The sequence below is a fragment of the Streptomyces sp. NPDC050560 genome, from assembly GCF_044457285.1.
Classification (GTDB): Bacteria; Actinomycetota; Actinomycetes; order Streptomycetales; family Streptomycetaceae; genus Streptomyces.
This window is the reverse complement of the sequence record NZ_JBITGT010000020.1, coordinates 55,584-113,254: the sequence shown is the minus strand read 5'-3', so window position 1 is coordinate 113,254 and position 57,671 is coordinate 55,584. Positions and strand designations below refer to the sequence as shown.

At 72.9% G+C, this 57,671-nt stretch carries 47 protein-coding genes, 1 pseudogene and 1 riboswitch (2 of these 49 cut by a window edge); of the genes and pseudogenes, 20 read left to right on the top strand and 28 right to left on the bottom strand.

Going from position 1 to position 57,671, the window contains the following annotated elements; translation table 11 throughout:
* Positions 1–3,083 carry the 5' end (the start) of an amino acid adenylation domain-containing protein gene (locus ACIBIW_RS33505; RefSeq protein ID WP_399341779.1) on the bottom strand. 4,435 nt of this gene lie to the left of the window's left edge, so only the first 3,083 of its 7,518 coding nucleotides appear in the window; its start codon is at positions 3,081–3,083; its stop codon lies beyond the left edge, outside the window.
* Between the two features lie 173 nt (positions 3,084–3,256).
* On the opposite strand from ACIBIW_RS33505, the gene ACIBIW_RS33500 reads away from it, so the two are divergent.
* The 13 genes from ACIBIW_RS33500 (at position 3,257) to ACIBIW_RS33440 (ending at position 22,669) form a co-directional block, all read left to right on the top strand.
* Positions 3,257–5,035: an ABC transporter ATP-binding protein gene (locus ACIBIW_RS33500; RefSeq protein WP_399341777.1), complete on the top strand. Its 1,779-nt coding sequence runs from the start codon at positions 3,257–3,259 to the stop codon at positions 5,033–5,035.
* Positions 5,032–6,762, top strand: coding sequence for an ABC transporter ATP-binding protein (locus ACIBIW_RS33495; protein ID WP_399341775.1), 1,731 nt, complete (start codon positions 5,032–5,034; stop codon positions 6,760–6,762). The genes ACIBIW_RS33500 and ACIBIW_RS33495 overlap by 4 nt, the downstream gene beginning before the upstream one ends.
* Positions 6,759–7,526 carry a thioesterase II family protein gene (locus ACIBIW_RS33490; protein WP_399341774.1) on the top strand — a complete coding sequence of 256 codons (768 nt, stop codon included), beginning with the start codon at positions 6,759–6,761 and terminating at the stop codon, positions 7,524–7,526. Before ACIBIW_RS33495 ends, ACIBIW_RS33490 begins: the two co-directional genes overlap by 4 nt.
* A 129-nt stretch (positions 7,527–7,655) precedes the next feature.
* Positions 7,656–8,864 carry a cytochrome P450 gene (locus ACIBIW_RS33485; RefSeq protein WP_399341772.1) on the top strand — a complete coding sequence of 403 codons (1,209 nt, stop codon included), beginning with the start codon at positions 7,656–7,658 and terminating at the stop codon, positions 8,862–8,864.
* A 57-nt stretch (positions 8,865–8,921) separates the two neighbouring features.
* Positions 8,922–10,763, top strand: coding sequence for an asparagine synthase (glutamine-hydrolyzing) (gene asnB, locus ACIBIW_RS33480; protein WP_399341771.1), 1,842 nt, complete (start codon positions 8,922–8,924; stop codon positions 10,761–10,763).
* Positions 10,764–10,779: 16 nt separating this feature from the next.
* Positions 10,780–12,357, top strand: a complete 1,578-nt coding sequence (locus ACIBIW_RS33475) for an ABC transporter substrate-binding protein (protein WP_399341769.1) — start codon at positions 10,780–10,782, stop codon at positions 12,355–12,357.
* Complete coding sequence (locus ACIBIW_RS33470) at positions 12,354–13,400, top strand: ABC transporter permease (RefSeq protein WP_399341767.1); 1,047 nt, start codon at positions 12,354–12,356, stop codon at positions 13,398–13,400. The genes ACIBIW_RS33475 and ACIBIW_RS33470 overlap by 4 nt, the downstream gene beginning before the upstream one ends.
* Complete coding sequence (locus ACIBIW_RS33465; protein ID WP_399341765.1) at positions 13,397–15,943, top strand: ATP-binding cassette domain-containing protein; 2,547 nt, start codon at positions 13,397–13,399, stop codon at positions 15,941–15,943. Before ACIBIW_RS33470 ends, ACIBIW_RS33465 begins: the two co-directional genes overlap by 4 nt.
* 80 nt (positions 15,944–16,023) lie before the next feature.
* Positions 16,024–17,811 carry an ABC transporter ATP-binding protein gene (locus tag ACIBIW_RS33460; RefSeq protein ID WP_399341764.1) on the top strand — a complete coding sequence of 596 codons (1,788 nt, stop codon included), beginning with the start codon at positions 16,024–16,026 and terminating at the stop codon, positions 17,809–17,811.
* Positions 17,812–17,816: 5 nt separating this feature from the next.
* Positions 17,817–19,571: an ABC transporter ATP-binding protein gene (locus ACIBIW_RS33455; RefSeq protein ID WP_399341763.1), complete on the top strand. Its 1,755-nt coding sequence runs from the start codon at positions 17,817–17,819 to the stop codon at positions 19,569–19,571.
* A 62-nt stretch (positions 19,572–19,633) separates the two neighbouring features.
* Positions 19,634–20,485 carry a class I SAM-dependent methyltransferase gene (locus ACIBIW_RS33450; protein WP_399341761.1) on the top strand — a complete coding sequence of 284 codons (852 nt, stop codon included), beginning with the start codon at positions 19,634–19,636 and terminating at the stop codon, positions 20,483–20,485.
* A 424-nt stretch (positions 20,486–20,909) separates the two neighbouring features.
* Positions 20,910–22,085, top strand: coding sequence for a HoxN/HupN/NixA family nickel/cobalt transporter (locus tag ACIBIW_RS33445; RefSeq protein ID WP_399341760.1), 1,176 nt, complete (start codon positions 20,910–20,912; stop codon positions 22,083–22,085).
* Between the two features lie 41 nt (positions 22,086–22,126).
* Entirely contained in the window at positions 22,127–22,669 is a 543-nt protein-coding gene (locus ACIBIW_RS33440) for a Fur family transcriptional regulator (RefSeq protein ID WP_399341758.1), read from the top strand.
* Positions 22,670–23,040: 371 nt separating this feature from the next.
* On the opposite strand, the gene ACIBIW_RS33435 is transcribed toward ACIBIW_RS33440, so the two are convergent.
* The 23 genes from ACIBIW_RS33435 to ACIBIW_RS33325 form a co-directional block, all read right to left on the bottom strand.
* Positions 23,041–25,326 (bottom strand): heavy metal translocating P-type ATPase, encoded by a 2,286-nt coding sequence (locus ACIBIW_RS33435; protein WP_399341757.1) that lies wholly within the window; start codon positions 25,324–25,326, stop codon positions 23,041–23,043.
* The gene (locus ACIBIW_RS33430; RefSeq protein ID WP_399341755.1) at positions 25,323–25,544 is read right to left on the bottom strand and encodes a hypothetical protein; all 222 of its coding nucleotides are present in this window, start codon (positions 25,542–25,544) and stop codon (positions 25,323–25,325) included. Before ACIBIW_RS33430 ends, ACIBIW_RS33435 begins: the two co-directional genes overlap by 4 nt.
* A 145-nt stretch (positions 25,545–25,689) precedes the next feature.
* Positions 25,690–26,169, bottom strand: coding sequence for a copper chaperone PCu(A)C (locus ACIBIW_RS33425; RefSeq protein WP_399341753.1), 480 nt, complete (start codon positions 26,167–26,169; stop codon positions 25,690–25,692).
* 56 nt (positions 26,170–26,225) lie between these two features.
* The gene (locus ACIBIW_RS33420) at positions 26,226–26,486 is read right to left on the bottom strand and encodes a hypothetical protein (RefSeq protein WP_399341751.1); all 261 of its coding nucleotides are present in this window, start codon (positions 26,484–26,486) and stop codon (positions 26,226–26,228) included.
* Between the two features lie 60 nt (positions 26,487–26,546).
* Positions 26,547–27,026, bottom strand: a complete 480-nt coding sequence (locus ACIBIW_RS33415) for a copper chaperone PCu(A)C (protein ID WP_399341749.1) — start codon at positions 27,024–27,026, stop codon at positions 26,547–26,549.
* A complete protein-coding gene (locus ACIBIW_RS33410; RefSeq protein WP_399341747.1) occupies positions 27,023–27,682 on the bottom strand; it encodes an SCO family protein in 660 nt (219 codons plus the stop codon). The genes ACIBIW_RS33415 and ACIBIW_RS33410 overlap by 4 nt, the downstream gene beginning before the upstream one ends.
* 308 nt (positions 27,683–27,990) lie before the next feature.
* A complete protein-coding gene (locus tag ACIBIW_RS33405; RefSeq protein WP_399341745.1) occupies positions 27,991–28,743 on the bottom strand; it encodes a hypothetical protein in 753 nt (250 codons plus the stop codon).
* A gap of 139 nt (positions 28,744–28,882) precedes the next feature.
* Complete coding sequence (locus tag ACIBIW_RS33400) at positions 28,883–29,134, bottom strand: hypothetical protein (RefSeq protein WP_399341744.1); 252 nt, start codon at positions 29,132–29,134, stop codon at positions 28,883–28,885.
* Positions 29,135–29,151: 17 nt separating this feature from the next.
* Positions 29,152–29,367, bottom strand: coding sequence for a hypothetical protein (locus ACIBIW_RS33395; protein ID WP_399341742.1), 216 nt, complete (start codon positions 29,365–29,367; stop codon positions 29,152–29,154).
* Between the two features lie 294 nt (positions 29,368–29,661).
* A complete protein-coding gene (locus tag ACIBIW_RS33390) occupies positions 29,662–30,273 on the bottom strand; it encodes a sigma-70 family RNA polymerase sigma factor (RefSeq protein ID WP_399341740.1) in 612 nt (203 codons plus the stop codon).
* 198 nt (positions 30,274–30,471) lie between these two features.
* Positions 30,472–31,128, bottom strand: coding sequence for a hypothetical protein (locus tag ACIBIW_RS33385; protein ID WP_399341739.1), 657 nt, complete (start codon positions 31,126–31,128; stop codon positions 30,472–30,474).
* Between the two features lie 64 nt (positions 31,129–31,192).
* Positions 31,193–32,017: an ABC transporter ATP-binding protein gene (locus ACIBIW_RS33380; RefSeq protein WP_399341737.1), complete on the bottom strand. Its 825-nt coding sequence runs from the start codon at positions 32,015–32,017 to the stop codon at positions 31,193–31,195.
* A 16-nt stretch (positions 32,018–32,033) separates the two neighbouring features.
* A complete protein-coding gene (locus tag ACIBIW_RS33375; RefSeq protein WP_399341736.1) occupies positions 32,034–32,999 on the bottom strand; it encodes a FecCD family ABC transporter permease in 966 nt (321 codons plus the stop codon).
* Between the two features lie 56 nt (positions 33,000–33,055).
* Positions 33,056–34,087, bottom strand: a complete 1,032-nt coding sequence (locus ACIBIW_RS33370; RefSeq protein WP_399341734.1) for an ABC transporter substrate-binding protein — start codon at positions 34,085–34,087, stop codon at positions 33,056–33,058.
* Between the two features lie 87 nt (positions 34,088–34,174).
* On the bottom strand, positions 34,175–38,464 hold the full coding sequence (locus tag ACIBIW_RS33365) for an amino acid adenylation domain-containing protein (RefSeq protein WP_399341732.1): 4,290 nt from the start codon (positions 38,462–38,464) through the stop codon (positions 34,175–34,177).
* Positions 38,451–38,708 (bottom strand): phosphopantetheine-binding protein, encoded by a 258-nt coding sequence (locus ACIBIW_RS33360; protein WP_399341731.1) that lies wholly within the window; start codon positions 38,706–38,708, stop codon positions 38,451–38,453. The genes ACIBIW_RS33365 and ACIBIW_RS33360 overlap by 14 nt, the downstream gene beginning before the upstream one ends.
* 30 nt (positions 38,709–38,738) lie before the next feature.
* Positions 38,739–40,331: a long-chain-fatty-acid--CoA ligase gene (locus tag ACIBIW_RS33355; RefSeq protein ID WP_399341729.1), complete on the bottom strand. Its 1,593-nt coding sequence runs from the start codon at positions 40,329–40,331 to the stop codon at positions 38,739–38,741.
* A gap of 136 nt (positions 40,332–40,467) precedes the next feature.
* Positions 40,468–40,989, bottom strand: coding sequence for an FcoT family thioesterase (locus ACIBIW_RS33350; RefSeq protein WP_399341728.1), 522 nt, complete (start codon positions 40,987–40,989; stop codon positions 40,468–40,470).
* Positions 40,990–41,003: 14 nt separating this feature from the next.
* Positions 41,004–41,894, bottom strand: a complete 891-nt coding sequence (locus ACIBIW_RS33345) for a TauD/TfdA dioxygenase family protein (RefSeq protein ID WP_399341725.1) — start codon at positions 41,892–41,894, stop codon at positions 41,004–41,006.
* A 90-nt stretch (positions 41,895–41,984) separates the two neighbouring features.
* The gene (locus ACIBIW_RS33340; protein ID WP_399341723.1) at positions 41,985–42,221 is read right to left on the bottom strand and encodes an acyl carrier protein; all 237 of its coding nucleotides are present in this window, start codon (positions 42,219–42,221) and stop codon (positions 41,985–41,987) included.
* On the bottom strand, positions 42,218–43,270 hold the full coding sequence (locus tag ACIBIW_RS33335) for a beta-ketoacyl-ACP synthase III (protein ID WP_399341721.1): 1,053 nt from the start codon (positions 43,268–43,270) through the stop codon (positions 42,218–42,220). Before ACIBIW_RS33335 ends, ACIBIW_RS33340 begins: the two co-directional genes overlap by 4 nt.
* A 49-nt stretch (positions 43,271–43,319) precedes the next feature.
* On the bottom strand, positions 43,320–44,699 hold the full coding sequence (locus tag ACIBIW_RS33330) for an MFS transporter (RefSeq protein WP_399341719.1): 1,380 nt from the start codon (positions 44,697–44,699) through the stop codon (positions 43,320–43,322).
* A 261-nt stretch (positions 44,700–44,960) separates the two neighbouring features.
* Entirely contained in the window at positions 44,961–45,713 is a 753-nt protein-coding gene (locus ACIBIW_RS33325; protein WP_399341717.1) for an aspartyl/asparaginyl beta-hydroxylase domain-containing protein, read from the bottom strand.
* A 519-nt stretch (positions 45,714–46,232) separates the two neighbouring features.
* Here ACIBIW_RS33325 and ACIBIW_RS33320 point away from each other — a divergent pair.
* The 6 genes and pseudogenes from ACIBIW_RS33320 to ACIBIW_RS33295 all read left to right on the top strand — a co-directional run.
* A pseudogene (locus ACIBIW_RS33320) lies at positions 46,233–46,493 on the top strand (iron chelate uptake ABC transporter family permease subunit); the annotation flags it as partial.
* Positions 46,494–46,663: 170 nt separating this feature from the next.
* Positions 46,664–46,865, top strand: a riboswitch (cobalamin riboswitch).
* A 76-nt stretch (positions 46,866–46,941) separates the two neighbouring features.
* The gene (locus tag ACIBIW_RS33315; RefSeq protein WP_399341714.1) at positions 46,942–47,946 is read left to right on the top strand and encodes an ABC transporter substrate-binding protein; all 1,005 of its coding nucleotides are present in this window, start codon (positions 46,942–46,944) and stop codon (positions 47,944–47,946) included.
* Positions 47,943–49,037, top strand: coding sequence for a FecCD family ABC transporter permease (locus ACIBIW_RS33310; RefSeq protein WP_399341712.1), 1,095 nt, complete (start codon positions 47,943–47,945; stop codon positions 49,035–49,037). Before ACIBIW_RS33315 ends, ACIBIW_RS33310 begins: the two co-directional genes overlap by 4 nt.
* A complete protein-coding gene (locus tag ACIBIW_RS33305) occupies positions 49,034–49,882 on the top strand; it encodes an ABC transporter ATP-binding protein (protein WP_399341710.1) in 849 nt (282 codons plus the stop codon). The genes ACIBIW_RS33310 and ACIBIW_RS33305 overlap by 4 nt, the downstream gene beginning before the upstream one ends.
* Positions 49,879–50,691 (top strand): (2Fe-2S) ferredoxin domain-containing protein, encoded by an 813-nt coding sequence (locus ACIBIW_RS33300; RefSeq protein ID WP_399341708.1) that lies wholly within the window; start codon positions 49,879–49,881, stop codon positions 50,689–50,691. The genes ACIBIW_RS33305 and ACIBIW_RS33300 overlap by 4 nt, the downstream gene beginning before the upstream one ends.
* Before the next feature lie 246 nt (positions 50,692–50,937).
* Positions 50,938–51,864, top strand: coding sequence for a LysR family transcriptional regulator (locus tag ACIBIW_RS33295; RefSeq protein WP_399341706.1), 927 nt, complete (start codon positions 50,938–50,940; stop codon positions 51,862–51,864).
* A 28-nt stretch (positions 51,865–51,892) separates the two neighbouring features.
* Here the strand turns inward: ACIBIW_RS33295 and ACIBIW_RS33290 are convergent, their stop codons facing one another.
* Entirely contained in the window at positions 51,893–52,885 is a 993-nt protein-coding gene (locus tag ACIBIW_RS33290; RefSeq protein WP_399341704.1) for an Lrp/AsnC family transcriptional regulator, read from the bottom strand.
* A 206-nt stretch (positions 52,886–53,091) separates the two neighbouring features.
* On the opposite strand from ACIBIW_RS33290, the gene ACIBIW_RS33285 reads away from it, so the two are divergent.
* Positions 53,092–54,456: a glycine cleavage T C-terminal barrel domain-containing protein gene (locus ACIBIW_RS33285; protein WP_399341702.1), complete on the top strand. Its 1,365-nt coding sequence runs from the start codon at positions 53,092–53,094 to the stop codon at positions 54,454–54,456.
* Between the two features lie 6 nt (positions 54,457–54,462).
* Here the strand turns inward: ACIBIW_RS33285 and ACIBIW_RS33280 are convergent, their stop codons facing one another.
* The 3 genes from ACIBIW_RS33280 to ACIBIW_RS33270 form a co-directional block, all read right to left on the bottom strand.
* Positions 54,463–55,749 carry an alpha/beta hydrolase-fold protein gene (locus ACIBIW_RS33280; protein WP_399341700.1) on the bottom strand — a complete coding sequence of 429 codons (1,287 nt, stop codon included), beginning with the start codon at positions 55,747–55,749 and terminating at the stop codon, positions 54,463–54,465.
* A gap of 456 nt (positions 55,750–56,205) precedes the next feature.
* The gene (locus ACIBIW_RS33275; protein ID WP_399341699.1) at positions 56,206–57,279 is read right to left on the bottom strand and encodes a FecCD family ABC transporter permease; all 1,074 of its coding nucleotides are present in this window, start codon (positions 57,277–57,279) and stop codon (positions 56,206–56,208) included.
* A protein-coding gene (locus ACIBIW_RS33270) for a FecCD family ABC transporter permease (protein ID WP_399341697.1) crosses the window boundary here: on the bottom strand, positions 57,276–57,671 show its 3' end. Its footprint extends 654 nt past the window's final position; 396 of the gene's 1,050 nt are visible here — the last part of the coding sequence; its start codon lies beyond the right edge, outside the window; its stop codon occupies positions 57,276–57,278. The genes ACIBIW_RS33275 and ACIBIW_RS33270 overlap by 4 nt, the downstream gene beginning before the upstream one ends.

Genomic DNA, 57,671 nt, shown 5'->3' with positions numbered 1-57,671 from the left:
GTGGTCGCCGCCGCGTGCGGTGCCGCGGACTGCGCCACGAGACAGACGAGGGCCTTGCGGTCAGTCTTGCCGTTGGGGGTCAGGGGCAGCTCGTCGAGTACGGCGATGTCTTCGGGCACCATGACGGACGGCAGCCGCTCGGCGGTGTGGGCCCGCACCACGGCCGGTTCGGCCGCGCCGACCACGGCGGCGGCCAGGCGGCCGTCCTCGCCGACGAGGGCCACGGCGGCCCGCACCTCCGGGGCGGTGAGCAACGCTGCTTCCACCTCGCCGAGTTCGACGCGGTGGCCGCGTATCTTCACCTGGTGGTCGGCGCGCCCCAGGAACTCCAGCGTCCCGTCGGGCCAGTAGCGGCCCAGGTCCCCGGTGCGATACCAGCGCACACCGTCCACCACAACAAAGCGCTCGGCCGTCCGCACCCCGTCACCACGGTAGCCACGGGCCACCCCCGCACCCCCGATCCACAACTCCCCCGGCACCCAGTCGGGACAGTCACGCCCCAGCACGTCCACGACACGGCAGCGCACCCCCCGCAGCGGGCGCCCGTACGGGACCGACGTCCAGGAGTCCGGGACGGCGGTGACCTCCTGGACGGTGGAGTGGATGGCGGTCTCGGTGGTGCCTCCCAGCGCCACGAAACGGCAGTCGGGAGCGGCGGCGCGCACCCGGCCGGGCAGGTCGAGCGGTATCCGGTCGCCGCCGAGCAGGACGAGCCGCAGCGTGCCGAGGCAGCCGGGTCCCGCGGCGGTGACCAGCATGTCGAGCAGCGCAGGGGCGCAGTTGACGAGGGTGACCCCGTGCGTGGTGACCAGCCCGTCCCATGCCGCGGCGTCCCTGCGGGCGTCCTCGTCGACGCAGACCAGGGTGCCGCCGGCGGACAGGGTGCCGAAGATGTCGTAGACGGAGAGGTCGAAGTCGAGTGCGGACACGGCGAGGGTGCGGTCCGAAGGTGCCACGCTGAAGCGGTCGTTGAGATCGGTGACGGTGTTGAACGCCGCCGCGTGGGTGATCTCGACGCCCTTGGGCTCACCCGTGGACCCGGAGGTGTGGATGACGTACGCCAGCCCCGCCGGGTCGCCGGGTACGGGGGCGGGCAGGGGCTCCGTGCCCTCGGGCACGGAGATGTCGTCGAGGACGAGGCGTGCCGTGGCCGAGGCGAGGATGCGCTCTCGCCTGGCGTGCGGCTGGTCGACGCCGACGGGCGCGTAGGCGGCTCCGGCGGCGAGGACGGCCAGGACGGCCACGATCTGGTCGGGGCCCTTGGGCAGCGAAATGGCCACGAGATCGCCGGCGGTGACACCGCGGCCGCGCAGATGCGCCGCCAGCGTCAACGCCGCGTCGGCGAGTTGTCCGTACGAGAGAGCGGTGCCGTCTCCGGCGAGCGCGGGGGCGCCGGGGGCGGCGGCGGCCCGCGCGAAGAAGGCGTCGTGCAGGCAGGCGGGGAGCGGCTGTCGGTCGGTGTCGTCGGCCTTGTCGCGTACCGCGCGCCGGGACGCGGGCAGCAGGGGCGGCACCGGGCGCTGCCAGGCGTCCTGGTCGGTCAGCAGCCGCTCGACCAGGTCGCGGTAGGCGCCGAACATGGCGTCGAGCACGCCGGGTTCGAAGGCATCCTCGCGAGCGTCCCAGTTGGCCAGCAGGCCGCCGTCCACCTCGGTGATCTGGGCGTCGAGCCAGACCTGGGGGCCCTGCGAGATGATCCAGGACGGTCGGCCGAAGTGCTCCGTCACGGAGTCGGCGAAGAGTTCCCCGAGGCCGAGGGCGCTGGTGTGCACGACGGGCGCGAGGACGCGCTCGCCGTGCAGTCGAGAGGCGTCCCGCAGCACCTCGACGCCGGAGTATCCGCAGTGGGCGGCGTCCTCGTGGAAGCGCTGCTGGAGGCGCGCGGCACGCTCGGCGAAGGTTCCGGGTTCGCCGCCGTGCCAGGCGAGCAGGACGGACGAGGTGAAGTCGCCGACGAGGTGGGCGACGTCGTCGTGCAGCGGCTCGCGGTCGAACAACGGAAGGTTCAGCAGGAGATCGGGCTCCGCACTGAAGCCCTGGAGGACCTCGGCGAACACGGCGGTCATGGCCATGGCCGTGGTCAGCCCGTGGCGGTGTGCGTGGTCGCCGAGGCACCGGGCGCGTTCGGCGTCGAGGTGGAGGTGGCGGCGGACGACCGTGACCGCCTCGGGTCCGTGGCCGCGGGTGGGCAGCCGCGGCGCGCTCGGGAGGCCGGGGAGCCGACGCTGCCAGTAGGCGCGATCCGCCTCCAGCGCCTGCGCATGCGCGGGGGCCCGGCGGTGCGCCGCGCGGTCCGCGAGATAGCGCGGGAAGCTGTAGCCGAGGGCGGGCGGCGCGGTGGCGGGCTCGGCGTAGGCGCGGGCGAGGTCGGCCAGTAGGACGCGCAGGCTCAGCGCGTCGGCCGCCACCATGTCGAGGTTGACATGGAGCCGGGTGGCGCCGCCCGCCAGCAGGGAGAGCTGGACGTCGAGGACCTCCGCTGCGGCGATGTCCATGCGGCGGTGAGACAGGTTCCCACGCAGCTCTGCCAGGCGCTGCTGCGCGACACCGCCCGGAAGGTCGCGCAGATCGTGTACGCGCAACCCCGGCCAGGGGCTCTCGGCGAGTATGCGCTGGCGGCCGTCGTCGAGGACGGCTACCCGGAGCATGCCGTGCCGGGCGAGCACCGCGCGCACCGCTCTCTCAAGGCGGCCCGGGTCGACGTCGTGCCCGTCGAACTCGTTGTAGAAGTGCGCGGCGACACCGCCGAGGCGCTGTCCCTCGGAGCGGCCCACCCAGTAGGCGTGCTGCATCAAGGCGAGATCGAAGGGCGCGGACTCGTCGACCAGCGCGTGCGGGGCGGCCGTCGGCGTACCCTCGGCGGCGCGCTCGCGCAGCAGCCGGCGCCAGGCGCCGAGGGTCGGCTCCGCCATGAGGTCGGCGAATCGGACGTCGGAGCCCGCGCGGCGACATCGTCCTGCGAGCCTCATCATCGCCAGCGAGTCGAGCCCGAGGCCGACGAGATGGGCGTCCTCGTCGATGCCCTCGGCGGGGAGCCCCAGCAACTCACCGACGGCTGCGGACAATTCGGACCATGCGTCCACGCGTTCCCTGGCCATCTGCGTCCATCCCCTCGAAGTCGTCGAGCCCCTCTCCGTGCAACGTAATTGAAATGATTTTCGTTTTCAATGATCGTCATGCGTTGACTTGCGGCACTCCCCTCCCTAGCCTGCATGACGGAATGAATATCATTTCCAATAGGGGCGAGGGCAGACCGATGACACACGAACCGCCGCCCACCGGGCATCCGCCCCTGGTCGAACCGGGCGCGCTGAAGACGCTCATCGCACCGGTGCGCGGGACGCTGATTGTCGGCGTCGTCCTCGCGGGCCTCTCGTCGGCCTGCGCGCTGCTGCCGTACGTCGCCGTGGCCGAGGCCGGGCGCACCCTGCTCGCCCACGGCACCGATGACCCCGGAGCAGTCTGGGCGTGGGTGGTCACAGGAGTGGCGGGCGCCGTGCTGCGCAGCCTCCTGTACGTGGGCGCCACCCAACTGTGCCACTACGCGGACGCCGAGTTCCGCTACAGGACCCGCTCCCGACTGGCACACCACCTCGGGACACTGCCGCTGGGATGGTTCGCCGCCAACGGCTCGGGCGAGGTGAAGAAGGCGGTCTCCGACGACGTCCGCCAAGTGCACACCCTGGTCGCCCACGCCGCCGCCGACCTGACCTCCGGCGTGGTCATGCCGCTCGCCGCCGCCGTCTACCTGTTCATCGCCGACTGGCGGATCGCCCTGCTGGTGGTCGCGTACGTCGCCGTGACCCTCGCGGTGCTCGTGCCACGTATCCAAAGCGGCTTCCAGCGCAACATGGACGCCTACAACAAGGCGCAGGGCGACCTCACGAGGGCCACCGTGGAACTGTCCGACGGCATCGAGGTCATCAAGACCTACGGGGCGACCTCCCGCACCTTCCGCCGCTTCACCGACGCCGCCGACCGGCTCACCACCGTGTGCCTGCGGTGGATGGACGGCATCGGACGGCCGACCAACCTCATCAACACCCTGCTCTCACCCGCCACCATGCTGGTCTGGATCGCCGCGGTGGGCACCGCGTTCGTCGCATGGGACTGGGCGGGCCCCGCCACCGTACTGCCGTTCCTCGCGGTGGGTGTCGGGCTGCCCAGCACGGTGCTGAACGTCGCACAGCTCGGCTACGCGATCCGTGACGCGCAGTTGGGGGCCACCCACATCCGGCGGGTGATGAGCCACGCGCCGCTCGCCGAGTCCGAGCGGCCCGCCCTCCCCGACGGCAACCGCATCGCCTTCGAGGACGTCAGCTTCGGCTACGGCGGGGACGCCCTCGCGCTCCGGGACGTCAGCGTCACCCTGGAGCCCGGCACGGTCACCGCGCTCGTGGGCCCGTCGGGCTCGGGGAAGACGACGTTCGCCCGGCTGATCCCCCGGTTCTGGGACGTCACGTCGGGCCGCATCACCCTCGGCGGCGCCGACATCCGGGAAATCCCCACAGAGAAGCTTCTCGGCACGGTGGCGTTCGTCTTCCAGGAGGTGGTGCTGCTGCGCGCCACCGTCCGCGAGAACATCCGGCTCGGCAGGCCGGGAGCAGGTGACGACGAGGTCGAGGCCGCGGCGCGCGCCGCGCAGATCCACGATGTCGTCACCGCACTGCCCGACGGCTACGACACCGTGCTCGAAGACGGCGAGGGCGAGCTGTCCGGCGGGGAACGGCAGCGGATCACCATCGCACGGGCCATCCTCCAGGACGCGCCCGTGGTGATCCTCGACGAGGCCACGGCCCACGCCGATCCGCACAGCGAGGCACGCGTCCAGCAGGCGCTCAGCGAACTGGGCCGGGAACGGACCGTCCTGGTCATCGCACACCGGCTGCACACCGTCGCCGACGCGGACCAGATCCTCGTCCTCGACCACGGGCGCCTGGCCGAGCGCGGCCGGCACATGGAGCTACTCGCCACGGACGGGCTCTACGCACGGCTCTGGCGCTCCCAGGAGAGCCTTCAGGAGGCGGGACTGTGATCATCCGCAAGGCGGAGGAGCTGATCGGCGAGCCGAGCGGCATGCGCGGGCAGGTGGCGGGCTACGTGATCGCCGGGATCTTTCAGGGCGTCACCTTCGCAGCCCTCATCCCCCTGCTGCGCGCCCTGTTCGCGCAGGACGCGGACCGCGCCGCGGCATGGCTCGCCGTCGCCGCCCTCGGCGCCCTGGCATCCGGCGTCGCCCTGTGGGTGACGTCGGGCAGGGGGTACGCGGTGGGCATAGAACGCAGCGGCATGACGCTCGCCAAGAAGCTCGCGCGACGGGTGACGCAACTGCCGCTCGGATGGTTCACCAATGTCTCCTCGGGCCGACTGCTGACCGCGATGGGCGGGGCGCAGAGCTTCGGCAACTTCCCCGGCCTGGTGCTACAGCAGATCACCCTCACCGTCACCGCGCCCGCCGCCGTCGTCGTCATCACCGCCTTCGTGGACTGGCGCCTCACCCTGGCCTTTCTGATCCTCACCCCCGTGGGCCTGCTGCTCTACCGCCGGGTCCAGCGCACCGCCGCGGTGTCGCAGGCCGACGAGGCGGCGTCGCTCTCCGAGGTGTCGAGCCGCGTACTGGAGTTCGCCAGGGCCCAGGCGGTGCTGCGGGCCGCGGGGCGCACCGTGGCAGGGTGGGAGGCGCTCGAAGCGTCGCTGCGCGCCGATCGGTCCGCCACCGTGCGCGGCCTCAATCGCGAAAACGCTCCACTGGCCTGGTACATGGTGCTGGTCGAGGCCGCGTTCGCGCTGGTGGCGGTGGTGGCCGCCTGGCTCGTGCTGGACTCGCGCACCGCGGTGGCGGACACGATCGCCGTCCTGCTGCTCGCGGTGCGCTTCACCGAACCGGTCTCCCTGCTGGCTCCGTACGGGACCGGTGTCCAGTTGGCCTCGACCGCCCTCGACAGCATCTCCGCCATCATGCGCGTCCCCTCCCTTCCCGCTCCTCGCTCCCCACGCGAACCCGCGCACTCGGGGGTCGAGTTCGACGCGGTCGGCTTCGGCTACGGGGACAAGCCGGTGTTGCGCGACTTCAGCCTCTCCTGCCCGCCCGGCAGCATGACCGCGCTGGTCGGCGCCTCGGGGGCGGGCAAGACGACGGTGACCCGGCTCGTCGCACGGTTCTGGGACGTGAACTCGGGTGCGGTGCGCATCGGCGGAGTGGACGTACGCGACATGGACCCCGGCACCCTGATGCGACAGGTGGCCATCGTCTCCCAGGACATCTATCTCTTCGACACCACCATCGAGGAGAACGTCCGCGTCGGACGCCCCGACGCCACCGACGCAGAGGTGCGTGCCACGGCCGATGCGGCCAGGCTCACCGAGGTGGTGACCCGGCTGCCGCTGGGCTGGGCCACCCCTGTGGGCGAGGGCGGCTCAGGACTTTCAGGCGGCGAGCGCCAGCGGGTGGCCATCGCCCGCGCTCTGCTCAAGAACGCCCCGCTCGTCCTGCTCGACGAGGCGACCGCCGCGCTCGACGCCGAGAACGAGGCGGCGGTCAGCGCCGCGCTCGGCGATCTGGCGCGGGAGCGGACCGTCCTGGTGGTGGCCCACCGGCTGTCAACCATCGCCGCCGCCGACCAGATCGCGGTGCTCGCGGACGGCGGCGTCCGTGAACGGGGCGGCCACAGGGAACTCGTCGCCGCGGGCGGCGCGTACCAGGCACTGTGGGCGGAGCGCAGCCGCGCGGCCGTCTGGCGGCTGCGGAAGGACGCCCCGTGACCGGTCCGCTCCCGCCCACTGCCCCCGCATCGCCGTGGCTGCGCCGCCCCCGCCCCGACACCGCCCCGGGAGTACGGCTGCTGTGCCTGCCGCACGCCGGAGGGACCGCGTCGCTCTACCGCGCCTGGGCCCGGCTGCTCCCGCCCGCTGTCGAGCCCGTGCTGGTGTGCCCGCCGGGCCGCGAGGAGCGGCTGCACGAGCCCGTGCCGCGCGACATACCCGCTTTCGTCGACCAACTTGCCTACGAGGTCGCGCCGTTGTGTGACCGGCCCTGGGCGGTGTTCGGGCACAGCATGGGCGCCGTCATCGGGCACGAACTGGCCCTGCGGCTGATCGCGGGCGGCGCGCCCCCGCCGACGCGTGTCTTCGTCTCCGCGCGCGAGGCACCACAGTTCCACCGGCCCGGCACGGTCCACCTGCTGGACGACGACGGTCTTGCCGCCGAACTCGCGCGCCTGGGCGGCACTCACCCGGAGCTGTTGGCCATGCCCGAGGTGCGGCAGATCGTCCTGCCCGCCGTGCGCGAGGACTACCGTCTCGTGGAAACCTACGCGGCGCGTCCCGCCGCGCTCCTGCCCTGCCCGGTGACGGCCCTTTACGGCACCGAGGACACCGAGGTGACGGCGGCACAGGCCGGCGGATGGGGGCGCTGGACCGATGGCCCCTTCGAGCTGCTGAGCTTCGCCGGGGGGCACTTCTACTTCTCCGAGGACCCGGGCCGCATCGTCGCGGCCGTCAGGCGCCGCCTCACCTCTCAGGACTGAGACCCCGGGCCCATGCGCGACGACGCGCCACATCGGCCCCCGCCACCGCTCTCGCGACTCGTCCCCCACCGCCCGCCTCCGTCCAACCGCCCGTATCGACGACGCATCCGACCGACAAGGGGACGCCCGATGACCCACACCACAGAACGCCTTGTCCTGGGCGACGACTTCATGCACGATCCGCACGCCACGGCCGCCGCGCTGCGGGAGCGGGGCCCCGTACTTCCCGTGGTGCTGCCGACTGGGCTGCCCGCCTGGCTCGTCACCGGGTACGCGGAGGCCCGCGACCTCCTCACGGACGGCCGGCTCAGCAGCGACGGCGTCTATGACCGCCTGGAGCGGCTGCGCGAGGCCGCGGACGGCAAGCCCAGCTCCTTCTCCGCCGACTTGGCACGGCACTTGCTCAACACCGACCCGCCGGACCACACCCGGCTGCGCACACTGGTCAACAAGGCGTTCACGCCCCGTACCGTGGCACGGCTGCGCCCCCGCATCGAAGAGATCGCGGACGAGCTGCTCGACGGCCTCGACACCGACCGTCCCGTGGACCTGCTCGATGCCTACGCGTACCCCCTGCCGATGATCGTGATCTGTGAACTGCTCGGCATCCCGCAGGACGACAGGGAGGCGTTCGGCGCCTGGTCCAACGTGCTGGTGTCCACCGCGCCCCCCGAGGAGATCGGCGCCGCCTCCGCGTCCATGGGGGGCTATCTCGCCGAGCTGCTCGCACACAAGCGGACATCTCCCTCCGATGACCTGCTGTCCGCACTGGTGGCGGCGAGCGAGGAGGGCGACAGGCTCAGCGTGCCCGAGCTGATCGCGATGACCTTCGTACTCCTCATCGGCGGCTACGAGACCACCGTAAACCTCATCGCGAGCGGCGTCCACGCGCTGCTGCGCCACCCCGGCCAGCTCGCCGCGCTCCGCGCCGACCCGGGCCTGCTGCCCGACGCGGTGGAGGAGTTCCTGCGCTACGAGACACCCAACAACCTCTCCTCGCCGCGCTACACCACCGAGCCTCTGAGCGTCGCCGGCGTCGAGATCCCCGCCGGTGACTTCGTGGTGATCTCCCTGATGTCCGCCAACCGGGACAGCGCCCGGTTCCAGGACCCGGACCGTCTTGACGTCCACCGTCCCACGGGAGGCCACCTCGGCTTCGGGCACGGCATCCACTTCTGCGTGGGCGCGCCCCTGGGGCGCATCGAGGGGGAGATCGCGATCGGACGGCTGCTGGGCCGCTTCCCCCGCATCGAACCCGCGGTCCCGCCCGGGGAGCTGACGTGGCGCGCGAGCACCGCGATGCACGGACTCCATGAACTCCCCGTCCGGCTCGGCTGAACGAGCCGCGCCCCCCGCCAGGCACCGACCTCCTCCCCTCCCCAGCAAGGACACCTCATGTGCGGCATCACCGGATGGGTCGCCTACGACAGCGACCTGACACGACACCAGCAGGACATCGACGCGATGACGGCCACCATGGCCGACCGCGGCCCCGACGACAAGGGCACCTGGGTGCGGCGCCACGCCGCTCTGGGGCACCGGCGCCTCGCCGTCATCGACCCGCCGGGCGGTGCCCAGCCCATGACGGCCACCACGCCCGCCGGGGCCGTCGCCCTGGTCTACAGCGGGGAGACGTACAACTACACCGAGCTGCGCGACGAACTGCGCGGCCGTGGACACCGGTTCACCACCGCCAGTGACACCGAGGTGGTGCTGCGCGGCTACCTCGAATGGGGTGAAGGACTCGCCGAGCGGCTGAACGGCATGTATGCGTTCGCGGTGTGGGACGAGCGGGAGGACAAGCTGGTCCTGGTCCGCGACCGCATGGGCGTGAAGCCGCTGTACCTGTACCCGACGCCGGACGGCGCCCTCTTCGGCTCGGAACCCAAGGCGATCCTCGCCAACCCCCGTGCCCGGCGCGTGGTCGACCTGGACTGCCTGCACGAACTCATCGGCTTCACCAAGGCCCCCGGCTGGTCCCTGTGGAAGGGGATGACGGAGGTCGAGCCCGGCACGGTGACCACGGTGACCCGCGGCGGCATCCGGCACCGCGCCTACTGGACGCTGCCCACCTGGGAGCACACCGACGACGCCGCGACCACCGTCGCACGGGTGCGCGAGCTGCTGGGCGACACCGTACGCCGCCAGTCGGTCTCCGACGTGCCGCTGTGCGCGCTGCTCTCCGGGGGCCTCGACTCCAGCGCGGTGACCGCGCTCAGCGCCCCGCACTCCCGCGGGCAGGGCGGGCGTCCTCGCACGTTCTCCGTCGACTTCGCCGGGCTCGAAGCGAACTTCAGGCCCGACGAGATGCGCGACACCCCCGACTCGCCCTTCATCCGGGAGGTGGCCGACTTCGTCGGCACCGACCACCGCGACGTGGTGCTCGACTCGGCGCGGCTCGTCGATCCCGCCGTGCGCCGCGCGGTACTGCGCGCGCGTGACATGCCCATCGGTCTCGGCGACATCGACTCCTCCATGTACCTGCTGTTCCGGGCGATCCGGGAGCGGTCCACGGTCACCCTGTCAGGGGAGTTCGCGGACGAGTTGTTCGGCGGCTACATCTGGTTCCACCACCCCGCCGCCCGGGACGCGGCTACGTTCCCCTGGCTGGCGTTCCAGAACGCGCACACGACGGATCGCACCGCCCTGCTCAGGCCCGAGGTCAGGCGGCGGCTCGACATACCCGGCTACATCGCCGACCAGTACGCGGACGCGGTGGCCCGGGTGGAACATCTCGACGGCGTCCCTGACCTGGAGCGCCGCATGCGGACGGTCTGCCACCTCCATCTGACGCGTCTCGTACGGGCCCTGCTCGACCGCAAGGACCGGATGTCGATGGCGGTGGGCCTTGAGGTGCGGGTCCCGTTCGCCGACCACCGGCTCGTCGAATATGTCTACAACGTGCCCTGGGCTATGAAGAGTTCGGACGGCCGGGAGAAGAGCCTGCTGCGCGAGGCGGTCCGCGGTCTGCTGCCCGCGTCCGTGGTGGACCGCGTCAAGAGCCCGTACCCCACGACCCAGGACCCGCTGTACGCCAAGGCGCTCCAGGAGCAGGCGCGTGAGGTGCTGGCCGCGCCAGGCAGCGCCGTCTTCGATCTCGTCGACCGCACCTGGCTGAAGGGCGTCGTCGCCTCCGAGCCCGAGCGGCTGCCCAGTGACCAACGGCTCGGCCTCGAACGCGTACTGGACCTCCACCACTGGTTCGACATGTACCGGCCCGAGCTTCAACTCGCCTGAAACGGGAGTAAGCGCAGTGAACAGAGCACACATATCCCGCCGCGCCCTGCTGACCCGGTCCTTCGGCGGCGCGGCCCTGCTGGCCGCGGGCGGCCTCACCACCGCCTGCTCGGGCTCGGACAGCCCCGCCGCGGCCGCCACGGGCAGCGCCAAGCCGCGCCACGGCGGCCGGTTGCGGGCCGCCTTCACCGGCGGCAGCGCAGAGTCCACCGACGTCGTCCAGGCGACGGCCACCGTCGTCGACTACGTACGGGCCCGGCTGGTGTGGGACACCCTGGGCGACCTCGACGACGGACGCCCGGTGTGGCGCGTCGCCGAGTCCGTCGAGCACAACGCCGACGCCTCACAGTGGACGGTCCGGGTCCGCGACGGCATCCGATTCAGCGACGGCGGCCCGCTCACCGCCGACGACGTGCTGTTCAGCCTCCGCACCCTCGCCACCCACCCGGGCGGCCAGGCGGGCCTGCTGGCACGCGTCGACTTCGGGGGCGCGCGCCGACAGGACAAGAGGACCCTGACACTGCCGCTCAAGCAGCCCGACGGGTTCTTCGACCTCGCCCTGGCCCAGTCCATGTTCGTCTTCCCCGACGGCACCAAGAACCTCGGCAAGGCCCCCGGCAGCGGCCCGTACCGCCTGTCACGGTGGGCGGCGGGCAAGAGCAGCCTGCTGAAGCCCCACCCCTCCTACTGGGACGCCGACCGGGGCGGCCCCTACCTCGACGAGATCGAGATCTTCTCCGTAGCGGACGCCTCCGCACGCCTGAGCGGCCTGAAGGCAGGCCAGTTCGACTACGTCGGAAGTGTGCCCCTGCCCTCGGCGCGGGCCGAGCGTGCCAACGACGCGGTCCGCGTCCTGCTGCCGCCCAAGGAGCTGTGGAACGAACTCGCCTTCACCATGAACCTGGACATGCGCCCCTTCACCTCCGCCGACCTGGTCAACGCGGTCAAGTACGCCATCGACCGCGAGGCCATGGTGAAGCTCGTCACCCTCGGATACGGCGAGGTCGCCGACGACGCCCGCGGTATGCACCAGCCCTGGTACGCCGCCGACCTGCCGAAGCGCGAGCACGACCCCGAACGGGCCAGGTCCCTGCTGCGCCGGGCGGGTCTCTCGACGCCCGCCCTCACCCTGCGCACCTCCGACTTCGCCTACGGGCTCGTGGAGAGCGCCTCCGCGTTCATCCAGCAGGCCAAGGACTCGGGGCTCGCGGTCAAGCTCGACAAGGTCGCGGCCGCCGACTACTACACGGACATGGGCAAGCTGCTGCACACGCCGCTGCAAACCTCCTCCTACTCCCCCATGCCCCTGCCCCTCGACCTCGCCAACTACTACGGCAGCCAAGCCACTTACCCCTTCACCGGGCGCGCCCCCAAGGCCCTTGAGGGACTGCTCGCGGCCATGCGGGCGGCCACCACGGACGAGGCACGCAAGCGGACCGTGGCCGACGTGCAGCACTACCTCTACGACCACGGCGGTGACGCGATCTTCGCCAGGTTCCCCTCGGCCGCCGCGGCCACCCCCCGGGTGCAGGGCGTCAAGGCCCTCGGGTGGGCCGAGTACCCCTCGCTGCGCGACGCCTTCCTCAGCGAGTGAGCGCCGCACCCGAGGCGGGCACCGCACCCGGCCCCCGCGCACCGACGCCCCCGGGTCCTGCCGTGCCCAGGACCCGGCGCGGCCACCCGCTCGCCGCGCTGGTGGCGCGCAGGCTCGGGGCGGCCGTCGCCGTGGTCCTCGTCGTCTCGGTGCTGGTCTTCCTGGCGACCGAACTCGCACCGGGCGACGCGGCCACCGCCCGGCTCTCCCGCACCGGCGGCGGCAGCCCCGCCCAGCTCGCCGCGCTGCGTCACACCCTCGGCCTTGACGTCCCCATGGCCAACCGGTACTTGCGCTGGCTCGGTGATGCGCTCCGTGGCGACCTGGGAGTCTCGTACGCGCAGGGCCGGGCGGTGACCTCGGTCATCGGTGACCGGGCGCTCAACTCGCTGGTACTCGGGGTGGTGTCGGCCGTCGTCCTGGTGCCGTCGGCGCTGGGCCTCGGACTGTGGTCAGGCAGGCGGGCGGGCCGCGGCGCCGACCGTGCCGTCTCGGCGTCGGTCCTGGTGCTGGTGAGCGTGCCCGAGTTCGTCATCGGCACCCTGCTGGTGCTCTGCTTCGCCACCGGACTCGGCTGGCTGCCCGCCGTGTCGGCGCTCTCCGCAGGGCAGAGCCCGCTTGGTCACCCCGCGCTCCTCGTGCTGCCGGTACTGACCCTCGTCTCCTCCTGCCTCGCGCAGAACGTGCGCATCGTGCGGGCGGCGACCGTACGCGCCGAGCGGGGGGATGCCGTTGAGGCGGCGCGGCTCGGAGGGGTTCCCGAGTGGCGGGTCCTGCTGCGCTGGGTCGTGCCCGCGGCGGTCGTCCCCGTCATTCCGGTGATGGCCCGCTATGTGTCCTATCTGCTGGGCGGCACCCTGATCGCGGAGACCCTTTTCGGTTACCCCGGCCTCGGCGCACTGCTCGTGGACGCCTCCGCCGGGCGCGACGCTCCGCTGGTCCTCGCCGTCTCGGTGCTCCTCACCTGTGTCACGGTCGCCCTCAACCTGGTGGCCGACGTGCTGTCGGTCCTCCTCAACCCGGCCCGGGGAAGCGGAACATGAGCAGAACGCAGCCCGGCGCCCGCGCGGTGCCGACCGACCGGAAGCACGACGACGTCCCCGACGAGGTCGGCCGAAGAAGGGCCCGCGGGAGGCGGGCGGCGAAGTGGGCCGTCGGTGCCGTCCTCGGACTGAGCCTGCTGGTGGCCCTCGTCGGCCCCGATCTTGCCCCGCACGACCCGGGCGCCGCCGTGGACATCCCCTACGCCCCCGCCGGCGGCGCGGCGCCGCTCGGCACCGACCACCTCGGCGCCGACGTGCTCAGCCGGGTGCTCACCGGCGGACGCCCCCTCGTGATCACCGCGTTGTGCGCGCTCGTCGTGGCGTACACGGTGGGCGGGGTCGCGGGCGCGGTGGCGGCCCTGCGCGGGCGCTGGGTGGAGTCGGCGGTGATGCGGCTGGTGGATGTGCTGATGAGCATGCCCGCGTTCATCATGCTGAGCGTGCTCGTCGTCGCCACCGGGCGCGGCACCACCGGAGTCGCCGTCGCCACGGTGGTGGTGCTGGTGCCCGACATCATCCGCATGGTGCACGCGGTCACCCGGCAGGCGCTGGAGCACGACTACGTGGAAGTGGCGCAGGCACGCGGCGAGTCACTGTGGTACGTCGTCCGACGTGAGCTGCTGCCCGGCGCCCTTCCCCTGCTGGGGGCCGACGCGGGCGTGCGGTTCGTCGGCGCGGTGTTCACCGTGGCCACCGCCGCGTTCCTCGGCTACGGGGCCCAGCCGCCGGCGTCGGACTGGGCGCTGATGCTGATGGAGAACCAGCCAGGGCTCTCCCTCCAGCCGCTGGCCGTGCTGGCGCCCACCGCCATGCTGCTGCTCATCCTCGTATCGGCGAACGCCCTGGTGGACCTCCTCTCACCGGACACCCGCGCACCCGTCCTCGCGCCTGTCCACGGCCCGGACGCGTCCTCGGTTCCCGTGCTCCCTTACGGAGAGGAGGCCGTCCTGTCCTGCCGGGGGCTGTGGATGGAGTCCGCCGAGCAGACGGTGCTGCGCGGCGTCGATCTCGATCTGGCGCCGGGGCGCATCCTCGCGCTGGTGGGCGAGTCGGGCAGCGGCAAGACCACCCTGGCCCTGGCGCTGCTCGGCGGTTCGCGGCCCGGCGTCCACCGCACCCGCGGCGGTGTACGCCTCGACGGCGTCGACCTCTGGGGGCTCGGCGCGCGGGAGCTGCGCTCGCTGCGCGCGGGCCGCACCGCGTACGTACCGCAGGACCCGCGCACCTCGCTGGCACCGACCCTGCGGGTACGCGCCCATGTGTCGGAGTTGCTGAGGGCCGCGGGCGTTGCGCGCGGCGAGCGCGGACCACGCACCCGTGAGGCGCTGCGGCTCGTGGGGCTGCCGGACGACGAGGGGTTCCTGGCTCGGCGGCCCCATGCGATGTCGGGCGGTCAGCGTCAACGCGTCGCGCTGGCCGGGGCCCTGGCGTCGCGACCCGCGGTGCTCGTCCTCGACGAGCCGACGAGCGCCCTCGACCCCGTCACCTCCGCCGCCCTCCTCAGGGATCTGCGGCGGCTCGCCCAGGAGACGAGGGTGGGGGTCCTGCTCGTCACCCACGATCTCGCGGCCGCCGCCGAGGCCGCCGACACCGTAGCGGTGATGTCGCACGGCCGTGTCGTGGAGGTCTCGGCGACGGCCGACCTCCTCGCCTCGCCGACCACGCCGGTCGGACGCTCCCTCGTCGAGGCGGCCCGTCAGGCCGGCACCACGCTGTCCGCGCCACCCGGGGAACGCCGTACCGCCTCGGGCCCCTCCAAAGCTGCCGCCCTTTCGCTTCGGGACCTGTGCGCCCGCCACGGCCGCCGTGGCCGCACCGTCCTGAGCGGCGTCGGCCTCTCGGTCGCCGAGGGGGACTGCCTGACGGTGGTGGGCGCGTCGGGCAGCGGCAAGACCACCCTGCTGCGCTGTCTCGCCGGGCTCCACTCCCGATGGGACGGCGAGGTCCTGCTTGCGGGCGCGCCCCTGGGGCGCACCGTCGGCGACCGGGACCGGGCCACGCTCGGCACCCTCCAGCTCGTACCGCAGAACCCGTACGACTCGCTGAACCCCGCCCACACGGTCGCCGACATCGTCGGCCGGCCGCTGCGGCTGTTCGGCGCGGCCGACGCCGCGGCGGTCCCCCGCGAGGTCCTGGGGCTGCTGGACCAGGTGGGTCTCGACGGCTCGTTCCTCTCCCGCCGCCCCTCGGCGCTCTCCGGCGGGCAGCGCCAGCGCGTCGCCCTGGCCCGCGCGCTGGCGGCCCGGCCTGACGTACTGCTCTGCGACGAGCCGACCAGCGCGCTCGATCCGACCGCCGCCGCCGCGGTGGTACGGCTGCTGGACTCCCTGCGGCGGCAGCGCGGCGTGACGCTGGTGGTGGTGACGCACGACCTCACCATGGCGCCGCGCCTCGGTGGCCGCCTCGCTGTGCTGGACGAGGGCCTGGTCGTGGAGCACGGGAGGGTGGAAACCGTGCTGCGCGCCCCGCGCCATCCGGTGACGCGGGCCCTGCTCGGCAGCGTGCCCCGGCTGGAAGGCGCCAAGAGTGTCCCGGCGCCGTGACGGTCCAGCGTTGAAAATGATTTCCATTTCTTAATATGATGGTGTCGAGTTGGCTGGATCTCGACCGGAAAGGGTGTGTCATGGCGACGACCACGGCGGCCGGGAGCGCCGCGGCTCCACCGCGGGTCCGCGCACCCTCGGTGTTGGCACCGGCCCGTTCCACCCTGACCGGCTGCGCCGCGCTCACCGCGGTGAGCGCGGCGGCCGGCATGGCGCCGCTGGTCGCGGTGGTGGAGATCACCCGCCGGATGGTGGCGGGGCGCACCGACGTGTGGCCGGTCGTCGTGGTGGCGTTGCTCGCCCTCGCGGTGAAACAGCTCGGCACCTTCGCGGCCGGGGTGCTGACGCACCTGGCCGACCTGCGGGTCTCCTTCGCCGTCCGCCGCGATCTGCTCGCCAAGCTGCGGCGCCTCCCACTGGGCTGGTTCACCGAGCGCAACTCCGGCACGGTGAAGAAGACGGTCGAGGACGACGTCGCCGCGCTGCACCAACTGATCGCCCACTCCGTCGTAGAGCTGACCGGCGCCCTGGTCCCCCCCTTGGTGGCGGTCGGTTACTTGTTCGCCGTCGACTGGCGGGGCGCGGCGCTGAGCCTGTTGCCGCTAGTCGTCGGGCTCGTGGCCTACCGCCGCGCGATGGCCGAGGCAGGCACCAAATACCCGCAGTTCATGGAGTGGCTGACCCGCCTCAACGGCGCCGCCGTCGAGTTCGTCAGCGGTATCGGCGTCGTGAAGTCCTTCGGCACCCCCGGGGTGGCGAGCCGGCGCTTCCAGGACGTCTCCCGGAGCTTCGCCCGGTTCTTCCTGGAGTGGGCGCGCTCGACCAGCAGGGCGTCAGTCACCGCGGAGATCCTGTTGTCACCGCCGAGCGTCCTCGCCGTGCTGGGGGCCGGGGGCGGCGCGCTCACCGCGGCCGGCGAACTGGCGGTGACCGACCTCGTCGCGCTCCTCGTGTTCGGCACCGTGACCACGGCGGGACTGATGACCGTGATGATGTCGGTCCATCCGCTGGTGACCGCGCTGCGCGTGGCCCACGGCATTCGTGAGCTGCTGTCCGCCCCCGAACTGCCGGTTCCCGCCGACCCCGTGGTCCCCGTCCCTGGCACACCGGGGCCGGTGGTGCGGCTGTGCGGAGTGCGGTTCGCGTACGGCGACACCGTCGCGCTCGACTCGGTCGACCTCGAACTGCACCGCGGTACGGTCACCGCCCTGGTCGGCCCCTCGGGCTCCGGGAAGTCGACGCTGGCCAAGCTCCTGCCACGGTTCGACGACCCCCAGGAGGGCGTCGTGGAGCTGCACGGGGTGGACCTGCGCCGGATCGACCCCGCGGAACTGTACCGCCATGTCGCGTTCGTGTTCCAGGACACCGACCTGCTGCGCATGAGTATCCGTGACAACATCCGGCTCTCCCGTCCCGACGCCGACGACGCGCGGGTGCGGGAGGCGGCCGCCCGGGCACAGCTCCTCGAACGGCTGGAGGAACTGCCCCGGGGTCTTGACTCGGTGGTCGGCGAGGACGCCGAACTGTCCGGCGGGGAGCGGCAGCGGGTGTGCGTCGCCCGCGCGATCCTCGCGGACCGTCCCGTACTGGTGCTTGACGAGGCCACCGCGAGCGCCGACCCGGAGAACGAGGCCCGTATCCAGGACGCCCTGAGCGAGATGACGCGGGACCGCACGGTCCTGGTCATCGCCCACCGGCTGGCCACCGTGCGCGGCGCCGACCAGATCGTGGTGCTGGACCATGGGCGCGTCGCCGAGCGCGGCACACACCGCGACCTGCTCGCCCGCGAAGGGCTCTACGCGCGGCTATGGCTCCAGGAGAGCGCCGCGCACCCGGCCGTACCGGCAGAGCGGAGGGCAGCACAGTGATCGCCATGGTCCGGTACCTCGACGAGCTGCTGGATACCCGGGGCCGGCGCCATCTGCGCCTCATGCTCGCGGCCCAGGCCGCGCAGGGCGTCCTCCAGGGAGTGGGGTTCCTGCTGGTCGCCCCGCTCCTGGCCGCGCTGATGGAGCATCCCGTGGACGTGGGCGCCTTCGTGGGCTGGCTGGCCGCGATCGTGGCCACCGTGGCCGTACACCACGCCCTTCTCGCCGGGAGCACATCCCTGGGCTACCGGGTGGGGACCGACGTACTGACCGGTTTCCACGAGAGGATCGGCAACCATCTCGCCGCGCTGCCGATCGGCTGGTTCCGCACGGACCGCACCGGTCCTGTGGGGCGGCTGCTGGGCAAGGGCACCATGGACGTGGCCAATGTGCCCGCGCACCTGCTGCGCCACGTCGTCGTGGGGGTGACCGTACCGGTCACCATGGTCGTCGGCAGCGCGGTGCTGGACTGGCGGGTCGGGGCCGCATTCGCGGCGGGTGCGGTGCTGTGCGCGCTGGCCCTGCGGCTGCTGATGACGATCGTGCGCCGCAACGACGACGACTACGAGCACGATATCGGCGCGACCGCGTCCCGGATCGTCGAGTACGCCCGCCAACAGCCCACCCTGCGCGCTTACGGTGTACTCGACCGGCCGGGGCTCGGCACCCTCGACGCGTCCCTGGTGCGCCAGCAGGCGTCCCAGTCCCGGCTGACCATCCGCGGCGCATGGGGTCTGATCGCGTTCTTCGGGACCCTGCAACTGGTCGTCACCGCGGCGATCGCGCTCACGGCCGCCCTCGCGCTCGACGGTGACATCGCGGTGTCGACGATGGTCGGCCTCTTCGTCGTCACCCTCCGCATGATGGACCCGCTGTCCCAGCTCGGCGAGCTGGCCGGGCACGTCCAGGTCAACGCCGACGCCATTCGCCGCGTCCGCGCGCTGCTCGCCGAGCCACCGCTGCCCGAACCGTCACACCCCGCGGAGCCCAAGGGCGCCGACATCGAGTTCACCAACGTGTGTTTCGGCTACCCGGACACCCCCACCGTGATCGACGGGGTCAGCGCCCATCTGCCCAGGGGGAGCCTGACGGCGATCGTGGGCCCCTCGGGAGCGGGCAAGAGCACCCTGCTCAGACTGGTCGGACGGTTCTTCGACGTCGACTCGGGCACGATACGCATCGGCGGGCAGGACGTACGCGACCTCGGCAGCGTCGGTGTCTCCCGGCTCACTGCGCAGGTCTTCCAGGACGTGTACCTCTTCGAGGGCACCATCGCCGACAATCTACGCCTGGCCAACCCGCACGCGGCCGACTCCGACCTGGAACGCGTCGCCCGCATCTCCCGGCTCGACGAGGTCGTCGACCGGCTGCCCAAGGGGTGGGACACCCCCGTCGCCGAAGCGGGCGCTAGCCTCTCCGGCGGAGAGAAGCAGCGCGTCTCGCTCGCCCGCGCCCTGCTCAAGGACGCACCCGTCGTGCTGCTCGATGAGGCGACCGCGGCACTCGACCCGCTCAACGAGGCCGCGGTGGCAGACGCCATCCGCGAACTCGCACGGGACAGAACCGTGGTCGTGGTGGCGCACCGGCTGTCCACCGTCGCCGCCGCGGACCGTATCCTCGTCCTCGAACGGGGACGCCTCGCCGAAAGCGGCGACCACGCCACCCTGTTGGCCTCCGGCGGCACCTATGCCCGGTTCTGGCACGAGCGCCTGCGCGCGCACGGCTGGCAGCTCCGTCCAGCCGCGCCCACCTCGGCCTGAGCGCCCCTCGCTGCCAGGCCCCATCCCACGCCGACGAAACCCCGACGGACGGTGAAGCACTCATGAAAAAGCGCCGAGTACATCCGGGCACGGTCCAGGAGACCCTTCTCATCCCGCTGTACGGCAGGGCCGTGGAGAACCGCAAGGCCGAGGCGGCGCTGCGCGACCCGCGGGCCGAGGAGATCGTCGCCGCGCTCGACCACGACTTCTCCCGCTTCGAGGGGCTGGCGTCCCTCACCGGTTCCGTCATGCGCACCCGCCTCTTCGACCACTGGACGAGCCGGTTCCTGCGCGAGCACCCTGCGGGCACCGTGGTCGAGGTCGGCGCCGGCCTCAACAGCCGCTTCGAGCGCGTCGACAACGGGGCGGTCCACTGGCTCGACCTCGACCTGCCCGACGTGGTCGAGCTGCGCCGCGCATTCTTCCCCGACACCGCGCGGCGCACCACCGTCGCCGCATCGGTGACGGAGCACTCCTGGATGGACGCCGTAACCGAGCGGTCCCAGGAGGGCGGCGTCCTCTTCTGCGCCGAGGCCGTCCTGCCCTTTCTCGACGAGTCCGAGGTACGAGGCGTGATCGACGGGCTGGCCGACCGCTTCCCCGGCTCACTGCTGGCCCTGGATCTCGCCGGCCACGCCATGGTGGACACCCAGGACGAGCACGATGCGCTCAGCAAGGTCGAGGCGAGGATGCGCTGGACCTGCGACGGGCCGGAACACCTCACCGCATGGCACCCCGGCATCGAGGTGCTGGCCTGCCACACGCTCAGTGATCCGCCACCTGCCCTGTACGCCGAACTGCCGCCCTCGTACCAGCGGATGATCACGGACCTCGCCACCCGGCGACTGCCCCAGGTCGAGGAGTACCGGCTCGCCCTGCTGCGACTGTCCCGCACCGGACCCGGCCGTAGCTGATCACCGGCCTGGCGCTCGGCGGGATCGGCATGTGCATGATGATCAATACCGCCCGCCAGGGCGGCGGCAGCATCGGCCTCGCGGTACTCGTCACCGTCGCCACCAGTCGGGGCCGGGACCCGGTCGACGCCGCCGAAATGTACTCGGTGCGCAGGGTGTCGATCGCCGCGCGGCCGAGGCGGCGGCGGAAGCCCCGGGCCACGACGAACTGGTGCAGGCGGACATCCCCGCCTCGTCGGGGCGCCACAGCGCGTAGAGCGCGGGGACCCGGCCCACCCGCACTCCCCCGATCTCCGCGCACGCCTTTAGCACAGAGGTGGCAAAGACCCCGCATACTCTCTTGCAACTATATTGCAGTAAGCCGCAGACGAGAACTACGGTCGGGCCGGTTTTGATCCGTGCGCCGAGACTGCGGGGACCGCGAATGACTACTCAGACCGTCGACGAGCCGACACTGCGCGAGCGTCTTGCCCAGTTCAGGAACTCGCTCACCCGCGGGGACTGGCGCTCCCTGGGCGGGATGCTCGGGTTCGTCGTCCTCCTCCACGTCGTGGGCTTCGGCGTGCTCTTCGGCCTCGTCGTGCCGCGGCACTACCACCTCGGCGGCGACCACCCCGTCTTCAACACCGGCGTCGGCGTCCTCGCCTACACCTTCGGCCTGCGGCACGCCTTCGACGCCGACCACATCGCGGCCGTCGACAACACCACCCGCAAGCTCCTCGCCGACGAGTCGGACCGCGAGGCCCTGGGCCTGCCCCGACGCCGCCGGCCCCTCTCCGTCGGCTTCTGGTTCTCGCTCGGCCACTCCACGATCGTCTTCGCGCTCGCGTTCCTGCTGTCGGTCGGCGTCAAGGCACTGCTCGGCCAGGTGGAGGACGACGACTCCGGCCTCCACTCGGTCACCGGGATCATCGGCGCCTCGGTCTCCGGCGTCTTCCTGTGGATTCTCGGCATCCTCAACCTGGCCGTCCTCGTCGGCATCCTGCGCATCTTCCGCCAGATGCGCGCGGGCCACTACGACGAACACGAACTGGAGGAACGCCTCAACCAGCGCGGCCTGATGAACCGCTTCCTGAACGGCCTCACCAAGTCGGTGCGCCGCCCCTGGCACATCTACCCGATCGGCGTCCTGTTCGGCCTCGGCTTCGACACCGCCACCGAGGTGGGCCTGCTGGTACTCGCGGGCGGCGCCGCCGCGTTCAGCCTGCCCTTCTACTCGATCCTCGTCCTGCCGATCCTCTTCGCCGCGGGCATGTGCCTCATGGACACCGTCGACGGCGTGTTCATGAACGCCGCCTACGGCTGGGCCTTCGCCAAACCCGTCCGCAAGGTCTTCTACAACATCACCATCACCTCCCTCTCGGTCGCCGTCGCCCTCATCATCGGCACCATCGAACTCATCGGCGTCATCACCGACCAGGCCAACATCACCTCAGGACCGCTCGCCGCCATCGCCGACATCAACCTCGACTACGCCGGGTACGGCATCGTCGGCCTCTTCTTCCTCTCCTGGCTCATCGCCCTCCTCGTCTGGCACTACGGCCGCATCGAGGAGAAGTGGTCCACCGGCCTCGCCCAGGAACCGAACGACCCGGCGTGAGCGTTCCCACCCACAGGCAGCCGGCGAAGGAAAGAGCAGGCATGGGCGAGCACGCCTCGGCAATACGCGTCGCTGAGGTCATGGACCGCTTCGGCGAACTCAGCCTGCGTGTACGCAACCGCCTGTGGGAGCACCGGCTTCGCGCGACGCCCTCACGCATCGCCGTCATGGCCGCGCTGGCCCGCGCCCCAGGACTTGACCGGCGCGACACCGAAACCACCGCGCCCGGCACCGACACCCCCTCCATCCCGGGCCACCTCACCGTCCCCGGCCTGCAACGCGCCATCGAGACGCTCGACATCCCGCTGGACGGGGTCACGGTGTACCGGGCCGTCACCACCCTCACCGACGTCGACCTCATCCACCCCGTCACCATCCGCGACCGCGCCAGCCGCTACGGCCTCAACCACCCCCGCCACCACCACGCGGTCTGCGACACCTGCGGCACCCTGCGCTCCCTCCCCGCGGACGACGTCACCGACCTGCTCACCTCCGCCGCCGACCTGGCCCGCTTCAGCCTCCCGGACTGCGGGGCGCTGACCCTCCACGGCCGCTGCACACCGTGCCAGAGCAATCACGGCTGACCAGTAAAGGCCGAGCCCCGGCCCCCCGGCCCGGACGAGACGGAAGGGTGCTGTTCGCGCCTGTCGGTGGGCCCGAAACCGGCGGTGACCGAGACCAGGGTGCCGCCGGGAACCGCCGCGCGCGCGGCGGCGGCCCGTCAAGCACTGACCGCCCGTGGCGTGCCGGGCCTGACCGGTCCGCACGAGTGGCTGGGCAGGCTGCTGATCGCTGGGTCGCCGATCCCGACGGCCACCCGGTGCAACTGGCGCAGGACCTGGCATGACCGGCACCCGCACCGCCCGCGTCACCACCGGGCAGGCGCTGCCCGCTCGTCCCGCGCCCGGTCCCGCGGACGCCAAGACCGGACGCGGAGCCTGCCGTACCGGCCCCGTCAGAAGTCACGGGCAGCCGCCGCCGGGACTCGTCGCGAACCGGCCCGGGAGGCCGGGCGGCCCGGCCGGGGGTGCCAGGCCCGAAGGCGCAGGCTGTTGCCGACGACGAGCAGGGAACTCGCCGACATGGCCGTGGCGGCGAGCATGGGGTCGAGCCAGCCCGTCGCCGCGAGTGGCAGGGTCACCGCGTTGTACGCGAACGCCCAGGCCAGGTTGGCCCGGATGGTGCGCAGGGCGCGGCGGGCCAGCGCGACAGCGTCGGCGACGGCCGTGATGTCCGCCCGTACCAGGGTGATGTCGGCGGCCGCCGCGGCGGCGTCGGTGCCGCTTCCCATGGCGATGCCCAGGTCGGCGATGGCGAGGGCGGCAGCGTCGTTGACACCGTCGCCGAGGACGGCCACCCGCCGCCCACTGGCGCGCAACGAGGCGACCAGGGCGGCCTTGTCCTCGGGGGTACTGCGGGCGTGGACCTCGGTGATGCCGAGGGCTCCGGCGACGGCGTGGGCGGGTGCCGCATCGTCGCCGGTCGCCATCACCGTGGCCACACCCAGGCGGTGTAGCCGGCGCACGGCGCGGTAGGCGTCGGACCGCACGCTGTCGGCTAGTTCGACCACGGCTTCCGGCACCCCGTCGAGCCGCACGAGGACGCACACGTGCCCGGCCGCGCGTGCGTCCTTCACGGCCCCGGTGAGCGCCCCACACTTCCCGGGGGCGGCGGCGATCTCCACCCGGTGCCCCTCGACGCGCCCGGCCACACCACCGTCGGGCAGCCGCCGGAAGTCGTCCGCCTCCGGCAGCGGCCCCTCATCGGGGGCGGTCTGGCGGGCATGGGCGACGACAGCCCGCCCGACGGGGTGCTCTGAGCCGCGTTCGACGGCGGCGGCCAGCCGGAGCACGGCGGACTCGGCAAGTCCGCGCGGGCGGATGGTGACCCGGGTGACCGCCATGCGTCCCACGGTGAGAGTGCCGGTCTTGTCCAGGACGACGGTGTCGATCGCGCGCAGCGTCTCCAGCGAGCGTGCCCCCTTGACCAGTATCCCGAGACCCGCGCCGCGCCCCGTGGCGGCAAGCAGAGCGGTCGGGGTGGCCAGACCCAGCGCGCAGGGGCAGGCCACGACCAGGATGGCGACGGCCGCGGTGACGGCGGACTGGGCCTCGGCGCCCGCGCCGAGCCAGAAGCCCAGCACGGTCACCGCCACCACGACCGCGCACGGCACGAACACGCCCGCCACGGCGTCGGCGAGCCGCTGGACCCGTGCCTTCTGCGCCTGCGCCTGCGTCACCATGCGTGTGATGCGGGCGAGTTGCCCGTCGGCGGCGACGGCGGTGACCCGGACCTGGAGCGGGCCGCCCGCGTTGACCGCGCCACCCACGACCTGTGAACCCGTTGCGACCTCGACCGGGTTGCTCTCGCCCGTGACCAGCGACTGGTCGAGCGCGGAGGCGCCGCGCGTCACCACCCCGTCGGCCGCGACGCGTTCGCCGGGCCGCACCAGGAAGGTGTCGCCCACGCGCAGTCTCTCCAGTGGCACCGTACGCTCGCCGCCGTCCGCGCCGAGGACGGCGGCCTCCTTCACGGTGAGATCGGCCAGGGTGCGCAGCGCGGCGCCGGCGCCGGCGCGCGCCCTGCCCTCCAGCAGCCGCCCGGCCAGCACGGCGAGCGGGACACTGACCGCGGCTTCGAGATACCCGTGGGTGCCGCCGTGGACGGCCGGGAGGAGGCTGAACGGCATCCGGTAGCCGGGAGCGCCCGCGTCGGTGCCGAAGAGCGCGTAGCACGACCAGCCGAGGGACGCGGTGACGCCGAGCGAGACCAGGGTGTCCATGGTGGCGGCCGCGTGCCGCAGCCCGGCCAGCGCCCGGCGGTGGAAGGGCCAGGCGCCCCAGGTGGCGACGGGCGCGGCGAGGACGAAGCACAGCCACTGCCAGTGGTCGAACTGCCAGGACGGCACCATGGACAGGGCCAGCACCGGCAGCGCCAGCAGGGCGACGATCGCCAGGCGGCGCATCTCGCCCGGCGTGGCAGCGTCGCCGGGCGGGACGGGTGCGTCGTCCGGCTCGACGAGACCGGCGCCGTAGCCCGCGGCCTGGACCACCGACACGAGTTCATCGGCGGTGACAGACGCCGGGTGCGTCACGCGCGCCGTTCCCGTCGCCAGGTTGACGCTGGCGGTAACGCCGTCGAGTCGTGCGAGCCGCTTCTCCACGCGTCCCACACAGGCCGCACAGGTCATCCCGGTCACCGTCAGATCCGTGGTCCGCGCCACGGAGTCGGGCGCGCTCATCGCATGCCGCCCATGCCGCCCATGCCCTCCATGCCGCCCATCGCCGGAGGCGCCTCCACGGGCGCCGGATGCAGGGTGGGGCTCACCGGGCCTGCCGAGGCGCCCGCCGTGAAGGCGACAGCGAACACGGCGGCCAGGAGAACGAGGAACCCGGCGAGCACGGCCACCGGGGGCGGACGGTGCCGGGTGGAGGAGGCGGGCGCGGCGAGAGGGTTCATGGTGGTGCTCCGAGGAGGAATCCGAGGGAGAGGGGCCGGGGTGCCCCGGGCTGGGCCGGGCGGGTGGCCGGGGACCCGCGGTGAGCGACGCGGCCCCCCGGTCGCGAGAGGGCCGCGAGCGGCTGCCGGACATGTCACGCGGCGGTCAGTCCCCAGGTGGGACGACGACGGCGCGGACCCGCACCGTGCCGCTTCCGGCGAACCGCAGCGTGAGTTCGACGTGCTCACCCGGCACGAGGCGCCGGTCCGGGACCGGGAGCATGGCGTCGACGCCGTGCGGCGCGAGCGAGACGGTCGCCCCCGGTGGCACCCGCACTCCGGCGACGGGCCGCATGTGTCCCGCGCCTTCGGCGACGACGGTGTGCGCGAGCATCCCGGTACCGAGCCGCGGCGACTCGACCGCGAGGAGGGTGTCGGCCGACTCGCCGGTGTTGCGGATGTCGAACAGGGCCGCCGTGCTCTGCGTGTTGCTGGGCAGCAGCACCCGGGCCCGGGTGACCTCGATACGCGCGGGTGGCGCACCCGCGGCTCCGGTGGCGGTGTAGAGGAGCAGTGCCAGCACCGCGACGGCGAAGACCGCCACGGGGGCCACCACGCCACGCGTGAGGGCGCTGCGCGCCGACACGCCGTCAAGAGAACGAAGAGCCGCTGGAACGTGTCGCCCTGGGGTGTTGTCGTGCTTCACGTCGCAGTAGTCGTACGGGACGCGGGAGTGGTTCCCGGCGCCGGACGACCGCGCGACGCGGGCGGCGGGCCGGTGTCCGCGGCTCGCGCGCCCGGCCGCTCGTTTCCGGCGAGCTGGGCCAGGCAGGCGTTGTACTCGGCCAGTTCGGCGTCGTCGCCCCGACGACGCAGGCGCACCACCCCGGCCGCGTGGAGCAGCGGGGCGAGCGCGCACAGCGCCGGTTCGAGGGGTACGGGCTGCGGGTGCCAGGCGAGCAAAGGATCACGGGAACTCCTTTCCGCCGGGGGCGCCGCACGGGCGCCCCCGGTCTGCTCGGGTCAGCTCGCGGGCTGGTACGTGGCGGGCTTCACAGGGACCTTGACGGTGATCGGGTCGGCCTTGGCGAAGGTGAGATGCAGGGTCACGGTGTCGCCGACCTCGGGGCGCCTCTTGAGGTTCATCAGCATCACGTGGTCGCTCCCGGTGCGCAGCCGCAGGGTGCCGCCCGCCGGTACGGCCAGGGACTTGACCTCCTTCATGGCGCCCGCGTCAGTGGTGGTGTCGAGAGTGGCCATGGGGGCGAGGTCGCTGTCGGCGCGGGTGAGCCTGTCGGTCGCTCCCCCGGTGTTGTCGACGGTGAAATAGGCTGCGGCGGTCTCGGTCAGCGGAGGCTGCGGCATGTAGGCGCCCGACACCTTCAGATGCGGCTGGTCGTCGGAGGTGGCGGCCGAGGAGTCACTCGAACAGCCGCTGAGGGTGGCGCCGCCGACGAGGGCCGCAGCGGCGAGGGCGGTGGTGACGGCGAGGCGGCTTCTCACGACGGGGCTCCTTCGAGGACACGGGGAAGATCGGCGGCGAACGTCTGCTGGGACGTGCCGGAGGGGAACATGGCGTGGGCCTTGTCGTCCTTCGCGGAGAAGGCGACAACCTCGGCGCCGTGGCTGACGGTGATGGTGCCGTCGGAGTTGTGGACCGGCGGCGCGACCCCGATGCCCAGGCTCTTGGCGGCCTTCTGAACCGTCTTGAAGTCACCGGTCATCCCGATGAAGCGCGGGTCGAACGCGGCGAGCCACTTCTTCAGCTCCGGTGCGCTGTCCCGGTCCGGGTCGGTGCTCACGAAGACCACCTGGGGCCGGGGCGTGCCCTTCGGCAGGTGCTGGAGGGCACCGGCGAGGTCGGCCATCGTGGTCGGGCAGACGTCGGGGCAGTGGGTGTAGCCGAAGTAGAGCAGCAGCGGTTTGCCCGCGGTGCGTGCGACGAGGTCGTAGGGCTTGCCGTCCTGGCCGGTGAGGACCAGCCGGGGCTTGGCGAACGGGATGTCGAAGGCGACGGGGCCCTTGGACGGGGCTGCCGAGGGAGCGGACACGACGGCCGCGCCGTCGTCGCCGCCCTGGCCATCCGTGCCGCACCCCGTCAGGAGGAGGGCCGCCGCTACGGCGAGCCCCGCTCCGGGGAGATGGCGGTGGAGGTGCATGACTGAGCTGTCCTTGTGTAGGGGGTACCGCGCCGTGCGGGCACGACGGCGGTCGCCCTGGGGCGTGAGTGAAGGGACCCTCCCTGCGGGAGGGGCGGTGCCGCTGTGTGTGCCGGGTCTCGTACGGCCACGGAAGGCGTCGTGCCCGGTGCGTCAGCGGACGGAGCCCGCCGCACATATACGGGGGGCGGGCCGTCCCGCCACGGCCACCACGGGGCGCAAGGAGCCGAGTTCCGGAGGAATCGCTCAGGCGTCCGCGGCCATGGGCCGGTACGGGCCCGGCACCCGGCCCGGAGGCGAGCGGGGTGTCAGACGGGAACCAGGACCCCCGGCGGCCCTCGTCGGACGAGCTGGTGACGTACGGCGGCGACTCCCCGGTGTGGCGGGCCGCTTGGCGTGCGCACGGCGCGGGCCGCCAGCCGTGCCGCGTCCACGGCCCCCGCGACGGCGGCGAGCAGGACCAGCACGAGCGGCACGCGGGACATGACGCGGGGCACGGTGACGGCGGCGGGGCGCGCCGTGAGGACGAAGAGGGCCACGTCCCCGCGCCACAGCAGGACGCCGAGGAGCAGTGCGGCCACGGCGTGGGCGGCGAGCATCCCGCCGGAGGGGAAGAGTCCCATCGCGTGCTGGGCGCCGCCCCCCGCGTGCGGGGGCATTCCTCCGAGCGAGGCCGGGTCGACGCCCGAGGCGCGCAGCAGGCGCACCGCGCGGGCCACGCTGGCCTCGTCGGCGCCACCGCACAGCAGATGGCGTCCCGTCGCCATCCGGGTGGCGTGCACGCCGCCGGAGGGCACCCGGGAGGCGAGGGCGAACAGGACGTGCAGGGCGAGTTGGCCCCCGAAGAGGGCGGGCGCGAGGGAGCGCGCCGACCGCCGCCGCCCGGCGAACGGCACGGCGGCGCAGGTGACGGCGAGCCAGCCCGCGGCCAGTGCGGAGGCGGCGGGAGTCTCTCCGCCCGCGAGCGCGTGGCCGACGGCGGAGAGACCGACGCAGACCGCGGCGAACAACGCGGCTCGCAGCAGCCTGAGGTCGGCGCAGGCCCGCACGGACGGTTCCATGACGGGCCCCATGATGGCACCGCGCCCGAAACCGGCTCCGATCGGGCCCCGGGTACACAGGGGGCGCCGGGGTCACGGTCGGTGAAGAGCGCGCCGCAGTTCCGTTGCCCTGCTTACGGCACACGCGCACCGCGGAGGGTCAGCGCCGCGGGTCGCGGGCTCCGTCGCCGGACGCCCGGGAGAGGCGGCGGCGCCGTGGTCGGTCCGCCATCGCGCGGTCCACCAGCAGGTGCAGGAGCGCGCTCGTCACGCACCCCAGGAGGACGCCCACTGCCGCCCCCGGCCAGTCGGCGAGCCGTGAGCCGAGCCAGCCGTAACCGGCCGCAAGGACGGCCGTGGTGACCGCGGGAAGGGGGACGGCGGGAAGCCGGAAGCGGTGGGAGCCCCGCATGTCCCGGCGCGGCCGCCCTATCGGACCGCCACCGCGTCGAGACGGCCGGCCTTGGCGTCCTCGACGAGCGACGCGAACTGGTCACCGCTCATCCTGACCTGCTGGCCGAAATCGTCGGTGATCACTATGCGCCGGTCCTCCGCGGCCGACGGGTCCACGAAGAGCTGGGGGCAGCCGCAGTTGCAGTTGCCGCAGAACGTGGCGAGGGGTTCGAGGTCGAGGGGATCGGTCATGGTGCACGCCCTTCCATGGGTGGTCACATCCGGGTCGGCCGCGTCGGCGCGGCGTTCACCCGCGTCGGGACATACCCCCACGCCGAGGGCGCACGCTGGGGGCGTGAAGCGGATGGAAGCACGTCAGCCGGGCCTCGTGCGCCGCTGTCTCCTCCGTGCTTCCGCGCTCTCACCAAACCGGGAACCTGGAACTTGTCCGGAACGACTACTTCAGGGGATGTCGCGCCGATGGCCGGAAGGCAGCGACGGGACGGGTGGCGTTCCGGACCGGAGCCGCCACCCGTCCCGCGGTGATCAGCCGCCCAGCGGCAGCGCTTCACGCTCGGCGGCACGGAGCATCTCGCCGATGTCCGCACGCGCCCGCGCGACCCGGGAGCGCACCGTGCCGATCGGGCAGCCCATCAGCTCGGCCGCCTCCGCGTACGGCAGTTCGAGGACCTGGGTCAGCACGAACGCCTGACGGCGACCGCTCTCCAGCGCGCCCAGCAGATCCCACAGGGCGACGGTCTCGTCGAAACCGGGCAGGCCGACGGGTTGTCGGCCCTCCGCGGCCTCCTGCCAGTCGTCGCGGTCGGCGAGCCTCGGCCGTACGGCGTCGTGACGATAGCGGTCCACAACGACGCGGCGCGCGATCGACAGCAGCCAGGTGCGGGCGCCGGAGAGCCCGGCGAACCGCGGCAGGCTCACCAGGGCTCGCAGGAACGTCTCCTGGGTGAGGTCGTCCGCGCCGACCAGGTCGGCGGTGAGGTACACCACGAACCGGCGCACATCCCTGTGCGTGGCCCGCACGAAGTGTTCCACCGCCTCGCCGTCACCGCTGCCCGCGGCCAGGGCCCAGGCAGTCACCTGGGAGTCGTCGCGGGATATGGGTGGCCCGGTATCGGGCGGAACATGGACAGGAGTCATCACTTCTCGTCCTTCTCGTCCGGGGGAGGGCGCGACGGCGCACGTCCCCGAGGAACGGCCCCGGAGCACGCGCGGACCGCGCCACGTCACACGTGGGGGCGGTGCCGCTCCGGGAACCGGCAGGATGAAGACCGGCGCGCCGCCAGCGGGCCCACCGGTGCCGCGCCCACCAGGCCGTTCAGCCGGAGCGGGCGCCCGTCAGCAGTGCTCGGGAAGGACCGGGGGACCACGCCGCACCACGACGTGGCGCAGCAGCAGGAGATCGAGCGGCCGCGGCGCAGTGTCGTCTGCGGGCACAGGAGTGACGACGCACGGCGGAGGGGCGAGGCGAACCGGCCGCGCGTCCCAGACGTCCCGCAGCACCAGAGCCAGGGCACGTGCCAGACGGAACACCGCCGACTGGCCGCGCCACAGCCACAGCCCGCTGACCAGACCCGCGCCGACGTGGGCCAGGAGCATGCCACTTGACCACTCGTGCAGCCCCATGTCATGCATGGCGGACGTGCCCGGCATGGCGGCCGTGGGGGCGGCAGAGGAGTAGCTCTCCATTCCGGCCATGCCGTCCATGCCGGGTGCCGAATCCATGCCACGGGGCGCGGAGAGCGTCACCAACTGCCCCAGCATGAACAGGCAGTGCAGCAGCATCTGGGTCACGACCGTGGCACCGAGGACGACCCCGGCTCCCCGCTCGCGGTCCGTCAGCCACCAGGCGGCCGAGGTGACGGCCGCGAACGCGTACGCGAGCGCCCAGAGGGGCATGCCCGCGCCCGACATCAGGGCGTGCCCGAGGCCGCTCACGGACACGCACAGGGCCGCGAACACCGCGGCGCGTGCGAGGCGTGGGCCTGGGGTCATGTCGCCATGGTGTCACCCCAAGGGCGACAAATAGACACCGGGGCGGCCGGGAATCGACCGGGCGTCAGACAACGGCTCCTGTGCCGGTCTCCGATCCTGCTCCCCCCGGGGCTGGAACGGTCAGTGGGTCTGCGGCATAGGTGACGCGCACCACGCCGTCGGGGTGGCGGGAGGCGGTGGCCCGCACTCCGAACACGGTCCACATCAGATTCTCGGTGAGGACGTCGAGGACGGGGCCCGTCGCCACCACCTCGCCCCCGTCCAGAACGACGAGCCGGTCGCAGTGCCGTGCCGCCAGATCGAGGTCGTGCAGGGCGGCGAGCGTGGTGACACCGGTCGACCTGACCAGGCGCAGGAGTTGGAACCTGGCGCGGATGTCCAGGTGGTTGGTGAGTTCGTCGAGGACGAGGAACCGGGGATTCTGGGCGAGGGCCCGGGCCAGCAGCACGCGCTGGCGCTCACCGCCCGACAGCGAGGCGAAGTCTCGGTCGGCGAGCTGTCTGACGCCGCAGTGACGCATCGCGACCGCCACCGCGCGCCGGTCGTCGGCACCGTCCCTGCCGAGCAGCCCGTGGTGCGGGGTTCTGCCCAGGGCCACGATCTCGATGACGGTCAGTCCGACGGTGGTACCGCCCTCCTGCTGGAGCACGGCTCCGGTGCGGCGGGCGGCGGTGCGCGCGCTCAGGGCCCACACGTCGTCCCCTCCGACCCGGACCACACCCCCGGTGGGTCGCAGGGAACGGTAGGCGGCCCGCAACAGGGTCGACTTGCCGCTGCCGTTCGGCCCCACGAGTCCGACGAGCTGTCCTTCGTCGACGGCGAGGGTCGTGTCGCGCAGGACGGGCTTGCCGTCCAGGGTGACACGGAGGTTGTCCACGGTCATCCGCATACGGGTTCCAGGTTGCTCATACGGTGTCCAGGGTCCTGTTCCGGCGCAGCAGCCACAGGAAGAAGGGGGCGCCCAGCAGGGCGGTGAGGATGCCAAGCGGCAGTTCGTTCGGGCGGTTGAGCACCCGGGACAGCAGGTCGACCACGACCAGGTAGACCGCGCCGAGCAGCGCGGTGAGCGGCACAAGACGCCGGTGGTCGGCTCCCGTGGTCAGTCGCACCAGGTGCGGGATCATCAGGCCGACGAAGCCGATCCCGCCCGCGACCGCGATGACGGTCCCGGTCAGCAGGGCGCTGACGGCGAGGAGGAGCGTGCGCAGCCGGTCGACGCCGACGCCGAGCGAGGCGGCGGCCTCGTCCCCCGCGAGGAGGGCGTTGAGCCGGCGGCCGAACAGCGCGAGCAGCCCAGTACTGAGCACGACCACGGCGGTGACGACCGGAAGCCGGCTCCACTGGGCGCCGGCGACGCTGCCCAGCATCCAGAACATCACCGTCCGCAACTCGGTGGGGGTCGCCCTCAGTTGGAGGAAGCTGGTCGCGGCCAGCAGCACGTAGCCGACCGCGACGCCCGCCAGCACCAGCCGGGTGGGTGCCATCCGGCCCCGGCGCTGCCCCAGGGCGAAGACGAGGGCCCCGGCCAGCAGCGCTCCGGCGAAGGCGGCGCCGGACACTCCCAGACCACCGAGCGCGGCACCGCCCAGGGTGACGACGAGGACCGCCCCGAGCGAGGCACCGTAGGAGAAACCGAGCACGGTGGGGTCGGCGAGGGGATTCGCCACGAGCGTCTGGAGCACGGAGCCCGCCACCGCGAGTCCCGCCCCCACCATGGCGGCCAGCACGACCCGGGGGGTACGGAAGCTCCAGACGATCTGGTCCAGAGCGGGATCGGCGGTCGCACCGCGGCCGGTCAGGTGGTGCAGCACGATTCCCCACACCTCGCCGAGCGGAACGGTCACCGCCCCGATGCTGATCGCCACCGTCATGGCGGCGATCAGCGCGACCAGTAGCAGGGCGGCGGTGAGCGGCAGCGGCGGACGGGTCAGAACGCGTCCGGGTGCAGCATCCGGCCGATCCTGTCCACCGCGATGTCGTTGCTCGGACCCAGGTAGGCCGAGTCGGACAGGACAACGTACTCGTGGTTCTTGGCCGCCGGCCACTGGGGGAACTCCTTGAGCAGCTTCTCGGCATAGGCGTCGGGGTGGGGGTCGTTGTAGCTGATGACGACGAGCGCGTCGACGTCGGTGGCGGCCACCTTCTCCTTGCTGAGGTCGGCGAAGGACGTCTTCGACACCGACTCGAAGACGTTGGTGCCGCCCGCCTTGGCGAGTATGTCGTTGTAGATGCCCTTGGCCGCGACCGAGCTGAACTCGTTGGCTCCCATGGACATGTTGGAGAACAGCACCATGACGTCCGGCTTCTTCTCCGACTCCACGGCCTGTTCGACCTCGGCCACCCGCTTGCGCGATGCCTTGATCAGTTTGTCCGCCTTGTCCTCTACGTGGAACACCTTGCCCATGTCCCTCAGCAGCATGTAGCTGTCGTCGATGGTCATATGGGAGGTGTCCTGGTCACATCCCTGCGGGGACACATAGCTGCGGGCGTCGACGTCCGCGAGCTGGGCGCGGGTCGCGAAACCGTTCTTACCGTCGAAGCCGTAGGCGGTCGTGGACAGGACGAGATCAGGACGGAGCCCGAGCATCGCCTCGCGCGGGATGTCGAAGGCGTCGTTCTGCTTGACGTTCCCGGTGGGCAGGCCCTTGATGGCCTTCGCCCGCCCCGGCACCTCGGACATGCCGTACGTCTGCTGGTTGGCGACGATCCTGTCGCCCAGCCCGAGGGCGAGCAGGGTGGACACCTCGGCCACGGAGGCGCCGTTCATCACCGCCACCCTGTCGGGTGCCTTGTCGAAGGTCTCCTTCTGACCGCAGTTCTCGATCGTGACGGGGTATCCCGGACTGTCCGCGGCGGCGGCCGTGGCCCCGCCCTTGCCGTCCGACGAACCGGCACAGGCCGTCGTAACCAGGCACAGGGCCCCGGTGAGGGCGAGGGCGGCGTGCCGTTTCCTGAACATGAGGGACTCCTTCCGGGGGCGCTCTCGCGAGCGGACTTCCTTGGAGGTAGTCGGCGGTGGGCGCGGCCGGGTTCCCGGCCCTCGCGGTCAGTCTCCGGCTGCCCGACGCCGTTCAGCGGCGGGGGCCGGCAGCAGCCCCCTGGCCACGCAGTGGTCGAGACCGCGGAACACCAGGTCGCGGCCGACGGGTGCCGCGGTGACGCCCGTGCCGTCGAGGGCGCGTGCCGTGTGGTCGGTGCGGACGGGGCCGAGACTCAGGTCCCCGTCCGCGAAGGCGCTCGCGCCGAAGAAGGCGAGGCTGGGAGCGGCGGCCTCGGAGTCCGCCAGCCGCGCCCTCCACTCCTCCAGCGGCACCCGGCGCAACGGATAGCCGTACTCACCGACCCACGCGTAGACGTCGTCCAGCCGGACCCGGGACCCGACGTGATGGAAAACCGTCTCCTTCGGGAGAGCGGGCCCCAGGCAGATACGGACGAGGGAGGCGGCGGCGTGGTCGGCGGCGATCCAGGTCTCCTCCTCGAACAGAGCGGGGACGAGGCCGGCGGGAACACCGGCGCGCAAGACGCCCCACAGGAAGTCCCGCTCGTTGAGGCTTCCGGTGGCGGGCGGTCCGACGACCCGGCCGAGCCGGTGCACGGTGACGGGGAGGCCCCGCTGTGACGCCTGTTCGAGCAGGCGCTCGGAGGCCCACTTGGACTGCTGGTAGCCGTAGCGGAGCCCGGTGTGGGCAGGGAAGAACGTCTCGGGCACCTCCGCGGCGAGGGCGAGCGGCGGGGCGACGGACAGCGTGGACACGTAGTGCAGCGGCACCGAACGGCCCGCCGTCTCGCGCAACAGCAGTGCGGTCGCACGCGTGTTGGCGGCGCTCAGGGACGTGTAGTCGCGAAGGACGCTGACCGAGGCGGCGTTGTGGATCACGGTGTCGCATCCGGCCGCGAGTTCGGCGCGCAGCGGCTCGTCGAGCGCGGGGCGCGCGAGGTCGGCCCCGACGGCGGTGACACGTGCGAACGCGTCCGCGGGCAGCCGGATCAGATGGCTCTCCAGGGCGCGTGACAGGCGCTCGCGGGCCGCCACGTCGTCGGCGGCGCGAACCGGGCAGACGACGTGGGCGCCGGTGCCGGTCAGCAGCTCGGCCAGCAGATGAGCGCCCACGAAGCCGGTGGCGCCGGTGAGCAGTACACGGCTCGGCGGCCCGGGCTTCCGGGCGCAGTCGGCGGGACGGACAGCCGGATCGAGTACGGCGTCGGTGAGCACGGCGGCGGGCGGCCCCCCTGCCGGTCCCCGCTCCGGGGCCCGGCGCAGGTCGAGGAAGCCCGCGAGGGACGCGGGGGTCGGATGCTCGAAGAGCCACGCCACCCGTACCTCGCGGCCGAGCTTTGCGCCGAGCCGGTTGGCCACCTGGATGGCCTGGAGGGAGTGGGCCCCGGCGTCGAAGACGTCGTCGTTCGGTGACAGGTCGGACAGTCCGAGGGCCCGGCGCCAGGCGTCGGTGACGACCGCGCCCGTGCCCCGCGGCGCCGAAGGCTCCGTCGGTGCCCTGCCCGTGGCCAGAACGGCCAGGGCCTCACGATCGGTCTTGCCTGTGGAGGTCATGGGGAGCCGGTCGAGACAGATCACCGCGGCCGGAACGAGCGCCGCGGGCAGCCTCGACGCCAGATGGGACCGGATGTCCACGGCGCGCGGGGGCGGTCCTTCGGGCACCAGGAAGGCGGTGAGTGCCTGGGTGCCGTCGTCGAGCCTCCTGCCGATCACGGCGGCCTCCCCGACCTGCGGATGGGTCAGCAGGGCGCTCTCGACCTCCGCCGGGTGCACCCGGTGCCCGCTGACCTTGATCTCCATGTCGGCCCTGCCCCGGTACCGCAGTTGCCCGTCCTCGCCCAGCCGCACCAGGTCGCCGGTCCGGTACGCGCGCGGGGCGCCGGGGAGCACGCCGAGCGGGGCGAACCGCGCGGCGTCCGGCGGGCTCCCCAGATAGCCGTTCGCGAGGTTCTCCCCGAGCAGGTACAGCTCGCCGTCCACGACGGCGGCGCCGACACCGGGGAGGGGCACCCCGATGGGGACGTCGCCGGGGCCGAGCGACGGATCGTTGAGGTCGGCCGCGGTGGCGACCACGGTGGCCTCGGTCGGGCCGTAGGTGTTGACCAGCCGCACTCCGGAGCCGACGGTGGTGCGCCACCGGTCCACGCGCTCCGCGAGGGCGGCCTCACCGCCGACGACGACCGTGTGGACGGCGGCGGGCAGGGCGGCGGCGCCCGTGGACAGGGTGTGGGCCACCTCGTGCCAGTAGGCCGTGGGCAGGTCGAGGAAGGTGACGCCGAGCCGGGCGCACGCCGTGAGGAAGCCGGGCACCGAGTCGGTCATGTCGTCGGTCCTGACCACCAGCGTGGCACCGGCGCAGAGAGTGAGGAAGACCTCCTCGACGTAGGTGTCGAAATGCGGCGGGGCGAACTGGAGTACGCGGTCGTCACGTCCCGGCCCGTACCGGTGCCCGGCTCCCGCGACGAACCGTGCGAGTGCATGGTGGCCGGTCTCGACCCCCTTGGGGAGACCCGTGGTCCCGGAGGTGTGGATGACGTAGGCCGGGTCCCCGGGCGCTGGCGCGTGCGGTGCCGGCGTCTCCGCCCCCACCGCTTCGGCCGGCCCGTCCGTCAGGAGCACGGGGTGGGGCCCGAGCGAGTTCGCGTCGGCACTCGCCGCGAGGACCAGCCGTGGCTGTGTCGCGTCGAGGATGGATCGCGCGCGGGCCCGTGGCCCCGTGAGATCGACGGGGCACAGGACTGCGCCGGACATCAGGACGCCCAGCGTCGCCACGACGGCGTCCGTGCCGCGTGGCAGTGCGACGGCGACCAGGTCGCCGCGACCGGCGCCGCTCGCCGCGACGCGGGTGGCGAGTGCGCCTGCGGCGGTGTGCAGCGCGGCGTAGCTGAGGCGGCGCCCGCCCTGTTCCACCGCCGTGGTTTCCGGCTGCCGGGCGGCGTGCTCCGCGATCAGATCGAGAACGGGCTTCGCCGGGGTGGGCAGTGGACCGCCGTCGAGGACCCGCACGGCCGCCCGGGGCCGTGATGCCCGTCCCTGGACGAGCGGGCGGTCCGGCGCCGACACGGCCTGCTCCAGCAACGCGAGCAGTGCCTGCCTGTGCGTGGCGAGGGCCCCGGCGTCGTAGAGGTCGGGGTGCGCGTCCAGGGCCATGCGCAGCCCACCGCCTTCGGCCCGGTCGTAGACGTTGACGGACAGGTCATCGACGGGTCCCGCGGACACGTTGTGGACGGTGCTGCGGTGCCCGGCGAAACGGAGGTCGTACGCGAACGGCATGATGTTCACACCGGGCCCGGACAGACGGCGCTCTCCTCCGACGAGGCGCAGGTCGCGACGCAGCTCTTCATACCGGTAGCGCTGGTGCGGAAGGACCGCGCGCAGTTCGGCCGCCGCCCGGGTGGCGAGCGTGCGCGCCGTGTCGTCGGGCCCGACGGGCAGCCGCAGCGGGAGGACGTTGCGTACGGTCGACGGAACCCGCAGCGAGGCCGAGCCGAAGCGGGCCATCACGGGGAAGCTCAGCACGGGCTCCGGTGCTCCCGTCACCTGGCCGAGGTGGGCCGCGACGACGGCCAGCAGCAGCTCCGGCCAGGTGACGCCGAGAGAGCGGGCGGTGGAGCGCAGCGCATCGGCCCGTTCGGGCTCCACGTCCGTCACCAGTCGGCGGAAGGTGCGGGCGGGGAGGGCCACGCGCCGGGCGGGCGTCGGTACCGCGGGCCGGTCGGCGAACCTCCGGGTCCAGAAGTCCCGGTCACGTCCGAAGCGCGGGGAGGCGCGGTAGGCGGCCTCCTCGGCGCGCACGGCCGCCAGGGAACCGAAGCCGCTCTCCGCCGGAGGGGACCCGGCGAGCAGCGCGGTGTACAGGTCCGCGACCCGCCGGGCCACGAGCGAGAGGCCGAAGCCGTCGAGGGCGATGTGGTGGACGCGGTGCCACCACAGGTACCGGTCGGGGGCCAGTCGCAGCAGGGCGTGTGCGAAGAGCGGGCCGTGCGCCAGGTCCACGGGTGTCGCGAGGTCCCCTGCCATCCAGTCCAGCGCGGCCCCCCGGGGGTCGGGGGCGGCCGTGAGGTCCTTGACGTGCAGCGGCCAGCCGTCCGCGGGGGCGTCGACCTGACGGGGGCGGCCGTCGTCGGCGACGGCGAAGACGGCGTTCACCGCCTCCGTCTCGACGACGGACCGGCGCAACGCGGACTCGAAGGCGGCCGTGTCCACTGGTCCCTCGATGTCCACGTACTCGCCGGTGTTGTACGCGGGGCCCCCGGGGTCGAGTTGCTGCCCCGTCCAGATCCCTTCCTGGGCGGCGAGCAGGGCGTGGCCGGGGCCGGTCGGTTCAGGAGTCGGCACGGCCGGCCTCTCCGTGGCGCGCGGAGAGCAACCGCCACCACTCGGCGAAGGAGGCGCATTCGGCCATCTCCACGAAGGTCACGTTCACACCGGCCTCCCGCCAGCGCTCGATCAGGGTGACGACGCGCAACGAGTCGAGCCCCGCGTCCAGGGGACTGCCGTCGAGGTCGACCTCCTCGGGGCGCTGGTAGAGGAACTCCGCGAGGTCCGCGCGGAAACCATCGAGGGTGAGGGGAGCTGACATGTGTATCTCTCTCCAGTGGTTTGCGACGGCTCAGTTGACCTTGCGGTCCCGGTCCTTCCAGAGCGGGTCGCGCAGCCGCCGCCGGAGGATCTTGCCGCTGGGGTTGCGCGGCACCCTGTCGACGAACGTGTACCGCGCGGGCAGTTTGAAGGCGGCGAGCCGAGTCGTCAGGAAGGTGTGCAGGTCCCGCGGTGTCAGGCTGGTGCCCCCGACCGGCACCACGAAGGCGTGCACGCACTCGCCCCAGCGGTCGTCGGGGGCACCGACCGCGACGGCCTCGGCGACACCTGGATGGTGTTCGAGCGCGTTCTCGATCTCGGCCGGATAGACGTTCTCACCCGCGACGAGCACGGCGTCCTTGAGCCGGTCGTGGATGTACAGGCGGCCGTCGGCGCCGAGGTATCCGGCGTCCCCCGTGCGCACCCAGCCGTCGACGAGGGTCTCGGCGGTCCGCTCGGGCAGTCCCCAGTACTCGACCATGCGCGCGGGCGTGCGCAGGCGTACCTCCCCGACGGTGCCGGTCGGCAGCGCGGTGCCGTTCTCGTCGGTGACGGCGCACCCCACACCCGGGTACGGGCGTCCCGCCGCGCGCAGCAGGGGGCTGCCGGGGACATGGTCGGCGGGCGGCAGGCAGACAGCGGTGTTGCCGGTCTCGGTCAGACCGTAGATCTGGGCGAGGTCGCACCGCAGTACGTCGATACTCCGCTCCAGCAGCGCCTCGGAGATCGGGGAGCCGCCGTAGACGACCTTGCGGAGGGTGGCGAAGTCCGCCGCGGTCACACCGGGTTCGGCCAGCATCATCCGCAGCATGGCGGGAACCACGCAGGCGGTGGTGACCTTGAGGCCGCGGACGAGCGAGACGGCCGCGCGGGCGTCGAAGGCCCGCATCGCCGCCACGGTCGTTCCGGCGTTGAAGTTCTGGGTGGCCCACCACAGTCCGCCGACGTGGAATCCGGGGATTCCCACCAGGGCGACGTCGCCCCGGCGCCAGTCGATCCAGTCGACACCGGCCGCGGCCATCGCGTCCCGGATCGCGAAGAAGCTCCGGTGGGCGAGGACCACCCCTTTGGGCAGACCGGTGGTGCCACTGGTGTAGAGCTGGGCCACGGGGGTGTCCTCGGTGGCGCCGGAGACCGTGTCGGCGGGAGGGTGCGCGGCCTTCCAGGACGCGTAGCGCTCCGGCGGATCGAGCGGCACGACGTGCTCCGGCGGGCCCGTGGTGAGCCCGTCGGTGACGTGCCTGAACTCGTCTTCGAGGAAGAGCAGCCGGGTGCCGGAGTCCTGGAGTATGTGCTCCACCTCGGGCGTGGTGAGCCGCCAGTTGACGGGGATCAGCACAGTGCCGCTCTTCGCGCACCCGAAAAGGATCTCGTAGTACCGCTCGGACTCCCGGCCCAGGTAGGCCACCCGGTCACCCGGGCCGAGTCCGGCCGCCAGCAGCGCGCGTGCCACCCGGTTGCTGCCGAGGTGCAGTTCCTCGTAGGTCAGGGCACGGTCCTCGCAGCGCACCGCCACTGTGTCCGGGGTGCGCGCGGCGTGGTGTCCCGTCGTCGCGTCCAGGGTGCGCAGTTCGGGGTGGTGGGCGCGGGGGCCGGGGGCCCGGTCGGTCGCGGGTACTTCCACGGGTCCGCCTCCTTCCTGTCGAGCCGTCTTCTCGGCGTTGTCGGGTGTGTTCGGGTCGGCCCGGCCGGTCGGACGGGCTCACCGGGGCGCGGTGCGGTGCGCCGTCATCCCGGTACGGAGACCGGCGGGCGGACCGTCAGGGGATGTTGACGAAGGCGAGGACGGCCTCGCCGCCGCACCGGCCTCCCGCGCTGTCCCAGCAGCGGTAGTGGGAGTCGGCGTGCAGGAAGGGGGCCGCGCCGTCGGGCGCACGCCGGACGGGGGAGCTGATCTCCAGTTCGGCGGTGAAGTGGCGCGGGTCGACCGGACGGCGGAAACGGGCCGTGAACCGGGCGATCAGGATGTCGGGCAACTGGTGGCGCCAGAAGTCGTCCAGCGTCCAGTCACCGAGCCCGTTCAGCAGGCTCTCGCGCACGGACACGGCGACGAGGTAGTACATCATCTGGTTGTAACAGATGTTCACCTCAACGGAGTTGAGGTGACCGGTGTCGTCGATGTAGCAGGATTCCGGGATCTCGCAGGCCGAGCGGACCGTGACGCGGGTGCCGTCGCGGCCGGTGACGAGGGCGTCCCGTATGTAGCGGCAGTGTCCCTTGTAGGGCGCGAGCACCTGGGCGAGCAGTTCGGGATCGGTGCGGACGGTGTGTGGCGGCGCCACTGCCCGGGGATTCCTCATGCCGTCGTGAGCCCGTCGTGGAGCTTGCGGTCGTCGTGGACGGTGACCCGGTACGAGACGGTCGGCTCCGGTGTCGCGGTGTGCCGCGCCCGGTGGATGAGGCTGCGGTTGTCCCAGATCAGCAGGTCGCCCTTGACGGGGCTCAGCAGGTGGACGTTCTCGTGCTCGAAGGTGTCGTCGAGCTGGCCGGTGGCCTCGAACAGGCGCCGCAGCAGGTCGCCGTCCAGTTCGTCGCCCGCGCCGTCCTCGATGCCGACGGTGAAGCCCTCGCTGAGGTAGAGGACGGTCTCGCCCGTCATGGGGTGGAGGAAGGCGGTGGGCTGCACGACGGCGGGTGTCCTGCGCTCGACCTCGTCGATGATCTCGGATATCGGCCGGTACACGTCGTGCGGACGGATCTTGAAATACTTCCGCACCGAGTGCCGGCACCTGGTGCCGGCGATCTCCCGCTTGAGGTCCCCGGGAAGCCGCTCGTACGCCCTTCCCATGTCGATGTAGTAGGTGCCGCGGTTGCGCGCCGGGATCACCTGGGGGTAGATCAAAGTGATGCCGAAGGGGTCGGGCATGAACTGGTAGTCCGCGTGCCAGAACTTGCCGGTCTTCGGGACGCCGATCTGCTGCCCGTTCTCGGGCACGTTCGAGGAGACGAATATCTCCTCGAACTCGGGGTGGTGGTACATGGGCTCGTAGTACGCCTCCGGGCGGCCGAGTCGCGTGCCGAAGTCCAGGAACTGACGCGCAGTCAGGTCCTGGTCCCTGAGCACGACCATCTTGCTCGTGTAGACGGCCTGCTTCAGCTTGTCGATGTCGGCTTCCGAGGCCGTCGTGTGGTCGAAGTCCTCGACGGTGACCCCGAACGTGGTACCGGGCCGTTCCGCGATCCTCATGGGTTCTCGCTCCTCACGCGTTACCTTGCGGTGGGTTCTTCGTTCGCCCCGGCAGTGCGGCCGGGACACCGCCTCGCGGGCGGTCGGCGTTCATCCGGCGCGCCGGGCACCGATCAGTTCGGCGGTCCCGGCGAGGGTGAGTTCGGCGCCGAGTTCCGCGTCGTCCAGGACGACACCGAGGCGGCGCTCGACGCGCATGCTGATCTCGATCAGAGAGAGCGAGTCCAGGTCGAGTTCGCCGAAGGTGGTTGCGGGACCGATGCGTTCCGGGGTCTCGTCACTCAACTCCACGACGATTCGGACGAGTTCCTCGTAGATGTCGTTCATACCGGTGTGTCGGCTCTCTGGTGGGGCGGATGGTGCGGAGTGCGGGGCCCGGGCCAGGAGAGAAGGCACGAGCCCCAGGTGAGTCCCCCGCCGAAGGCGGTCAGCAGGACCGGTCGCCTTGCCGGCAGGTCGCGGCGGGAGGCGATGTCCGCGAGGGCGAGCGGGATGGAGGCGGCTCCCGTGTTGCCGGCCGTCTCCACATGGGTGGCGCAGCGCTCGCGGGGCACCCCGAGTTCGTCGGCGACCGACCGCAGGATGCGGAGGTTGGCCTGGTGGGGTACGAACAGGGCCACGTCCCGGGGCTTCAGCCCCGCCTGGTCCAGCGTGGAGCGGGCCGACCTGGCCATCCGGGTGACGGCGTGCCGGTACACCTCGCGTCCGCGCATCGTGAAGTGGTGACCGCCCGCCGCGTCGGGCACCCGCCGGCGGGAACCGCCCGCGGCCACCATGATCAGGTCCTCGTGGCTCCCGTCGCTACCGAGGTCGAAGTACCCCACGGCGCCGGGTTCTGCCGCCTCCCCGGCCCGTAGCACGACGGCTCCGGCTCCGTCTCCGAAGATGACCGCGTTGGCACGGTCATCGGGGTCCACGATGGCCGAGTAGACGTCCGCGCCGACGAGCAGGACCCGCCGTGCCACGCCCGCCGCGATCAGGCCGGAGGCCGAGGCCAGCCCGTAGACGAACCCGGTGCAGACCGCACTCACGTCGAACGCGGCGACGCCACGGAGACCGAGCCGGGAGGCGACCAAGGGGGCGGTGGCCGGGCAGGTGCGGTCGGGGGTGGTCGTCGCGACGATGACGGCGTCGACGGCCCCGGAGCCGTCGAGGTCGACCGCCCGCCGTCCCGCCTCGACGGCCAGGTCCGACGTCGCCTGCCCGGGGCCGGCCCGATGGCGGCGGCGAATCCCGGTACGGGTCCGTATCCAGGCGTCATCGGTGTCCAGTCGGAGCGCCAACTCGTCGTTGGTGACGACACAGGGCGGCAGCCACCCCGCGACGGCGGACAGCACCGCGTGGCGAGGGGTGGGCGATCCAGCGGTAGCGGACATCTCGCGCTCCAGGGGGGAACGGACTTCGGCGGCAGGACGGCGGGGCGGGTCAGGGCGGTGCCCGGTGGCGGACGGCCGCCGTCGCCACCGCGCCGCAGCCGAGCGCCACCGCGATGGTGAGGACGGCGCCACGAACGCCGGACAGGGACGCGTCGCCGCCGAACGCGGCCACCAGGGCGGCCAGTCCGACCGCGCCGCCGACCTGGAGAGAAGTCGAGGCGAGACCCGAGGCGACACCCTGGTCGCCGGGCGCCACCCCGAGGGATGCCGTGACCCACATGCCGGTCCACACCGCCCCCTGACCGAGACCGAGCAGCACGATCCCCGGTACGAGGCGGACGTAAGAGCCTTCGGCGGTGAGGCACAGGGCGAGCGCGGCGCTTCCGAGCGCCCCGAGGGCCAGTCCCCCGGCGAGCAACCACCCGGCCCCCCGGCCGGCCAGCACCCGAGCACCCCAGCGCGTACCCGCCGCGACCACGAATGAGGGCAGCAGGAACGCGAGCCCGGTGGCGAACGCCCCGTAGCCGCGCAGCCCTTGGAAGTAGCGCGTGAGAAAGTACGGCAGTGCGCTGAAGGTGGCACTGAACAGCGCCGTGACCCCGAGGGCCACTGTCAGGCCACGGTGCGCGAACAGTCGCGACGGCACCAGTGGGTCGCGAAAGCGGTGTTCCACGGCGACGAACACACCGAGGAGCACACCCGCGAGGGCCGCGGCCACCGGCACCGACGCGTCGTTCCAGCCCGCGTCGGGCACCCGCACGAGCAGGAACACCAGCAACGTGACTCCCGCCGTACCCGTCACCGCGCCGGGGACGTCCAGGCGGCGGGTGCCGTCCCCTGGCCCGTCGGCGGGGAACAGCAGCAGGCCCCCGAACGCGGCGGACACGGCCAGGGGGACGTTCACGAAGAACACCGCGGGCCAGCCGAAGCCCGCCACCAGCACACCGCCGAGGAGCGAGCCGAAGCTGAGTCCCCCCGCTCCCGCGGCGCCCCAGATCGCCAGCGCGCGATGCCGCTCGGGGCCCTCGGCGTGGAGGGTGTTGACGAGGGAGAGAGTCGCCGGGAACAGGAGCGATCCGGCGAGCCCCTGGACCGCACGGACCGCCACCAGCACCCCCGGCGCCCACGCCAGGGCGCCGACCAGGGACGAGATCGCGTAGCCGAGCGCCCCGGCGAGGAACATCCGGCGCCTGCCCAGCAGGTCCGTCGCCCTGCCGCCGAGCAGCAGGAATCCCCCCGTCGCGACGACATAGGCGTTCACCACCCACTGGAGGTCGGAGGCGGCGAAGCCCAGCCGGTCGCCGATCGTCGGCAGCGCGACATAGACCACGTTGTAGTCGAGGGAAATGATCAACTGGGCGAGCGCCAGGACGGCGAGGGGGCGCACGAGGCGGGAGCGCACGGTGTGGCTGGATTCCTGGGCGGGCATTCTCGATCACCTCCTTCGGCGCGGGGAGACCCTGCTGCTGACATCGCGTTGTGGGGGACGCGTGCGGGCACACGCACATCGCCGACGCGCGGCGACGGCGCGTCCGATCCGTTCCCGTGTCCGTTCCGCGTGTTCTCGGGCACACCCGCGCCAGGCATGAGTGCCTGAGCCCCGGGCAGGCAGGCCCGCACCGCGTGGCGCGGTGGCGGGTCCGCGGCGCCTCTGGCTACGGCGGTGCCTCGCCCGGACCCCGCGACGCCGTCATGCCCCGTCCAGGAGTCGGCGGACTTCCCGTACCACCGTGGTGAGCGCCATGCGTTCGGGGAGTGTGGTTTCCGGGTGCCACAGATCGGCGAGGAGGCAGGTGCGCGGGCGGTCTCCGTCGTTGCGCGCCTCGTGTTCGAAGGAGTAGTCGAAGAGCAGGCAGCGGCCCTCCACCCAGGAACGGCTCTCTCCCGCCACGGTGATCAGGCAGCCGGGCGGGATGTCCACGGCCAGGTGCAGGTTGATGGTGAAGTTCCACAGGTCGCAGTGCGCCGGCACCACCGCACCGGGCAGGAGCGTGGAGAAGTGGCACTCCAGCAGGGGGCAGATGAGGCCGGTGTCCACGGCGTACTCACGCAGCACGCGGGAGGCGGTGGGCATGATCCGCGCGGCCTGCGGCACTTGGGCGCCGTCTCGGTAGAGGTGGAGAGCCTGCCAGTCCTGCTGGCTGCGCAGATAGTGCTGGTAGTCGTGGAAGTCCGCGCGGCGCCGCGCCCACGCGTCGGCCAGCTCGGCCTTGATGGCCCCGTGCTGCGACTCCAGTTCCCTGGCGAAGGCGACGATCTCGTCGTGCCCGTACGGATCGTGCCAGGGCGTCGGCGAGATGCCCGGCAGGATCCACCGTGCGTTCCGCTGAAGCGGGTGTCGCTCTCCCCGGCCCGGCTCCAGCATCTTCTCCACCCGGGCCAGGGAATCTCGGCCGTGTTCCTCCTTGATGCGCGCGAATACGTCTTCTGTGTCAGGCGTCATGCGACTCCCCTGAAACTCGCCCTGGAGCGGCTGTCCCGGTCCCGCGTCGCGCCGGCCGGCGGATGCCGCGATCCGCTCTGCCGCCCGGCCCCGGACGCGCTGGTCGTTCATGAGGTGGTGCCACACGAATCGGGCGCCGTCCTGGTAGTCGGCCGCCGTCGCACCAAAGTTCCCGCTGACACCGTTTCCTCGACACCGCTTCGCCGATCCTCGCTCCACACAGGGGTAGTCGGCCCGGTCCGGGCATTGGTTCCCGGCCTCCCCCACAACTCGCCGACCGGTACCCGCGCCCCCTCGCTACCTTCCGCATGCCAGTCCGTGCCACAACCGGGGCCAGGGAATCCGGTGCGAATCCGGAGCTGACGCGCAGCGGTGAGGGGGACGGGCGGGGCCCACCACGCCACTGGAGGGCGGCGAACCGGCCTCTGGGCCGCCCGTCGCCTCCGGGAACGCGCCCGCGGGGCCTGCTGTTCTGGCTGCCGGGCGCTGCGCGGGGCCGACTGGGGCGACGTGGCCGTCGCCGCCGCCGTCCTCACCGCGGTCCTGGTCAGCGCCGCGGGCGCGATCGGCTTCGTGGGCTCGTTCTGCCCCGCGCCACCCACGCGGTCACCGCACGCCCGTCTGCTGCCCGTCACCACGCTGGCAGGGGCGGTGTTCCTGGTGTGGGTGGACATCGCGGCACGCACCGTGCTCGACCCGCAGGAGGTACCGGTGGGCGTGGCGACGTCGGGGGCGCTCCGGAACCGTCGCTTCTGGCGTTGGCCGGCCTGGAACGGTTGAAGGCCCGGTTCGACGTGCCGGTTCTGGTCTCCCCGTCCCGGAAGTCGTTTCTGCGGACACGCACCGGCAGCGCCCTGCCCGAAATCGGTCCGGCCACGCTGGCGGTGGATCGCCTCCTCCCGGAGAGCGAGATCACTCCTGCCGCCCCGGGCGCCCGCCGGCCCACTTGGTATTTTCTCCGTTGCCGTGGTGTTCGGGAAACCGGTCGGAGTCCGGTGCGGCCCTCGCCACTGTTGCCGCGGAGCACCGCGGCCCCCGCTGACCGGCTCGCCGCCGGTCAGGGCCACTGGGCGGGACGGACCCGCCCGGGAAGGCCGGCCGCGGCGTGTCGAAGCGGAAGCCAGGAGACCGGCCACGGCGCGACATGTTCCACGAGGGTTTTGGAGAACACGTGCCCATCGGTCTGCGCCCGTACAGATCCCACCGTTCCATACGCCCCCGGGCCCGCGTGCGCGTCGCCCACGCGCTGGCGCTCTGCCTGTCCGCCGTCGCGCTCGGCGCCTGCACGGGCGCCCCCGCCCCCAGCACATCGGACTCATCCAGCGACTCCGGCGGTACGGCCAAGGCAGCCGCGCCCGTCACCGTGCGAAGCTGCGGGACCGACGCCACCGTCAAGGCGCCGCCCGGAAGGCTCGTCACCCTCAACGAGGGCTCCACCGAGGTGGCCCTCGCCCTCGGCCTCCAGTCCCGTATGGCCGGCACCGCCTACCTCGACGACTCCATCCCCGCGAAGTGGAAGACGGCCTACGACTCCGTCCCGGTGCTCTCCAAGGAGTACCCGACGAAGGAGAAACTGCTCGCGGCCCGCCCCGACTTCCTCTACGCCTCCTACTCAAGCGCCTTCACCGGCAAGGTCGCCGGCACCCGCGCCGAACTGCGGGCCGAGGGCATCCCCTCCTACCTGTCACCGTTCGGCTGCGGCGACGACAAGCAGGTGCCGCCGGTGTCCTGGGAGACGGTGTGGGGCGAGGTCAACGACGTCGCCAAGCTCTTCGGCGTCACCGGGAAGGGCGCCGCGATCGAACGACAGCAGAAGCGGGAACTCGACGGGCTGAGGACCGACGCCGCTGGCAAGGGCCTCAAGGCGCTCTGGTACGACTCGAACACCAAGACGCCCTACGTCGGCGCGGGCCACGGCGGGCCCCAGCTCATCCTCGACGCGGTGGGCGCCCGCAACGTCTTCGAGAAGCTGCCGGGCGGCTGGCAGAGCGCGAGCTGGGAGAAGGTCGCCGCGGCCGACCCGGACGTCATCGTGCTCGCGGACGCCGACTGGGACACGGCACGCTCCAAGATGCGCTACCTGGAGCACGACCCGGTCCTCGGCAAGCTCACCGCCGTACGGCACAAGGCGTTCGTGGTGGTGCCGTTCTCCGAGTCGACGCCCGGAGTGCTGCTCGCCGACGGCGCCGCACGGGTGGCGGACGGGCTGGCGAAGCTGCACCCCGGCTCATGACCGCCCCACCGCGCACCGCAGCACCGCACACCGCAGCGCGCCCGGCAGGCTCCGGCCGGGCGGCGGCCATCCTGTGCCTCGCCCTGGCGGTCCTGCTGGCCGCCATGATCCTCGGCCTCGCCGTCGGCTCGCAGCACGAGCCACCGGGCACCGTGCTCGACGTCGTCGCCCGCCGCCTCGGACTCGGCAACCCCCCGGTGACGCTGCTCGACGACCAGATCGTCTGGCAGCTCCGGCTGCCACGGGTCCTCGGGGCCGCCGCCACCGGCGCGGGCCTCGCGGTCTGCGGCGCCGTACTCCAGACCCTGACCGGCAACGACCTCGCCGACCCCTATCTGCTCGGCATCTCCGACGGCGCGGCTGCGGGAGCGGTCAGCGTGATCGTCCTCGGCCTCGGAGGCGCGGGCGCCGCCGCCACGGGAGCGGTCTCCACGGCCGCCTTCGCCGGCGCCCTGCTCTCCGTCGCGCTGGTGCTCGCGCTCTCCGGCGCGGGTACCCGCTCGCTGTCCGCCGCCAGGACCGTGCTCGCCGGGATCGCGGTGGGGCAGATGTGCGGCGCGTACACGTCGTTCGTCGTCCTCGTCCTCGGCGACCGGGACGCCGCGCGCGGTGTGATGGAGTGGACGCTCGGCTCGCTGGCGGGCGTACGGTGGCCCACCGCCGTCTTCCTGGCCGCCGTGGCGCTGACCGGCACGGCGGTGATGACATCCGCGGCCCGGGACCTCGACGCCTTCGCCTTCGGCGAGACCGCCGCCCGCTCCGTCGGCGTCCATGTGGAGCGCACCCGCCGGCTTCTCATCGCCACCGCCGCTCTGGTCACCGCCTGCCTGGTCGCCCACACGGGCGTCATCGGCTTCCTCGGCCTCGTCGTACCCCATCTGGTACGGCTCGTCTGCGGCCCACGGCACGGACTGCTGCTGCCCGTGTCGGCGCTGCTGGGCGCCACGCTGCTGGTCGGCAGTGACATCGCGGCACGCTCCGTGCTCCCCGACCGCGAGATCCCGGTCGGCGTCGTCACCGCCGGGCTCGGAGCGCCCTTCTTCGCCTGGCTGCTGTGGCGCAGGGGCCGTAGCGAGCAGGCACCCCGGTGAACGCGGCACCACAGGACGGCACGCTCCCGGGCTGTGCGGCCCCCGCGGTACTGCGCGCCGACGGCCTGGTCGTACGCGCCGGAGACGCCGTCCTGCTGGACGGGGTCACCCTCGACGTGGCGCCCGGCGCCGTCACGGGCCTGCTCGGTCCCAACGGGGCGGGGAAGACGACGCTGCTGCGCACGGTCGCCGGGCTCATGCGGCCCGACGCGGGGCGTGTCCTGCTCGACGGGCACGACCTCCACTCGCTCACACCGCGCCGCCGCGCGCGGCGCGTGGCCTTCATGGAGCAGCAGGCCGACACCCACCTCCCGCTGTCCGTCCGCGACGTCGTCGGCCTCGGGCGCACCCCGCACCGCGGCCGCTGGCCGGCCCCGGTGAGCGCGGCGACCGCCGACCACGAACGGTCGGTACTGACCGCCGCCTTCGCCGCCGCCGACATCGGCCACCTCCTCGACCGGGCCTGGCCCACCCTCTCCGGCGGCGAACGCCAACGGGTGCAACTCGCCCGCGCACTCGCCCAGGAGCCCCGGGTGCTCCTGCTCGACGAGCCCACCAACCACCTCGACCTGCGCCACCAACTCGGCTTCCTCAGCACCGTGCGGAGCCTGGGTGTCACCACCGTCGCCGCACTGCACGACCTGGAACTCGCCGCCGCCTACTGCGACGACATCGCCGTACTGCTCGACGGCCGCCTCATCGCCCACGGACCGCGCTCCGACGTACTCACCGCCGCCACCATCGCCCGCGCCTACGGGGTCGACGCGACCGTCGAACGCCACCCACGCCACGACCGGCCGCACATCCGGTGGAACGGGCTCCTCGCGGAAGGACAGCCACGATGACTCCCCCGGACACACCCACCCGGCGCCCGGCCACGCTCCTGGTCGGCATGTCGCTCGCCGAGGCCGACCGGCGCGACCTGCTCCTGCACACCGCCGCTCCACTCGGCGCCACCGTCGCCTTCCTCCAACAGGCCGACCCCTCCCTCTCCACCGAACTCACCAGACTCGCCGACAGGGGCACCACGACCGTCACCCTCATCGGCGTACGCCTCGCCTCCTCGGGTCCCGCCCACTCCTGGCTGCGGCGGATCGCCGCGCACTGGTGGCGCGAACGCCACGGCCACCGCCCCGAGTTGCTCGTCGCCACCCGACTCGCCGACTCACCGGACGCCATCGCCGCAGCGGCGACGGCAACGGGCGCGGGGACGGCGGGAGCTGTGGGGACGAAGCCGATCACGGGCGCCGAACCGGGACTGACGTCCGCCGCCTGGGAGGAGGTCACACACCACCGACACCAGGTCAGCGTGTGCCGGGGCCCGCGCTGCACCGCCAAGGGGGCCGAGGCCGCAACACGCGCCCTCGCCCTCGCACTCGCCGCGCACGGCCTCGGCGACGACGACGTACAACTCCTCCAGACCGGATGCCAGTACCCCTGCAACCAGGCCCCCGTGATCAATGTGCAGCCGGACGACGTCTGGTACGGGCACGTGGACCCGGCGGCAGCGGAGCGCATCGTGTCCGAACACCTCGTCGACGAAAGCCCGTTGGCGACCCACCGCCTCCCCCGCCACAGACGGAAACCAACCCCCCGCCCCGGCACCGCCTCTGACACCGGACTCCCACCGGGTGGCGCACCTCGGGCCCACTGAGCCGGGGCGGGACCGAGCGGTCAGAGGTCAGGCGGTGCCGCCGCCGTGCCCGCCACCCCGCTTACCCCCTCAACAACAACCGTGGCATAAATGCGCAGCTCAACGCCCTGAACTTGGCCATCCATGTCTTGTGGCTCCTGCCGGGGGGCACGGCCGGGCGGCTCCCGTCCGTGTGCCCCCGGGGACCTGCTGTTAGCGTGGCCTGACCCTGCCCGGAGGGGCCGCACGGGCGACGGGAGGAACGCCATGGACCGTGTCTCGCTGATGCACAGCTTCGTCGCCGTCGCCAGGGTCGGCAGCTTCAGCGGCGCCGCCAGGACACTCAACTTCTCCGGCTCCCTCGTCTCACGGCATGTCGCGGAGCTGGAGCGGCAGCTCGGCGTCCGGCTCGTCAACCGGACGGCCCGCTCGGTCAGCCTCACCGGGGCCGGACTGCGCTACGCCGAGTTCGCCGCGCGCATCCTCGACGAGATCGAGGAGGAGGACGCCGACATCTCCCGGACGCACGACAGGGCAGAGGGGACCCTCAGTGTCACCGTGCCCACCTGGCTCGGCAGTGTCGACCTGGCCGACGCGATGGCGTCGTTCGCCGCGGCGCACCCGAAGATCTCCGTCCGGTTCGAGCTGGGCGAACTGTCCCACCGCACCTACGACTTCCTCGACGGCGGCTTCGACGTCGCCCTGCACACCCAGGACCTCAGGGACTCCAGCGTCCGGCTGCGGAGGATCACCACGCTGCCCTTCGTGCTGTGCGCCTCGCGGGACTACCTCGAACGCCGCGGCACCCCGGCCCACGTCGACGACCTCGCGGAGCACGACTGCGTCGTCCACACCGATGACCCGGTGTGGCGGCTCGGCCCCGACCACGCCCCCGCCCCGTTCAGGACGCGCGACGCGGTGTACGTGTCCAACTCCTATCTCGCCCTCGGGCAGGCGGTCGCGCACGGCCGCGGCATCGCGCTGCTGCCCCAGTGGTCGGCGCGCGACGACCTCCTCTCCGGCAGGCTCCACGCCCTGCTCCCCGGGCTGGGCGTCCCCGAGCGGCCGCTGCACGCGATCTACGGGCCCGGGGACACCGTCCCCCGGAAGGTGAGCGTCTTCCTCGACTTCCTCACCGGGTGGTTCAGGGAGAACCCGCTCCCCGCGGTCCACGTCCCCGGCGGGCGGGGGTAGCGCGGCGCTTCGGGGGGTGGCCGCGTTCTCAGAGGTGGGCGGGGTGGACGAGGCGGCCGTTGCGGACGAGGGACGCGGCCTGTTTGAGGCGGCGGACCCGGATGCTGACCTCGTATCCCCTGACGCCGTCGACGTGGGCGAGGCGGTCGGCCAGGTAGCGGTAGAAGTCGGCGCCGTCCCTGGCGACGATCACGGCCATGATGTTGTGGCGGCCGCTCATGGCCCCGGCGTAGGCGCACTCGTCGTGCCGGCTGATCTCCTCGCCGATGCGCCGCAGCCGGGCCGGTTCGACCTGGACCCAGAGCGTCGCGTTCAGCTCGTAGCCGAGGCGCTCGGGGAGCGCGTCGACGTCGTAGCCGAGGGTGCCCGCGCTCTCCAGCGCACCGAGCCTGCGGGCGACGCGCCGCGTGGACCAGCCGGTGGCCCCGGCGAGCCGGGTGTGCGAGGCTCTGCCGTCCTCGGCGAGGGCGGCGAGGAGCGGCCCGTCCTCGGCCGCCGGTGTGATGAGGGGGCCGACGGGGGCGGTCCGCTCCGCCGTCAGCCGCGCCACCTGGGAGGGGGTGAGGGAGGCGCGGTGGCCGGTCCAGCCCGCGGTGCCCGGGGCGCCGAAGGAGTGGATGAGCAGGTCGACGCTGACGTCGAGGACGGGGGCCGCCCTGGGGAGCCGGCTCAGCAGGACGTCGTCGCGCTCGGCGCCCCCGGGCGAGCGGATGATGCAGATGATCTCCGAGCCGCCGGAGGCGATGTTGGCGTAGGCGATCTCGGGCCTGCGCACGAGCGCGTCGGCGAGGGGGCCGACGCGGTCGGGGCGGCAGCGCAGGCGCGCGACCCACTCGGCCCTGCCGTGCACGGCCGGGCTCGCCACACCGACCACGCGCAGCACACCGTCCCGGCGCAGGGCGCCGTAGCGCCGCGCGACGGTCTGCTCGGACACCCCGAGGACGTCGCCGATGCGGCGGAAGGGGGCGCGCGGGGCGCAGCGCAGAGCGTGGATGATTTTCCGGTCCAGGTCATCCGGCATGGAGGCATCTTCACCGATGCGGCGGTGCCGGTGGAAGTTCCCTGACGGATACGGCCGGTTCCGTTGGAGTTCCGCCTCGCCGGAAGGAGACTTGCGGCGAGCCCCTGGCGCCCCGATCCGCGCCGCAGGACCCGGGTTCCCGCCGCGCCGGTACGGGCTCTCCGACGCCTGCCGCGGGGCCCACCGCCTCTGGAGTGGAGTCGACCGTGAGCATCGCCGACAGGCAGCGCCGTGCATACGAGGCCCTTGCGGCAAGCGGTGCGGACGCGCCGTTCCTGACCGAGCGGCCCGCGCTGTTCAGCCCGGCCGCCGCCGCCCAGGACGCCCTGAACACCCGGGGCGCCTACGGCCGCTTCGCGCAGATCCTGCTGCCGCTCGAGTACACCGGCTGGGTCGAGGAGGCCACCGCCCACGTCAGGTCCTGCTACATCGGCGACTGGACCTCCCTGCACAAGGTCAGGGTGCGCGGGCCGCAGGCGCTGCCCTTCCTCGACCGGCTGGGCATGCGGGGCCTCTCCCGCTTCGGCATCGGACACGTCAGGCACCACGTCCAGCTCGACGACGACGGGTACGTCGCCTCCGAGGGGGTCCTCATCCGCGGCGGCGAGCGGGAGTTCGTCTACACGGCGGGCAGTTGCGACTGGCTGCTGTGGCGGTTCTCGCTCGGCGACTGGGACGCCGAGGTCACCGACATCAGCCCGGAGCGCTTCCTCTTCGGCGTCCAGGGCCCCGCCTCCCTGCCCACCCTGGAGAAGGCCACCGGCGGGAGCCTCCGCGACCTCGGCTTCGGCCGCGGCCGCCGCGCCGACCTGGGCGGCGTCCCCGTCGACGTCCTGCGCACCGGCATCTCGGGCGAACTCGGCTACGAGGTCCACGGGGGCGCAGACGACGCCGGGGCGGTCTGGTCGGCCGTCCTCGCCGCGGGCGAGGAGTTCGGCATCCGGCAGCTCGGTTTCCGCTCCCAGCCGGTCCAGCACATCGAGGCCGGCATCGCCACCAACGGGCTCGACTACCTGCCCTCGGCCCTGCTGACCCCCGGAGCACCGCGCCAGTTCCGGCGCGGCACCCCCGGCGGCAGCTTCGTCCCGGCCGGTGGCGTCGCCGACTACTTCCGCACCCCGGGCGAACTCGGCTGGGGCTTTCGCGGGGGCGTGCCCGAGCGCGAGTTCACCGGTCGTGACGCCCTCGCGGCGCAGTACGCGCGGGGCGGGCCGAGCCGCGTGCTGGTCGGCCTGGTGTGGAACGCGGGCGACGTCGCCGAGATCCTCACCTCGCTCACCGGCGCGGGCGACATCCCCGACCAGATGGAGGTCCCCCGCGCCCCTGGCCCGCACTTCGACCAGGTCACCGCCGCGGGCGAGCCGGTCGGCATCGCGACCGGCCGCACCCTCAGCCCCACCCTGCGGGCCACCGTCTCCCTCTGTGTCATCGCCCGCGAACACGCCGCCCCCGGCACACCGGTCGACGTGACCTGGGGCAGGCGGGGCACCCCGCAGCGCACCGTCAGGGCCACCGTCGCCGCGCTCCCGTTCAAGCCCGACCGCCGTCGTACGGACGTCGGCGGCCTCTGAGGCACGTCACACCGCCGTCGTGCCTGCCCCCTGGTGTGCGTGGGCGACGCCCTCGATGAGGGCCGCCGCCCAGCAGCAGTGGTCGTGGCCGCCGCGGTACACGTCGAGGGAGGCGTGGAACCCCCGGGCCGTCAGCAGGATGTGCAGCCTGCGCGAGTCGTCGCGCATCGGGCCCTCGTGGGAGCCGACGTCGATGTGGATGCGCGTGTCGGCGACCGGTGCCGCCGCGAACTGCTCGTACAGCCAGGTGTCGCCGTCGGCCAGGAGCTGCGCCGGCCGGGAGGTCATGCCGGGGCGCCACCAGGTGGAGGGCGACTGGGCGAGCACGGTGCCGAAGGCGGCCGGCCTGCGCAGGGCCGCGGTGAGTGCGGTGAGGCCGCCGAGGCTCTGTCCGCACAGGACGGTGCGGTGGGTTCCCGCCCAGCCGGGGATGCCGGCCGTCACGGCGGGCAGGACCTCGTCGGCGAGGGTGTCGACGAAGCGGGGGTTGGCGCCGAGTTGGCGCATCCGCCCGGCGACGTCCGCGGGCGCCTCGATGCCGAGGACGGCCGTGGGCGGGAGCCTGCCCGACCGGGTCGCGGCGGTGACGGCGGCGGTGACGCCGTACCGGTCGAACCACTTGTCCCCGTCGAGCAGGACGAGCAGCCCCATCCGCGTCCCGGGTGCGGCGTCGGGGACGAAGCGCCGTGCGCGGTGGGTGGTGCCGTCCGCGGTCCTGAAGTCGAAGGCGTCGGTGCGGCCCCCGGGGGCGCCGCGGGGCGCGGTGAGCCATTCGGCCAGGGACGGGGCGCCGTCGAGTTCGATCATCGATCCGAAGGGGCTCGCCGCCCGGGTGTTGAGGGGGTCGGCACGGTCGTCGGGCAGCCCGCGCGCGGAGCCGCCCCGGGGGCCCCGCGGTGTCAGGTGCGGGTCGTCGGGTCCGAAGGGGTGGATGCGGTAGCTGCACCGCAGGCCCGTGGGCAGTCGCAGGCTGACATACCAGAGGTCGGTGCCCGCCATGCGGCGCATCATCCCCCGGGGTGCGAGGTGCTTGTCGGTGACGCGGTTGAGCAGCGCGTAGACCCCCGCCAGCGGCGCGGGGCCGCCGCTGCCCGTCCATGAGGTCTCGCGCCACACCACGGTGACCAGGCGCTCCTCCGGGGACCCCGGGACCGGTTCGACGAGGGGGGTGCCGCTGTCGGCCGCCTCCTTCCAGAAGCCCTCCACCGCTCGGGCCCCCTGCGCTCCCACCTCGTCCAACAGCCGCCGTAGCCGCGGACTTTCGATGTCCGGCGCTGCTGTGGCGTCGCCCATGGTGTCTCGCTCCCCGGATAGAAACCTGCGATACAAAGTTAGGCAAGCCTAACTTAACTGGCGGGAGCTACCGATGCGCGTACTGGTGGCAGGACCGCCGCTGTACGGGCTGCTGTAGCCGATGCTGTCTCCGTACGCAGGCCCTGCGTACGGAGGGGCACGAGGTCGTGGTGGCCAGCGCCGGGGCGTTCACGCGGCGGGTCGCGCAGGCCGGTCTCGTGGGCTTCGTCCCGCAGGAGGCCCATCTGTTCGAGGGCGACATCGCGGAGAACATCCGCTACGGGCGTCCCGACGCGAGCGGCGCGGAGGTCGCGGCGGCGGCCGAGGCGGTGGGCGCGGCGGCGGCCATCGCCCGGCTGCCCGGGGGAGGCCGCCGGGGCGCGGGCCTGAGGGCGCGGCCGGTCCGGCGGGCGCCCGTGCGGGTCCCGCGCAGGACCGGTCGTCGGCCACGGGGTGTCAGAGGCGGTGTGCCCTGCGCTCCTGCCACAGCAGCCACGCGAGGTACAGGCCGCCGCCCACCCCCATGACCACGCCCACCGGCATCAGGGCGGAGCCGGTCACGCGCTGGGTGAGCAGGTCGGCCCCCGACACCAGCAGCGCGCCCATCCACGCGGCGGGCAGGACGTTGGGTCCCGCCGTGCGCGTGAGGCGGCGCGCCAGTTGGGGCGCCGCCATCGCGAGGAACGGGATCGGGCCCGCGGCGGCCACGCCCATCGCGGTCAGCCCGGTACCGGCGCTCAGCAGCACGAGGCGGCTGTGCTCGGGGCGCACCCCGAGGGCGCCCGCGGCGTCGTCGCCCATTTCGAGCAGGGTCAGCCGGCGCCCGTACACCAGGACCACGGGGGCGAGGGCGGCCAGGCCGAGCGCGGCGACGCTCACCTCGCCCCAGTCGCGGGCGTTGAGCGAGCCGATCATCCAGGTCGCGGCCTGTGCGGCCTTGCCGATGTCGGCGCGCACGTACAGGAAGCTCGTGAGCGCCCCGAGGACCGCGGACGCGCCGATGCCGACGAGGACGAGGCGGTAGCCGTGCACGCCGCGCCGCCACGCCAGCGCGTAGACGGCGGCGGCGGTCGCGAAGCCGCCGAGGACCGCGCCGAGCGCGGTCTGCGCCGTGCCCAGGTCGAGGAAGACGACCGCGACGAGCGCGCCCGCCGAGGCGCCGCTGCCGAAGCCGATGATGTCCGGGCTGCCCAGCGGGTTGCGGGTCAGCGACTGGAAGACCGCGCCCGCCATGCCGGTGCCGAAGCCGACGAGGACGGCGACCAGGGCGCGGGGCAGGCGCAGGTCGCGCACGATGAAGTCGGCGCCAGGGGGGCCGCTCCCGGCGAGGGTGTCCAGGACTTCGAGGGGGGAGAGCGCGTACGTGCCCGTGCCGAGGGAGAGCACCACCACGCAGGCGGTGGCCACGGCCAGGGCGAGGCAGACGAGGACGGCGCGGGGGGCGAAGCGCACCGACCAGCGGCCCGCGCGCAGGCGTCCGTGGCGCCACTCGGCGCGCGGGACGTGCTGTTCCTCCAGGGTGCCGGTCACAGTTGGGCCACCTTCCGCTGCCGCACGAGGTAGATGAAGAGCAGGCCGCCGAGGAACGAGGTGACGATGTCGACCTCGATCTCGGACGGTGCGACCACGACGCGGCCGATCACGTCGGAGACGAGCAGCAGCACGGGGGCGAACAGGGCGCAGCAGGGCAGCAGGCGGCCCGGGTCGGGTCCGGTGAACGCGCGGACCGCGTGCGGGATCATCAGGCCGACGAAGCCGATGGGCCCGCACACGGCGGTCGCGCTGCCGCACAGCAGGGTGATGGCGACGATGGACAGGACCCGGGTGCGCCGCACGGAGGTCCCGAGGGCGCGGGCGCGGTCCTCCCCGAGGGCGAGGGCGCCCAGCGGGCGGGCGAGGGCGCAGGCGAGGAGGGCGCCCGC

Coding starts and splice junctions, on each gene's coding strand:
- ACIBIW_RS33500 (WP_399341777.1), top strand. CDS start 3,257: ATGACACACGAACCGCCGCCCACCGGGCATCCGCCCCTGGTCGAACCG.
- ACIBIW_RS33330 (WP_399341719.1), bottom strand. CDS start 44,699: ATGCCCGCCCAGGAATCCAGCCACACCGTGCGCTCCCGCCTCGTGCGC.
- ACIBIW_RS33435 (WP_399341757.1), bottom strand. CDS start 25,326: ATGAGCGCGCCCGACTCCGTGGCGCGGACCACGGATCTGACGGTGACC.
- ACIBIW_RS33340 (WP_399341723.1), bottom strand. CDS start 42,221: ATGAACGACATCTACGAGGAACTCGTCCGAATCGTCGTGGAGTTGAGT.
- ACIBIW_RS33345 (WP_399341725.1), bottom strand. CDS start 41,894: ATGAGGATCGCGGAACGGCCCGGTACCACGTTCGGGGTCACCGTCGAG.
- ACIBIW_RS33430 (WP_399341755.1), bottom strand. CDS start 25,544: ATGAACCCTCTCGCCGCGCCCGCCTCCTCCACCCGGCACCGTCCGCCC.
- ACIBIW_RS33380 (WP_399341737.1), bottom strand. CDS start 32,017: ATGCGGATGACCGTGGACAACCTCCGTGTCACCCTGGACGGCAAGCCC.
- ACIBIW_RS33290 (WP_399341704.1), bottom strand. CDS start 52,885: ATGCCGGATGACCTGGACCGGAAAATCATCCACGCTCTGCGCTGCGCC.
- ACIBIW_RS33385 (WP_399341739.1), bottom strand. CDS start 31,128: ATGACCCCAGGCCCACGCCTCGCACGCGCCGCGGTGTTCGCGGCCCTG.
- ACIBIW_RS33280 (WP_399341700.1), bottom strand. CDS start 55,749: ATGGGCGACGCCACAGCAGCGCCGGACATCGAAAGTCCGCGGCTACGG.
- ACIBIW_RS33410 (WP_399341747.1), bottom strand. CDS start 27,682: ATGCACCTCCACCGCCATCTCCCCGGAGCGGGGCTCGCCGTAGCGGCG.
- ACIBIW_RS33460 (WP_399341764.1), top strand. CDS start 16,024: ATGGCGACGACCACGGCGGCCGGGAGCGCCGCGGCTCCACCGCGGGTC.
- ACIBIW_RS33485 (WP_399341772.1), top strand. CDS start 7,656: ATGACCCACACCACAGAACGCCTTGTCCTGGGCGACGACTTCATGCAC.
- ACIBIW_RS33310 (WP_399341712.1), top strand. CDS start 47,943: ATGACCGCCCCACCGCGCACCGCAGCACCGCACACCGCAGCGCGCCCG.
- ACIBIW_RS33395 (WP_399341742.1), bottom strand. CDS start 29,367: ATGACCGATCCCCTCGACCTCGAACCCCTCGCCACGTTCTGCGGCAAC.
- ACIBIW_RS33325 (WP_399341717.1), bottom strand. CDS start 45,713: ATGACGCCTGACACAGAAGACGTATTCGCGCGCATCAAGGAGGAACAC.
- ACIBIW_RS33390 (WP_399341740.1), bottom strand. CDS start 30,273: ATGACTCCTGTCCATGTTCCGCCCGATACCGGGCCACCCATATCCCGC.
- ACIBIW_RS33455 (WP_399341763.1), top strand. CDS start 17,817: ATGGTCCGGTACCTCGACGAGCTGCTGGATACCCGGGGCCGGCGCCAT.
- ACIBIW_RS33465 (WP_399341765.1), top strand. CDS start 13,397: ATGAGCAGAACGCAGCCCGGCGCCCGCGCGGTGCCGACCGACCGGAAG.
- ACIBIW_RS33405 (WP_399341745.1), bottom strand. CDS start 28,743: ATGGAACCGTCCGTGCGGGCCTGCGCCGACCTCAGGCTGCTGCGAGCC.
- ACIBIW_RS33445 (WP_399341760.1), top strand. CDS start 20,910: ATGACTACTCAGACCGTCGACGAGCCGACACTGCGCGAGCGTCTTGCC.
- ACIBIW_RS33440 (WP_399341758.1), top strand. CDS start 22,127: ATGGGCGAGCACGCCTCGGCAATACGCGTCGCTGAGGTCATGGACCGC.
- ACIBIW_RS33370 (WP_399341734.1), bottom strand. CDS start 34,087: ATGTTCAGGAAACGGCACGCCGCCCTCGCCCTCACCGGGGCCCTGTGC.
- ACIBIW_RS33450 (WP_399341761.1), top strand. CDS start 19,634: ATGAAAAAGCGCCGAGTACATCCGGGCACGGTCCAGGAGACCCTTCTC.
- ACIBIW_RS33375 (WP_399341736.1), bottom strand. CDS start 32,999: ATGACGGTGGCGATCAGCATCGGGGCGGTGACCGTTCCGCTCGGCGAG.
- ACIBIW_RS33300 (WP_399341708.1), top strand. CDS start 49,879: ATGACTCCCCCGGACACACCCACCCGGCGCCCGGCCACGCTCCTGGTC.
- ACIBIW_RS33360 (WP_399341731.1), bottom strand. CDS start 38,708: ATGTCAGCTCCCCTCACCCTCGATGGTTTCCGCGCGGACCTCGCGGAG.
- asnB (WP_399341771.1), top strand. CDS start 8,922: ATGTGCGGCATCACCGGATGGGTCGCCTACGACAGCGACCTGACACGA.
- ACIBIW_RS33295 (WP_399341706.1), top strand. CDS start 50,938: ATGGACCGTGTCTCGCTGATGCACAGCTTCGTCGCCGTCGCCAGGGTC.
- ACIBIW_RS33400 (WP_399341744.1), bottom strand. CDS start 29,134: ATGCGGGGCTCCCACCGCTTCCGGCTTCCCGCCGTCCCCCTTCCCGCG.
- ACIBIW_RS33335 (WP_399341721.1), bottom strand. CDS start 43,270: ATGTCCGCTACCGCTGGATCGCCCACCCCTCGCCACGCGGTGCTGTCC.